This is a genomic window from Ruegeria sp. BHSC223 (genome assembly GCF_059613025.1).
Window position 1 is genome coordinate 387,907 of the sequence record NZ_JBXWRR010000001.1, and the last position, 57,671, is coordinate 445,577.

The 57,671-nt window shown below is 62.4% G+C and carries 50 protein-coding genes and 2 tRNA genes (2 of these 52 only partly in view); 30 read left to right on the forward strand and 22 right to left on the reverse strand.

All coding sequences use genetic code 11. The features are described from left to right. A protein-coding gene (gene recA / locus AC2FNY_RS01920) for a recombinase RecA (protein WP_234136668.1) crosses the window boundary here: on the reverse strand, nt 1-89 show its 5' end (the start). The gene continues 973 nt to the left of window position 1, outside the view; the window shows 89 of its 1,062 coding nt (coding positions 1-89); the start codon lies at nt 87-89; the stop codon falls past the left edge of the window. Nucleotides 90-281: 192 nt separating this feature from the next. Here recA and AC2FNY_RS01925 point away from each other — a divergent pair, with 192 nt between their 5' ends. Continuing rightward, on the forward strand, nt 282-875 hold the full coding sequence (locus AC2FNY_RS01925; protein WP_234215730.1) for a gamma-glutamyl kinase: 594 nt from the start codon (nt 282-284) through the stop codon (nt 873-875). A gap of 6 nt (nt 876-881) precedes the next feature. Here the strand turns inward: AC2FNY_RS01925 and AC2FNY_RS01930 are convergent, their stop codons facing one another. From AC2FNY_RS01930 to guaB, 4 genes are all read right to left on the reverse strand, one after another. Continuing rightward, the gene (locus tag AC2FNY_RS01930) at nt 882-3,116 is read right to left on the reverse strand and encodes a hybrid sensor histidine kinase/response regulator (RefSeq protein WP_496801694.1); all 2,235 of its coding nucleotides are present in this window, start codon (nt 3,114-3,116) and stop codon (nt 882-884) included. A gap of 177 nt (nt 3,117-3,293) precedes the next feature. Continuing rightward, nucleotides 3,294-4,469 carry an RsmB/NOP family class I SAM-dependent RNA methyltransferase gene (locus AC2FNY_RS01935; RefSeq protein WP_496801465.1) on the reverse strand — a complete coding sequence of 392 codons (1,176 nt, stop codon included), beginning with the start codon at nt 4,467-4,469 and terminating at the stop codon, nt 3,294-3,296. Nucleotides 4,470-4,472: 3 nt separating this feature from the next. Further along, nucleotides 4,473-5,258, reverse strand: coding sequence for an MBL fold metallo-hydrolase (locus AC2FNY_RS01940; protein WP_234136664.1), 786 nt, complete (start codon nt 5,256-5,258; stop codon nt 4,473-4,475). Then, on the reverse strand, nt 5,258-6,706 hold the full coding sequence (guaB, locus tag AC2FNY_RS01945) for an IMP dehydrogenase (RefSeq protein ID WP_496801466.1): 1,449 nt from the start codon (nt 6,704-6,706) through the stop codon (nt 5,258-5,260). The genes AC2FNY_RS01940 and guaB overlap by 1 nt, the downstream gene beginning before the upstream one ends. A gap of 172 nt (nt 6,707-6,878) precedes the next feature. Here guaB and AC2FNY_RS01950 point away from each other — a divergent pair, with 172 nt between their 5' ends. The 5 genes from AC2FNY_RS01950 (at nt 6,879) to AC2FNY_RS01970 (ending at nt 12,105) form a co-directional block, all read left to right on the forward strand. Further along, entirely contained in the window at nt 6,879-8,036 is a 1,158-nt protein-coding gene (locus tag AC2FNY_RS01950) for a CaiB/BaiF CoA transferase family protein (protein ID WP_496801467.1), read from the forward strand. Between the two features lie 129 nt (nt 8,037-8,165). After that, nucleotides 8,166-10,208: an ASKHA domain-containing protein gene (locus tag AC2FNY_RS01955; RefSeq protein ID WP_234162530.1), complete on the forward strand. Its 2,043-nt coding sequence runs from the start codon at nt 8,166-8,168 to the stop codon at nt 10,206-10,208. A gap of 22 nt (nt 10,209-10,230) precedes the next feature. Continuing rightward, complete coding sequence (locus AC2FNY_RS01960) at nt 10,231-11,088, forward strand: class I SAM-dependent methyltransferase (protein ID WP_496801468.1); 858 nt, start codon at nt 10,231-10,233, stop codon at nt 11,086-11,088. A gap of 37 nt (nt 11,089-11,125) precedes the next feature. Then, nucleotides 11,126-11,199: transfer RNA gene (locus tag AC2FNY_RS01965), tRNA-Gly, on the forward strand. 243 nt (nt 11,200-11,442) lie between these two features. Beyond that, the gene (locus tag AC2FNY_RS01970; protein ID WP_496801469.1) at nt 11,443-12,105 is read left to right on the forward strand and encodes a hypothetical protein; all 663 of its coding nucleotides are present in this window, start codon (nt 11,443-11,445) and stop codon (nt 12,103-12,105) included. A 74-nt stretch (nt 12,106-12,179) separates the two neighbouring features. Here AC2FNY_RS01970 and AC2FNY_RS01975 read toward each other — a convergent pair whose 3' ends face one another. Then, on the reverse strand, nt 12,180-12,344 hold the full coding sequence (locus tag AC2FNY_RS01975) for a hypothetical protein (RefSeq protein ID WP_496801470.1): 165 nt from the start codon (nt 12,342-12,344) through the stop codon (nt 12,180-12,182). Between the two features lie 299 nt (nt 12,345-12,643). Here AC2FNY_RS01975 and AC2FNY_RS01980 point away from each other — a divergent pair, with 299 nt between their 5' ends. The 9 genes from AC2FNY_RS01980 (at nt 12,644) to AC2FNY_RS02020 (ending at nt 23,188) form a co-directional block, all read left to right on the forward strand. Next, nucleotides 12,644-13,285, forward strand: a complete 642-nt coding sequence (locus AC2FNY_RS01980) for a TetR/AcrR family transcriptional regulator (protein ID WP_234136657.1) — start codon at nt 12,644-12,646, stop codon at nt 13,283-13,285. Nucleotides 13,286-13,303: 18 nt separating this feature from the next. Beyond that, nucleotides 13,304-14,332: a zinc-binding dehydrogenase gene (locus AC2FNY_RS01985; RefSeq protein ID WP_234144157.1), complete on the forward strand. Its 1,029-nt coding sequence runs from the start codon at nt 13,304-13,306 to the stop codon at nt 14,330-14,332. A 77-nt stretch (nt 14,333-14,409) separates the two neighbouring features. Continuing rightward, nucleotides 14,410-15,285, forward strand: a complete 876-nt coding sequence (locus AC2FNY_RS01990) for a branched-chain amino acid ABC transporter permease (protein ID WP_234136655.1) — start codon at nt 14,410-14,412, stop codon at nt 15,283-15,285. A 4-nt stretch (nt 15,286-15,289) separates the two neighbouring features. Beyond that, entirely contained in the window at nt 15,290-16,387 is a 1,098-nt protein-coding gene (locus tag AC2FNY_RS01995) for a branched-chain amino acid ABC transporter permease (protein ID WP_234166627.1), read from the forward strand. Next, complete coding sequence (locus AC2FNY_RS02000) at nt 16,384-17,148, forward strand: ABC transporter ATP-binding protein (RefSeq protein WP_496801471.1); 765 nt, start codon at nt 16,384-16,386, stop codon at nt 17,146-17,148. The genes AC2FNY_RS01995 and AC2FNY_RS02000 overlap by 4 nt, the downstream gene beginning before the upstream one ends. Beyond that, a complete protein-coding gene (locus AC2FNY_RS02005; protein WP_234136652.1) occupies nt 17,145-17,918 on the forward strand; it encodes an ABC transporter ATP-binding protein in 774 nt (257 codons plus the stop codon). The genes AC2FNY_RS02000 and AC2FNY_RS02005 overlap by 4 nt, the downstream gene beginning before the upstream one ends. A 17-nt stretch (nt 17,919-17,935) precedes the next feature. After that, complete coding sequence (locus AC2FNY_RS02010) at nt 17,936-19,822, forward strand: AMP-dependent synthetase/ligase (RefSeq protein WP_234136651.1); 1,887 nt, start codon at nt 17,936-17,938, stop codon at nt 19,820-19,822. A 29-nt stretch (nt 19,823-19,851) separates the two neighbouring features. Continuing rightward, the gene (locus AC2FNY_RS02015; RefSeq protein WP_234136650.1) at nt 19,852-21,012 is read left to right on the forward strand and encodes an ABC transporter substrate-binding protein; all 1,161 of its coding nucleotides are present in this window, start codon (nt 19,852-19,854) and stop codon (nt 21,010-21,012) included. A 73-nt stretch (nt 21,013-21,085) separates the two neighbouring features. Beyond that, nucleotides 21,086-23,188, forward strand: coding sequence for a molybdopterin oxidoreductase family protein (locus AC2FNY_RS02020; protein WP_496801472.1), 2,103 nt, complete (start codon nt 21,086-21,088; stop codon nt 23,186-23,188). A gap of 176 nt (nt 23,189-23,364) precedes the next feature. Here the strand turns inward: AC2FNY_RS02020 and nagA are convergent, their stop codons facing one another. From nagA to AC2FNY_RS02040, 4 genes are read right to left on the reverse strand one after another with little or no spacing between them, the layout of a single operon-like run. Next, complete coding sequence (nagA, locus tag AC2FNY_RS02025) at nt 23,365-24,510, reverse strand: N-acetylglucosamine-6-phosphate deacetylase (protein ID WP_496801473.1); 1,146 nt, start codon at nt 24,508-24,510, stop codon at nt 23,365-23,367. Then, a complete protein-coding gene (locus AC2FNY_RS02030) occupies nt 24,507-25,538 on the reverse strand; it encodes an SIS domain-containing protein (protein ID WP_496801474.1) in 1,032 nt (343 codons plus the stop codon). The genes nagA and AC2FNY_RS02030 overlap by 4 nt, the downstream gene beginning before the upstream one ends. Before the next feature lie 8 nt (nt 25,539-25,546). Further along, the gene (locus tag AC2FNY_RS02035; protein ID WP_496801475.1) at nt 25,547-26,323 is read right to left on the reverse strand and encodes a GntR family transcriptional regulator; all 777 of its coding nucleotides are present in this window, start codon (nt 26,321-26,323) and stop codon (nt 25,547-25,549) included. Next, entirely contained in the window at nt 26,320-27,210 is an 891-nt protein-coding gene (locus AC2FNY_RS02040; protein ID WP_496801476.1) for a glucosamine kinase nucleotide-binding domain-containing protein, read from the reverse strand. Before AC2FNY_RS02040 ends, AC2FNY_RS02035 begins: the two co-directional genes overlap by 4 nt. 158 nt (nt 27,211-27,368) lie before the next feature. Between AC2FNY_RS02040 and AC2FNY_RS02045 the strand changes: the two genes are divergently transcribed. The 9 genes from AC2FNY_RS02045 (at nt 27,369) to AC2FNY_RS02085 (ending at nt 36,803) form a co-directional block, all read left to right on the forward strand. Continuing rightward, a complete protein-coding gene (locus AC2FNY_RS02045) occupies nt 27,369-28,277 on the forward strand; it encodes an N-acetylmuramic acid 6-phosphate etherase (protein WP_496801477.1) in 909 nt (302 codons plus the stop codon). After that, nucleotides 28,274-29,524 carry an ABC transporter substrate-binding protein gene (locus AC2FNY_RS02050; protein WP_496801478.1) on the forward strand — a complete coding sequence of 417 codons (1,251 nt, stop codon included), beginning with the start codon at nt 28,274-28,276 and terminating at the stop codon, nt 29,522-29,524. Before AC2FNY_RS02045 ends, AC2FNY_RS02050 begins: the two co-directional genes overlap by 4 nt. A gap of 56 nt (nt 29,525-29,580) precedes the next feature. Then, the gene (locus AC2FNY_RS02055; protein ID WP_496801479.1) at nt 29,581-30,495 is read left to right on the forward strand and encodes a carbohydrate ABC transporter permease; all 915 of its coding nucleotides are present in this window, start codon (nt 29,581-29,583) and stop codon (nt 30,493-30,495) included. A gap of 12 nt (nt 30,496-30,507) precedes the next feature. Next, on the forward strand, nt 30,508-31,347 hold the full coding sequence (locus tag AC2FNY_RS02060) for a carbohydrate ABC transporter permease (protein ID WP_234136642.1): 840 nt from the start codon (nt 30,508-30,510) through the stop codon (nt 31,345-31,347). Next, complete coding sequence (locus AC2FNY_RS02065) at nt 31,344-32,372, forward strand: Gfo/Idh/MocA family protein (protein WP_496801480.1); 1,029 nt, start codon at nt 31,344-31,346, stop codon at nt 32,370-32,372. Before AC2FNY_RS02060 ends, AC2FNY_RS02065 begins: the two co-directional genes overlap by 4 nt. Before the next feature lies 1 nt (nt 32,373). Next, nucleotides 32,374-33,375 (forward strand): ABC transporter ATP-binding protein, encoded by a 1,002-nt coding sequence (locus AC2FNY_RS02070; protein WP_496801481.1) that lies wholly within the window; start codon nt 32,374-32,376, stop codon nt 33,373-33,375. Nucleotides 33,376-33,651: 276 nt separating this feature from the next. Further along, nucleotides 33,652-34,686 carry a catalase gene (locus AC2FNY_RS02075; RefSeq protein ID WP_234166638.1) on the forward strand — a complete coding sequence of 345 codons (1,035 nt, stop codon included), beginning with the start codon at nt 33,652-33,654 and terminating at the stop codon, nt 34,684-34,686. A 3-nt stretch (nt 34,687-34,689) separates the two neighbouring features. Further along, the gene (locus AC2FNY_RS02080) at nt 34,690-35,406 is read left to right on the forward strand and encodes a hypothetical protein (protein ID WP_234166639.1); all 717 of its coding nucleotides are present in this window, start codon (nt 34,690-34,692) and stop codon (nt 35,404-35,406) included. Further along, nucleotides 35,406-36,803 carry a Dyp-type peroxidase gene (locus AC2FNY_RS02085; RefSeq protein WP_496801482.1) on the forward strand — a complete coding sequence of 466 codons (1,398 nt, stop codon included), beginning with the start codon at nt 35,406-35,408 and terminating at the stop codon, nt 36,801-36,803. Before AC2FNY_RS02080 ends, AC2FNY_RS02085 begins: the two co-directional genes overlap by 1 nt. Here AC2FNY_RS02085 and AC2FNY_RS02090 read toward each other — a convergent pair. Together AC2FNY_RS02090 and AC2FNY_RS02095 are read right to left on the reverse strand one after the other, a co-directional pair. Continuing rightward, complete coding sequence (locus tag AC2FNY_RS02090) at nt 36,800-39,988, reverse strand: ATP-binding protein (protein ID WP_234162523.1); 3,189 nt, start codon at nt 39,986-39,988, stop codon at nt 36,800-36,802. The two genes, AC2FNY_RS02085 and AC2FNY_RS02090, sit on opposite strands and share 4 nt — an antisense overlap. Before the next feature lie 105 nt (nt 39,989-40,093). Then, a complete protein-coding gene (locus AC2FNY_RS02095) occupies nt 40,094-41,056 on the reverse strand; it encodes an SMP-30/gluconolactonase/LRE family protein (protein ID WP_234136635.1) in 963 nt (320 codons plus the stop codon). A 783-nt stretch (nt 41,057-41,839) separates the two neighbouring features. Here AC2FNY_RS02095 and AC2FNY_RS02100 point away from each other — a divergent pair. The 6 genes from AC2FNY_RS02100 to AC2FNY_RS02125 all read left to right on the forward strand — a co-directional run bounded on the left by AC2FNY_RS02100 (nt 41,840) and on the right by AC2FNY_RS02125 (nt 47,000). After that, nucleotides 41,840-43,144 carry a tyrosine-type recombinase/integrase gene (locus tag AC2FNY_RS02100; protein ID WP_496801483.1) on the forward strand — a complete coding sequence of 435 codons (1,305 nt, stop codon included), beginning with the start codon at nt 41,840-41,842 and terminating at the stop codon, nt 43,142-43,144. After that, on the forward strand, nt 43,141-43,854 hold the full coding sequence (locus AC2FNY_RS02105) for a hypothetical protein (protein ID WP_496801484.1): 714 nt from the start codon (nt 43,141-43,143) through the stop codon (nt 43,852-43,854). Before AC2FNY_RS02100 ends, AC2FNY_RS02105 begins: the two co-directional genes overlap by 4 nt. A 94-nt stretch (nt 43,855-43,948) precedes the next feature. Next, nucleotides 43,949-44,134 carry a helix-turn-helix transcriptional regulator gene (locus AC2FNY_RS02110; RefSeq protein WP_496801485.1) on the forward strand — a complete coding sequence of 62 codons (186 nt, stop codon included), beginning with the start codon at nt 43,949-43,951 and terminating at the stop codon, nt 44,132-44,134. Nucleotide 44,135: 1 nt separating this feature from the next. Next, nucleotides 44,136-44,534, forward strand: a complete 399-nt coding sequence (locus tag AC2FNY_RS02115) for a winged helix domain-containing protein (RefSeq protein ID WP_496801486.1) — start codon at nt 44,136-44,138, stop codon at nt 44,532-44,534. A gap of 91 nt (nt 44,535-44,625) precedes the next feature. Then, a complete protein-coding gene (locus AC2FNY_RS02120; protein WP_496801487.1) occupies nt 44,626-45,507 on the forward strand; it encodes a DUF7146 domain-containing protein in 882 nt (293 codons plus the stop codon). Next, nucleotides 45,504-47,000, forward strand: a complete 1,497-nt coding sequence (locus AC2FNY_RS02125) for a YfjI family protein (protein ID WP_496801488.1) — start codon at nt 45,504-45,506, stop codon at nt 46,998-47,000. Before AC2FNY_RS02120 ends, AC2FNY_RS02125 begins: the two co-directional genes overlap by 4 nt. A 756-nt stretch (nt 47,001-47,756) precedes the next feature. Here the strand turns inward: AC2FNY_RS02125 and AC2FNY_RS02130 are convergent. The 10 genes from AC2FNY_RS02130 to AC2FNY_RS02175 form a co-directional block, all read right to left on the reverse strand. Next, complete coding sequence (locus tag AC2FNY_RS02130) at nt 47,757-48,020, reverse strand: hypothetical protein (protein WP_496801489.1); 264 nt, start codon at nt 48,018-48,020, stop codon at nt 47,757-47,759. Nucleotides 48,021-48,316: 296 nt separating this feature from the next. Continuing rightward, nucleotides 48,317-48,406, reverse strand: a tRNA-Ser gene (locus tag AC2FNY_RS02135). Between the two features lie 58 nt (nt 48,407-48,464). After that, on the reverse strand, nt 48,465-49,187 hold the full coding sequence (locus AC2FNY_RS02140; protein WP_234162489.1) for an alanyl-tRNA editing protein: 723 nt from the start codon (nt 49,185-49,187) through the stop codon (nt 48,465-48,467). Next, nucleotides 49,177-51,582 (reverse strand): DUF3772 domain-containing protein, encoded by a 2,406-nt coding sequence (locus AC2FNY_RS02145; protein ID WP_496801695.1) that lies wholly within the window; start codon nt 51,580-51,582, stop codon nt 49,177-49,179. Before AC2FNY_RS02145 ends, AC2FNY_RS02140 begins: the two co-directional genes overlap by 11 nt. Nucleotides 51,583-51,589: 7 nt before the next feature. Continuing rightward, complete coding sequence (locus tag AC2FNY_RS02150) at nt 51,590-52,624, reverse strand: cysteine synthase A (RefSeq protein ID WP_234136613.1); 1,035 nt, start codon at nt 52,622-52,624, stop codon at nt 51,590-51,592. Between the two features lie 84 nt (nt 52,625-52,708). Beyond that, nucleotides 52,709-53,824 (reverse strand): NUDIX domain-containing protein, encoded by a 1,116-nt coding sequence (locus tag AC2FNY_RS02155; protein ID WP_496801490.1) that lies wholly within the window; start codon nt 53,822-53,824, stop codon nt 52,709-52,711. Between the two features lie 31 nt (nt 53,825-53,855). Continuing rightward, the gene (locus AC2FNY_RS02160; protein ID WP_234136611.1) at nt 53,856-54,296 is read right to left on the reverse strand and encodes a TrgA family protein; all 441 of its coding nucleotides are present in this window, start codon (nt 54,294-54,296) and stop codon (nt 53,856-53,858) included. Between the two features lie 11 nt (nt 54,297-54,307). Then, a complete protein-coding gene (locus AC2FNY_RS02165; RefSeq protein ID WP_496801491.1) occupies nt 54,308-55,522 on the reverse strand; it encodes a class I SAM-dependent methyltransferase in 1,215 nt (404 codons plus the stop codon). Nucleotides 55,523-55,572: 50 nt separating this feature from the next. After that, nucleotides 55,573-57,018, reverse strand: coding sequence for a cryptochrome/photolyase family protein (locus tag AC2FNY_RS02170; RefSeq protein WP_496801492.1), 1,446 nt, complete (start codon nt 57,016-57,018; stop codon nt 55,573-55,575). Nucleotides 57,019-57,067: 49 nt separating this feature from the next. Continuing rightward, nucleotides 57,068-57,671, reverse strand: the final stretch of a protein-coding gene (locus tag AC2FNY_RS02175) for an aminotransferase class V-fold PLP-dependent enzyme (protein ID WP_496801493.1). It continues 620 nt past the right edge of the window; the window shows 604 of its 1,224 coding nt (coding positions 621-1,224); the start codon falls outside the window, past its right edge — the gene reads right to left on this strand; its stop codon occupies nt 57,068-57,070.

The window sequence follows — 57,671 nt, forward strand, 5'->3', positions numbered from 1 at the left end:
AACTGCCGTTCGATCTGGGCCAGAGCACTGTCCAGCGCCTTTTGTTTGTCCGCGTTCTGTTTGCTGCTCATCGTCAGAAGATCCGCCATAATCCTGTCCCCTTCCTTGTGTCACAGGCCGTCTCGGGCCGCAATCGGGTCTTTGTTCACCTCTTGTTCCTTATGGGGTCAAAAGGAGAACATTTCAAACAAAATCTTTCTTATTCACTCTTTTCCAATTGTGTTAAGGAGTGGTTTACGCTGAACAGGTTCCATGGGTCAGGCAGGAGGGTTGGAGAGCAGATGCTTGTTTTCTTTAAGGAAAGACTCGTACTTCTCTCTGTCCCCAAGACCGGAACCACCGCTTATCAGACCGCGCTGCGTGCCCGCGCTGACATTGTCGTGTCCGACCCGCCCGAGTTGAAACATGCGCCCATTTACCGCTATGACCGGTTTTTTCGACCGATTTTCGAAAAGATGTTCGGGGTCGAGATGGAGATCATGGCGGTGGTGCGCGAGCCGGTCGACTGGCTTGGCAGCTGGTATCGCTATCGCCAGCGCCCTTTCATGCAGGGCAAACCGAACGCAACCCATGGCATCAGCTTCGATGACTTCGTGAACGCCTATATGCAGGGCAAGCGCCCAGGGTTTGCCAATGTCGGCTCCCAGGCGCGGTTTCTGACCCCGCGTCCAAATGGCTGTACCGTCAGCCATCTGTTCAAATACGAGAACCAACCGGGCATTCGCGCCTTTCTGCAAGACCGCTTGCAGACCGAGATCGCTCCGGCCCGGGAGAATGTCTCGCCCGATCTGCCGCTTGAGCTGTCCCCCGACATCGCCGAGCGGCTGCGCCGCAAATGCGCCGACGAGTTCGAGTTGCACGCGCGCGCCACCTGAACAGGATCAGTGCAGCTGCTGGTGCACCGTTTCGGTCAGCTGCGTCAGAGAGAAGGGTTTGGGCAGGAACACGGAATTGGGCAGCGCACTTTCGGTCTCGCCAAAAGCCCCCTCGGAATAGCCGGAAACAAAGACAACACGCACATCGGGACGCTCTTCGCGCGCCTGACGCACCCAGGTCGGCCCGTCCAGCCCCGGCATCACAACATCGGTAACAAAGACATCGACGGCCAGTTCGGGATCCTCAAGCAGGCGCAGCGCCTCTTCGGCCGAATCCGCCTCGATCACAGTATAGCCGCGCAGCCGTAGCGCGCGCGAGGCGAATGCCCGCACTGGCGCCTCGTCCTCGACCAACAACACGACACCCGCGCCATGGGTCGCCAAAGGTTTCTCAGGCCGCGTGGGCGCCGGGATCTCTTCGTCCGCCACCGCCTGATAGGCTGGCAGGTAGAGTGTGAATTCAGTTCCCTTGCCCAGAACGCTGTCGACGAAGATAAATCCGCCGGTCTGCTTGACGATACCGTAAACTGTAGAGAGGCCAAGGCCGGTGCCTTCGCCGGTGCGCTTGGTGGTGTAGAAGGGTTCGAAGATTTTTTGCAACTTGTCAGGCTCGATCCCGGTCCCCTCGTCCCGCACTTTGACGGTGACATATTCACCGATCGGAAGGGTGGCTCGGTCCCGCTCCAGCGGTTCTTCCAAGCTCACCATTTCGGTTTCAATTCGGATTTCACCCCCTTTGGGCATCGAGTCTCGGGCATTGACGACTAGGTTCATCAGCACCTGTTCCAGCTGTCGCTTGTCAGCACGCACCGATTTCAGCACCGGATCATGACTTAGGGTGAGCGTTACCTTCTCCCCCACAAGCCGGTTCAGCAGGTGGATCAGGTCCGCCAGCGTGTCGCGCAGGTCCAGGACCTCAGGTCGCAGGGTTTGTTTGCGCGAAAAGGCCAAGAGCTGGCTGACCAGCGCCGCAGCCCGGTTAGCGTTCTGGTTGATCTGCACCAGATCACCATAGTCAGGATCACCCTGATCGTGGCGCAGCAGCAAGAGATCGCAATGGCCCGAAATCGCCGTCAGCAGGTTGTTAAAATCATGCGCGACGCCACCCGCAAGTTGACCAACCGCCTGCATTTTCTGACTTTGCACGAATTGCGCCTCAAGCGTCTTGAGTTCGGTGGCATCGTTCAGCACCGCTATCAACCCGGTCTGCCCTGCCTCGCTGATCGGGCTCAGCGTGACCTGCACGAACATTTCGCTGTCACGCCCACTTAGGCGCAGGAATTCCGACCGGGGGGCACCGGCCTCTTCCGCGGTTTGGCGTAGCCAGTCGGGAATCGGCCGTCCCAAACCCATCATCAACTGGTCGAGCGTCGTGTCAGGCTCTACCGGTCCGCCCAGCAGGTCCTGCGCTAGCCGGTTCACCTCCAGCACCTTGCCCGTCGCCGTCAGACGCATCATCGCCACCGGCAGGGTGGCGAAATCGGGCGCCTCGCCCTGCCCAAGTTCCCCCTTGAAGGGGATCAGGAACAGTTCCTGCCGGCCCGGACTGTTGGAGATTTCGACCACGATCGCAGGCGCGTTGCCCTCACCCGTGCTGACATGGTTGATCTCGCCCGGGCGATACGGCAGTTGCAGAAACAGCCGGTCCAACGATTTTATCCGCGAACCGACAAAGCTGCGCGCCGCCTCGTTCATGAACAGCACCGCGCCCGAGCGCCCGATGGTCAGCATCGGCAATGGCAGGTTGTCGGCGCGGCTGCTGGCGGCGGTGCGATCGGTGATATCCTCGACCCGCCAAAGAAATCCGACGTCGCCCAGCACATGCACCGACAGGCGGATATGGCCGCGCCGTGTCACCACATCCTCGCGCGCGTTACCTTCGATCCGGGCCCGGCATTGCAAGCGGTAGAGCACCGCCGAGGGATTGCCGAAGATCGAGCGCAGCGTGGCGCCAAGTGTCTCGTCCGCGGTGCCCGAGAACCGGATCGAGGCGGCGGCGTTGCGGGCCTGTATCGCGCCCTCTTCATCGGTCACAAAACTCGGGGTGGCGTCCTTTTCGATGAATCCCGCCAGAAACCCGCGCATCTGGGTTTCGACCCCGCGCGTGTTGCGTCCCTGATAAAGCAGCCATCCGGTGACCAGCACCGAGGCCCCTCCCGCCGCGACTAACGCCTTCTGCGCGAATCCGGACAGGTCCCAGAAGACGGCCGCGCCAAAGGCCGCCAATGCCAGCAACAGCATCGCGACCGCCCGCGCGCGGGTACTGCGCCACGTGGACTGCACAGGTGGGATCGAGGCGGTGAATTCGGTCACATTCCGGCTCCGGCATTTGAGTCGTCAGGACTTTGTCGCCCATCAAGGGTTAAGTCCGCTTTAACGCGACCCATCCGCCCGTGACTCCAACTATCCTTATGGTTGTTAAAGCTCGGAATGTATTCTCGTCAAGAGTGCAAGATAGAAACCGTCTGTGCCTGATAGCACATCCCAACGGCGACAATCGTCCTGTTTCCAGTCGCCCGCATCCAGAAACGCCTGCACCGCGCCGTCATTCTCCTCGGTCAGCATCGAGCAGGTGGCATAGGCCAGCACCCCGCCCGGTGCAGTCAGAGCAGCGGCGCGTTGCAGGATCTCGCGCTGGACTGCCAGCAAGGCGGTGAATCTCTCTTCGGTCAGGTCCCACTTGCCAGCGGGCGCCCGACGCCATGAGCCGCTGCCCGAACAGGGCGCATCGGCCAGTACCAGGTCGAAAGGCGCCACTCGTGTCGCTTCGGCGGTATCGAGCAAGCGCACCCGCGCCCCGGCCCGGGCCGCGCGCGCCGGCAGGTCGCGCATGCGCTGCGGGGCGGCGTCATGGGCGAACACCTCGATCCCCGGAACCGCCGCCAGCGCCAGCGTCTTGCCCCCGCCCCCGGCGCAATAATCAAGTACGCGCATGCCCGGCGCCAGCGGCAGAGCAGCCACGATGGCCTGGCTGGCGGCATCCTGCAACTCGACCAGCCCCTCCAGATAGGCGGTCGAGCGGGCGATACCACGGGCGCCTTCGGTCACTTCCAGCGCGGTGTCGCAGGCGGGATGCGGCTGGGTTGCGATCCCTTCACCCGCCAATGCGGCGATGGCGCCGGCGCGGTCGGTGCGGGCGGTATTGACCCGCAGATGCACCGGCGCGCGGCTCTGCATGATTTCGCCCGCCTGTTGCGCCTGTGCGCCCATGCTGGCCTGAAACCGGGGCCAGAGCCAGTCGGGAATATCCGCCGCTTCGGCCCCCGGCGCGGGGTCGCGCCCACCGGCCTGTTCCTCGGGTGTCAGCGGCGCGGGCGCATGGCCGATACCGGTAAACAGATCCGCAACGGTCAAGCCCTGTGCCCGGCACAGGCCCAGGATCAGGCCGCGCCCGGTCTCGGCCCCGCCGCGTGCCGCAAAGGAGCGTCGGGCGCGCAGCGCGTCGAACACATGGTCACGCAGCGCCGCGCGATCCTTGGAGCCGGCAAACCGCGAGCGCCGCGCCCAACCGGTCAGCGCCTGTTCGGCGGGCTTTCCGGCCAGGATCTCGTCCAGAACCTCGATCGCGGCCTGAAGCCGGGCGGCGGGGGTCATCTCTCAGGTCTCCAGTTTCGCAAAGCCGTCACCGGCGCGATCTAACCGGGCGAATTTGGCGCCGATCAGGTGGCTGCCCGACCAGACAAGGTTGCGCTCGGCGATCTCGGCCAGCGCCGCGCGGCGGCTGGCAAGGGCCTGCGCCGGGTCTACGTCGAATTGGGTGGCGTTTTCCGGATCGGGCAGTTGCAGCGCCTCGGAATGCACGATGTCACCGGCCAGCACCAGATCGTCGCCGATCCGCAGGCCGAAATGACCGGGTGTGTGCCCCGGCAAGGCCCAGACCCGGACATCCGCGCCCAGACCCGCATCCGAGCCGACCAGCCGGAGGCGGTCGGCGCAGGTCTTGAGCACCTGGGCGCCGGGCGCCTCTGTGTCGCGCCAATGCGCAACCTCGTCGGGATGCAGCAGGATCTCGGCATCGGCAAACAGCGCCGCGCCCGGCCCCAGCAGCCCGCCGCAATGATCGGCATGCAGATGGGTCAGGATCACCCGGCTGATATCGCCGGGCGCGATGCCCACGCTTGCCAGCCGGTCGGGCAATTGCCCACCCTCGGGGCCGCAAATGCTGCCGCAACCGGTATCGACCAGCCAGATGCGACCATCGTCATGGCGCATCAGATAGGCGTTGAACTCGGTCACCGCCGCGCTCAGGCCCGCCGCGCCCAGCAACTCGGCCTGCCGGGCGGGGGCGACATTGGCAAACACATCCGTGCCGAATGTCATACCGCCATCGACCAGACAGTCGACCCGCCACGGGCCGCTGCGGACGCTGTCCACCGGATCCATCATCCGATCCGGTAGTTGGGGCTTTCGCGGGTGATCTGCACGTCGTGCACGTGGCTTTCCTTTAGCCCGGCACCGGTGATCTTCACGAACTGGCAGTTCTGGCGCATCTCGGCCACGGTGGCGCAGCCGGTATAGCCCATCGCGGCCCGCAAGCCGCCCACCAGCTGGTGGATCACCGCACTGGCCGAACCCTTGTAGGGGACCTGCCCCTCGATCCCTTCGGGTACCAGCTTGTCGCTGGCCGCATCCTTCTGGAAATAGCGGTCGGCCGAGCCGCGCGCCATCGCGCCAAGGCTGCCCATGCCACGGTAGCTTTTGAAGCTACGCCCTTGATACAGAATGACTTCTCCCGGGCTTTCATCGGTGCCTGCGATCATCGAGCCGACCATGGCACAGGACGCGCCCGCCGCGATCGCCTTGGCGAAATCGCCCGAGAACTTGATGCCGCCATCGGCGATCACGGGCACGTCGCCCGCCGCCTGGGCGCAATCCATGATCGCGGTCAACTGCGGCACGCCGACACCGGCCACCATCCGTGTGGTACAGATCGAGCCCGGCCCGATGCCCACCTTGACCGCATCGGCACCGGCGTCGATCAGCGCCTTGGTCGCGTCTGCCGTGGCCACGTTGCCCGCGATCACCTGAACCATGTTCGACTGTTGCTTGATCCGGCGCACCGCGTCGATCACCCCCGCCGAATGCCCATGCGCGGTGTCGACCACCACGATATCGACCCCCGCATCGATCAGCGCCTCGGAGCGGGCAAAGCCGCTGTCGCCGACCGAGCTGGCCGCCGCGACCCGCAGGCGCCCCAGATGATCCTTGCAAGCGGTGGGGTTCAGCACCGCCTGTTCGGTGTCTTTCAGCGTCAGCAGGCCGGTCAGCCGCCCCTGCCCGTCATGCACCAGCAGTTTCTCGATCCGGCGCGCGCGCATCAGGCTTTTCGCCTCGTCCAGATCGGCCGGTTCGGCCAGCATCGCCAGATCATTCGCGGTCATCACCGCGCTGACCGGCATATCGTCGCTGGTGGCAAAGCGCATATCGCGGTTGGTGACGATGCCGACGATGTGACCGCGGTCATCCGTGACCGGGAAGCCGGTGAAATTATACCGCTCCACCAAGGCCTTGGCGTCGGCAATGGTCTGATCCGGACGCAGGGTGACGGGGTTGTAGACGATGCCGCTCTCGAAGCGTTTGACCCGGCGCACCTCGCGCGCCTGCTCATCCACGCTCAGGTTCTTGTGGATCACGCCCATGCCACCGGCCTGGGCCATTGCGATGGCCATGCGCGCCTCGGTCACCGTGTCCATGGCCGAACTCAGCAGCGGTATGTTCAGCTTGATCTCGCGCGTCACGCGGGTTCTGGTGTCGGCGGTCGACGGCAGCACCGACGAGGCCGCCGGAACCAGTAGAACATCGTCAAAGGTGAGAGCCTCACGAATCTGCATTTGCGGTCCCCATGCATAATCCCGTTTGGCGGTGACCCTATGGCACAGTTATCCACCGGGTAAAAGGGCCAGAGCGCAGAAAACGGACGCGCCTGGCCCTGATCTGTGTCAAGGCAGTGTCACGCGGGCGCGCTATCCCTGCCTCTTGCGCGAATGAAGAAAGGAAACGCCCATGCCCGGCCCTCTCAGCGGCACCCTTGTTCTGGACCTGACCCATGTTCTGGCGGGGCCCTTTGCCAGCATGACACTGGCCGATCTGGGCGCTCGGGTCATCAAGGTCGAGCGCCCCGGCCAGGGCGATGACACCCGCGCCTTTCCCCCGTTCAAGAACGGCAAGAGCGCCTATTTCGCCACCATCAACCATGGCAAGGAAAGCATCGCGCTGGACCTCAAGGCGCCCGAGGACCGGGCCATTTTCGACCGGTTGCTGGCGCGGGCCGATATCCTGCTGGAAAACTACCGCCCCGGCGTGATGGAGCGGCTGGGCTACGGCTGGGAGGCGCTGCATGCGCGTCACCCAAAGCTGATCTATGGCGCCGTCTCGGGCTTTGGCCATACCGGCCCCGAGGCGCAGCGTCCCGCCTATGACATGGTGGTGCAGGCGCGTGGCGGGGTGATGTCGATCACCGGCGAGCGCGACCGCGAACCGGTGCGCGTCGGCGCCTCGATCGGCGATATCGTGGCGGGCATGTATCTGGTGCAAGGCGTGCTGGCCGCCCTGTTGCAGGTGGAGCGCGGCGGCACCGGGCAAAAGGTCGATGTGGCGATGCTCGACAGCCAGTTGGCGCTGTTGGAACATGCCATCGCCATCACCAGCGTCACCGGCGAGCCGCCGCGCCCCTCGGGCGCGCGGCACCCCTCGATCACCCCGTTCGAGACCTTTCATGCCGAGGATGGGCTGTTTGTTATCGCCGCGGGCAATGACGGTCTGTTCGCCCGGCTCTGCGACGCGCTGGACCTGCCGCTGGCGGGTGATCCGCGCTTTGCCACCAACCCGGCCCGCTGCCAGAATGCGCGCCTGTTGAAACGGCTGATCGAGGCGGTGACCATCGACCGGCCCAAGGCGTTCTGGATCGACACCCTGACGCGCGCGGGCATTCCCACCGGCCCGATCCAGAACGTGGCCGAGGTGTTGCAGGACCCGCAAATCCGCGCCCGCAACATGGTGGTCGATGTGCTGGGGCCTGACGGCAGCCCGGCCTATACCGCCGCCGGCAACCCGATCAAGATGTCCGACCTGCCCGACCCGACCACCCGCGCCCCGGCGCCGGATCTGGATGCGGATCGGGCCGCGATTCTGGATTGGCTCGACAAGGACGCAGTCGACTGAACCCACATCCAGGCCACATCTTTTTGCGGTAAATGCCGCCGCCGGACAGGAAAATGCCGCCCGTCGCCTTTCCGTCGGCTCAAAACACAATATTGTCGCGCACAATCGGTACTCCGGAAGGCAGAAGTCATGAGCAGCGATCCCCTCGTCGTATTCACCCCCTCGGGCAAGCGCGGGCACTTTCCCGTGGGCACTCCCATTCTGACCGCGGCGCGGCAGTTGGGAGTCGATCTCGATTCGGTCTGCGGCGGGCGTGGCATCTGCTCGAAATGCCAGATCACCCCATCCTATGGTGAATTCCCCAAACATGGTGTCACCGTACGTGACGGCGCGCTTAGCGACTGGAACGCGGTCGAGCAGCGCTACAAGGACAAGCGCGGCTTGATCGACGGGCGCCGGCTGGGCTGTCAGGCGACGGTACAGGGCGATGTGGTGATCGACGTGCCGCCCGAAAGCCAGGTCCACCGCCAGGTGGTGCGCAAGCGGGCCGAGGCGCGCAAGATCACCATGAACCCCTCGACCCGACTGTTCTATGTCGAGGTCGAAGAGCCCGACATGCACAAGCCCACCGGCGACATGGAACGCCTGATCGCGGCGCTCGCCGAGCAGTGGCAGCTGACCGGCGTACAGACCGACCTGCATATCCTGCACCAGTTGCAGCCGGTGTTGCGCAAGGGTGGATGGAAGGTCACCGTGGCGGTGCATCTGGGCGATGCCAGCCACCCGCCCAAGATCATGCATATCTGGCCCGGCTATTACGATGGCACCGTCTATGGGCTGGCGGTCGATCTCGGCTCGACCACCATTGCCGCGCATCTGTGCGACCTGCACAGCGGCGAGGTGGTGGCCTCATCCGGCATCATGAACCCGCAGATCCGTTTTGGCGAGGATCTGATGAGCCGGGTCAGCTACTCGATGATGAACAAGGGCGGCGACCAGGAGATGACCCGCGCGGTGCGCGAAGGCATGAACGCCCTGTTTACCCAGATCGCAGCCGAGGCCGGGATCGACAAGGCGCTGATCGTGGATGCGGTGTTTGTCTGCAACCCGGTCATGCACCACCTGTTCCTGGGGATCGACCCGTTCGAGCTGGGTCAGGCGCCGTTTGCGCTGGCCACCTCGGATGCGCTGTCGCTGCGGGCCTGGGAACTGGATCTGAACATCCACCCCGCCGCGCGCGTCTATATCCTGCCCTGTATCGCGGGCCATGTGGGCGCCGATGCCGCCGCCGTCGCCCTGTCCGAAGCGCCCGACAAATCCGAGGATCTGGTGTTGGTGGTCGATGTGGGCACCAATGCCGAGATCCTGCTGGGCAACAAGGACAAGGTGCTGGCCTGCTCCTCGCCCACCGGCCCGGCCTTTGAAGGCGCACAGATCTCCAGCGGCCAGCGCGCCGCCCCCGGCGCCATCGAACGGGTCGAGATCGACCCGGTCACCAAGGAACCGCGTTTCCGCGTGATCGGTTCGGAGATCTGGTCCGATCAGGAAGGCTTCGCCGAAGCGATCGCAACCACCGGCATCACCGGCATCTGCGGCTCGGGCATCATCGAGGTGGTGGCCGAGATGCGCATGGCGGGCATTCTGGACGCCTCGGGCCTGATCGGCTCGGCCGAGCAGACCGGCAGCCCCCGTTGCATCCAGGACGGGCGCACCAATGCCTATCTGCTGTGGGATGGCTCCGCCGACGGCGGTCCGACCATCACCGTCACCAACCCCGATGTGCGCGCCATCCAGATGGCAAAGGCGGCGCTTTACTCCGGCGCCCGCCTGCTGATGGACAAGCTGGAGGTCGACAAGGTGGACCGGGTGGTGCTGGCCGGGGCGTTTGGCGCCCATATCTCGGCAAAACACGCGATGGTGCTGGGCATGATACCCGATTGCCCGCTGGACAAGGTCACCAGCGCTGGCAACGCGGCGGGCACCGGCGCGCGGATCGCGCTGCTCAACACCGACGCCCGGACCGAGATAGAGGCCACCGTGCGCGCCATCGAGAAGATCGAGACCGCGGTCGAACGCCGATTCCAGGAGCATTTCGTGAATGCCTCGGCAATCCCGAACTCGGCCGAACCCTTCCCCGAACTGGCCAAGGTCCTGACCCTGCCCAAGGTCTCGTTCAACACCGGGGGTGGTGACGACGAGGGGTCTGGCCGCCGTCGCCGCCGCAGGGCATGATACCTTCCCAAAGGGAGGTATCATGACAGAGACAAACCAGGAGCAGGCCGAGTATTGGGGCAAATCCGCCTCGGGCATGAAATGGCTCACCTTCGAGGAGCAGATCGCGGCCTCCTTCGCGCCGGTCGTCGGACTTCTGCTTGATCGCGCGGAGTTGAGGCCGGGTCAGCGCGTACTGGATATCGGTTGCGGTCTGGGCGACGTCACCCTGGCGGCAGGTCGGACGGTCGGGCCGAGCGGCCATGTGTTGGGGGTCGATATCTCGGCGCCGTTCCTTGAGCGGGCCCGGGAGCGGGCCGAGGGTATGGAGAATGTGGGGTTTGCCCGCGCCGATGCCCAGACCGAGCCCTTTCCGCCGGCTGCGCGCGACGCGATGATCTCGCGTTTCGGCATGATGTTCTTTTCCGACAATGTCGCCGCGTTCACCAATATCGCCGGTGCATTGAAACCCGGCGGGCGCATGACCTTTGCCGCCTGGGGTCCGCTGGCCGGAAACCCCTGGTTCTACCTTCCCCACCGCGCGGCCACCGACCGGCTGGGCCAGATGCCCAAGGCAGACCGCAACGCACCGGGACCTCTGGCCTTTCACGACATTGACCGCGTCACCGGCCTCATGGCCGAAGCCGGTCTTGCCGATATCGAGGCCCATGCGGTTGAAGTAAAGCTGACCCCGCCCGGCGGGTTGTCAGGGGCCTCGGCACTCTGCACCCGATTGGGACCAGCCGCACGGGTGCTGGCACATTTCGACGGATCCGAGGCGGACGAAGCCGCGATCCGCGACGCGGTCAGCACTGCGCTCGAACCTTACGTCGAAGAGCGCCGGATCCTGATGCCGGCCACCATCAACCTGTTCCAGGCCCGGCGCGCCGGAACCGCTTGACGCGGCTCCGGCCATTGCGTATTCGAACCCGGTGAGCGCGGGTATGGTGTAGTGGTAGCGCGCCGGCTTCCCAAGCCTGAAGTGCGGGTTCGATTCCCGCTACCCGCTCCAGTTCCAACGGCAGACTCTGTTAACAACTGCGCTCGACGCAGCTGCTTTGTCGGACGCAAGGGTCATCTCCATCTAAATCCACGTTGGTTTCGCGCTTCTTGGCGGGGTGTTGCCGCTTGCCCCTTTTGTCATCCGCGTAAAAGCGCCGGTCCCATCGATTTGCCAGTACATTCCGAAATTTCCCCCTAGCCCCCGACAATTCAGACCCCCATGTACAGCCCACTCAAATATTGGGAGACCGCAATGAATCGCATTCTGATCCTCGTCGCCCTGGGCGCTATCGGTGCCGGGGCTTATGTTTTTTTCACACAGGGCGAACAACCGGCTGAAGTGCAGCAAACCAGCACTGTTACCCCTGCCGAGCCGGTCACCGAAGCGCCCGTGCAGTCGACAACCGAAGAGGTCGCAACCGCAGCCGATGAAGCGGTGGATCAGGCTGCAGCGGCCGTGACCGAAACACTGTCCCAGGTCGGTGAAGCCGCCAGCGAAGCTGTACAGGACGCAACCGATAGCGTCGCACAAGCGGTGGATCAGGCAAGAGAGGCTACCTCGGACGTTGCGACGCAAGCAACCGAGACAGCCAGCAGCGCGGCCGATACTGCCACCGAGGCGGCAAACAGCGCGGTTGATACGGCAACCGAAGTCGCAAACGATGCTGCCACCGCAGTTGGTGAACAGGTGGCCGCCGCGCAAACCGGTGCCGCCGAGCTTTACAAGAGCTGGCAAGACAACGGGCTGTTGACCGAGTCAGGCTTCGACTATGACAAGATGGTCGAGAATGTAGAGACCAGCGCGCTGAACGAGACGCTCAAGACCGGGGTGCTCAAGGTGCTGTCCGGGATCAAGGCCGCGCCCGAGACCATCTCGGTTCAGGCCCAGGCCCTGCGCGCGCTGATGGCGAACTGAGCCGATCACCCGGCCAGACCAGAACCTTGCGTGACGCAAGGGACCCTTGCGTCACGTTCTACCATCCTCCCGGCTCAGGCGGCTGTCAGCCCATGGTTGGCGACAATCGACAGGCCCGCCGAGCCGGGGTTCACGATAGTCACAAAACCCAGATCGTCTCTGTCGCTCAGTGCCGCGACCGCTGGCTGAACCGCGTCGATCAGGAAGTTTTGAGCAAAGGCAAGGTCCGCGTCATCCACCGCGCGTCTCGCCACGCCCCAAAATCTTAAACCGAACCGACACGACCGTGTGGATACCAAGATCACACAGTTGCCGGGGCGGGAAATAGAACCGCGCCCCTTTTTTCATGCGTTCTCTCCCGTAATAACCACGATGACGTTGAAAAAACGCTTGCAGGGCAACCTGCCTGCGCCCTGCCCCGCATTCGTTCCTTTGCCGCCACGTCATGCAAGTGTCGGATTGATCCATACCCGCGCGTATGTATCCTTCATACCCAAGAGTATGTTTCCCGCCGCAGACAGCCAAAGGCCAAAGCCCCGTGAGCGATACCACCACCAACAGCCCCAGCCGCAGCGAGCGCTACGAGGAGTTGCTTGACGCCGCCGCCGAATGTTTCCAGAGCCGTGGTTTTGACGCCACCTCGATCGATACGGTGGCGCGGCATCTGGGTGCGACCAAGGGGCGGGTCTATCACTATTTCCCGTCCAAGATGGACCTGTTCAACGCGGTGCGCGACCGGGGCATGGATATCGTGTTCCAGGCCACCGACCCCGGCTATCAGGCCGATCTGCCGGTGCTCGACCGGCTCGAGGCGATGGCGCGCGGCCATGTGCGCGCGATGCTGTTTCACCATTCCTTCATGCTGGTGCTCAAGGACGGGCTGCTGATGCGCCGCTATACCACCACGACCGAGTTCCAGAAGGAATCGCTGTCCCAGCATATCGCGCGCCGCGATGCCTATGAGGCGCGGTTCCGCGAATTGCTGGCCAAGGGTCTGGCCGAGGGCAGCCTGCGCGCCGGCCCCGACCCGGCGATCACAGTACAGACCTTCATGAGCGCGCTGAACGGGCCGGTCGCCTGGTTCCGCCCCCGCCCCGGCGATACGCCACAGAAATACGAAGCCATCGTCGAAGAGATCGTGCGCTTCGCCATGCAGGGCCTGCGGGCCTATCCCTCCTGACCCCGATCGAGGACGACAATGACAGATATCCCCACCACCATGTTCGCCGTTTTGCAGACCGGCGACGGGTATTCCGGCAAGGCCACCGGCCCGGCCATCGCGGACGCCGCCGACTGGCTGGAGCCGGGCGAGATCGCGGTGCCCCAACCCGGCCCCGGCGAGGCGCTGATCCGGCTGCGCATGGCCTCGGTCAATCCCTCGGACCTGCATTTCATCAAGGGCGAATACGGCCAGCCACGCGTCAAGGGCGCGCCGGCGGGCTTTGAAGGTTGCGGCGACGTGGTCGCGGCGGGCAAGGGCGCCGAGGGGCTGGTGGGCCAGCGCGTCGCCTTTGTCGCCGCCAGCTCGGGTGCCTGGGCCGAATATGTGCTGACCAAGGCGCAGATGTGTATTCCACTGCGCCCCGATATCAGTGACGAGGACGGATCGGCGCAGATCGTCAACCCGCTGACGGCGATGGCCATGGTCGATATCGCGCGCTCCGAGGGCGAGGCGTTCGTGGTCTCGGCGGCCACCAGCCAGCTGGGCAAGCTGATGGTGTCGCTGGGGCGCGATCTGGGTCTGAAACCCATCGCGCTGGTGCGCCGGGCCGAGGCGGTGGAGCCGCTCAAGGCATTGGGCGCGGTCGAGGTTCTGGTGACGTCCGATCCCGAACTGGTTCAGAAATTCACCGCCATCAGCCGCGCACTGAAACCGCGCGTGTTCCTGGACGCGGTGTCGGACCAGACCTCGGAACGCATCTTTACCGCCATGCCGAATGGCGCGCGCTGGGTGTCTTATGGCAAGCTCGATGCCGAATTGCCGGTACTGACCCAGATGGGCCAGCTGATCTTCATGAACAAGCGAATCGAGGGCTTCTGGCTCACCCAGTGGATGATGACCACCCCGCCCGCCGATCAGGCGCGCGTGGTGGCCGAGGTGCAGGCGCGCTTTGCCGACGGGCGCTGGAAAACCGATGTGTCGGGACACCTTCCGCTTCGTGACGTTGTGTCAGGATTGGCCAACGCTCTGAAAAAGACTGACGGAAAGGTGATGATCACGCCATAGTGAGAGCCAAGCCCCGGTCCGATACTCGGTCCGGGGCACAGGAAAGGACGCCGGAAAACCGGCGCAGGGAGGAAAATTTGGACAACGTACAGCTGCTGATCAGCGGGCTGGCGAATGGCTGCGTCTACGGCCTGATCGCGCTTGGCTTCGTTCTGATCTACAAGGCGACCGAGGCGGTGAATTTCGCGCAGGGCGATTTCATGATGCTGGGCGCCTTTGTCACCATCGGGCTGACCAATGCAGAGTATATGGGCCTGCCGTTCTGGATGGCTGTGCCGATCTCGCTGGGGATCATGGCGGGGCTGGGCTATCTGCTCGACCGGCTGGTGATCCGGCGGATGTTCGGCGAAAGCCAGACGGCGGTGGTGATCCTGACCATCGCGCTGGGTTTCGTCATCCGTTTCGTCGCCGGTCTGATCTGGGGCCACGAGCCGCAGACGCTGCAAAACCCGCTGGCGGGCAAGGAGCTGTCATTTGGCGGGCTGGTCCTGGGGCTGGAGGATGTGGCGGTGATCATCGTCACCCTGGCGCTGACCGGGTCGCTCTACCTGTTCTTCAGCCGTACCAAGCTGGGCCTGGCGATGCAGGGCGCGTCGCAGAACCAGCTGGCCGCCTATTACATGGGCATCCCGGTCAAGCGGGTGCAGGGCTTTATCTGGGCGCTGGCCGGTGCGGTGGCCGCGGTGGCGGGCATCCTCTTTGCCGCCAAGGGCTCGGTCGATCCCTCGACCGGCCTGTTGGGCATCAAGGCCTTTGCCGCCGCCGTGATCGGCGGGTTCGGCAGCCTGCCCGGCGCGCTTGCGGGCGGCTTGATCGTCGGTGTCATCGAACCCTTTGCCAGCCGCTATATCGCTGCCGGTTACAGCCAGATCGCGCCTTATGCGCTGCTTGTGGCGGTGCTGGTCTTCCGTCCCCACGGCCTGTTCAGCCAGGTCCGCGTGAAGAAGGTCTGAGATCATGCGCATCGTTTTCAAAACCGACTACATGCAGGATATCCGCCCCTGGAAGGACGGATACCAGCTGAGCCTCTACATGATCCTGCTGGCCATCGTGATCGCCGCACCCTGGCTGCTGGACACGTTCTATCTGGGCGAGCTGACCAACGTGCTGATCTGGGCCATCGCGGGCATGGGGCTGATGGTGCTGACCGGCCATACCGGTCAGGCCAGTCTTGGTCACGCGGCCTTCCTGGCCTTTGGCTGTTATGCCAATGTCATCCTGCTCGAGGCGGGCGTACCCTTCCTGATCGCCTTTCCGCTGGCCGGAGTGATCACCGGGCTGATCGGCGCCACGGTGGCGATCCCTGCCTTGCGGCTGCACGGTATCTATCTGGCCATTTTCACGCTGGCCCTGTCGATCCTTGTCGACGACATCATCGTGCTGACCGAACCCTGGACCGGTGGCGTCAGCGGCAAATACATCGCCGGGATCGACCTCTTTGGCCTGACCATCGACCGCTGGGGCACGCCGATGCTGTTCTATTGGCTGGTGCTGGCAGTCACCGTGATCGTGACGCTGGGCTATATCAACCTGCTCCGCTCGCCGCTGGGGCGCAGCTTCATCGCGGTGCGTGACAGCGAGGTGTCGGCCCAGGCGATGGGTGTCGATATCGCGCGGACCAAGACCATCTCGTTTGGCCTCTCGTGCATGGTCACCGGCTGGGCGGGCGCCTTCATGGGCCTGTTCGCCGGTGCCTTCAACAACGAGACCTTCAGCGTGGTGATCTCGATCGAACTGTTGATGATGATCGTGATCGGCGGGCTTGGCTCGATCCACGGGGCCTTTTTCGGCGCCATCGTGATCGGCTTTCTGCCGCAGTTCCTGTCGATCGCCAAGGAATACGTGGGCGCCGTCTTTGGCGGCAGCACCGTGGCCATTCCGGGGCTGGAATTCGGAATCTTCGGCATGATCCTGATCGCCTTCATCCTGCTCGAACCGATGGGCATCTATGGCCGCTGGCTGAAGATCCGCACCTTCTTCGAGCTGTTCCCCTTCTACCGCAAGGACATGTTCAAGCGGCAGAAATCCTATCTGAAGACGGAGCGCCTGAGATGAGCCTGCTGGAGCTGGAAAACGTCACCCTGAAATTCGGCGGGCTGACGGCGGTGGACAACCTGTCCTTCTCCGTCGAAGAGGGCGAGGTCTTTGCCATCGTCGGCCCCAACGGGGCGGGCAAGTCGACGGTGTTCAACCTGATCTCGCGCTTTTATGACCCTTACGCGGGCAAGATCCGGTTCGACGGGCACAACCTGTTGGAGGTCAAGCCCTCGGGCGTGGCCGCCTATGGGGTGGCGCGCACCTTTCAGAACATCGAACTGTTCGAGCATGCCACCGTGTTGCAGAACCTGCTGGTGGGCCGCCACCGGCATCGCCGCACCAACCTGTTCTCGGAGATCCTGTTCACCCCCTCGGCCCGGCGGCAAGAGATGGAGAACCGCGAGAAGGTAGAGGAGATCATCGACTTTCTCGATCTCCAGGCCTATCGCGACAAGTATATCGCCGGCCTGCCCTATGGCGTGCGCAAGGTGGTCGAGGTGGCCCGCGCGCTGGCCACCGATCCCAAGCTGTTGCTGCTGGACGAACCCGCCTCGGGCCTGTCGGTCGAGGAGACCAACGACATGCGCTGGTGGATCGACGACATTCGCCGCCAGATGGGGATTACCGTGCTGATGGTGGAGCATGACATGGGGCTGGTCTCGGGCGTGAGCGACCGGGTGCTGGCCATGGCCGACGGGGCAAAACTGGCGCTGGGCACACCGGCGCAGGTGCAATCCGACCCTGCCGTGATCGAAGCCTATCTGGGGAAGGCCGCATGACCGAGCCCATTCTGAAAATCCGCAATATCGAAAGCTTTTACGGCCCGATCATGGCCATCCGTGGCGTCTCGCTCGAGGTGCGGCCAGGCCAGATCGTCTCGATCCTGGGCGCCAACGGCGCGGGCAAAACCACGCTGATGAAGACCATCTCGGGCGTGATGGACCCCGAAAAGGGCACCATCACCTTTGACGGCGAGGAGATCCAGGGATCGGAACCGCACAAGGTGGTCCAGAAAGGCATCGTGCATGTGCCCGAGGGGCGCGAGGTGTTTCCGCTGCTGACCGTGGACGAGAACCTGAGCCTGGGCGCCTATACCGCCACCGACAAGGCACAGATCGAGCGCGACCGGGAACTGGTGTTCAGCTATTTCCCGATCCTGAAGGAGCGCCGCAACCAGGAGGCGGGCACCCTGTCGGGCGGGCAACAGCAGATGCTGGCCATTGGCCGGGGCCTGATGGCCAACCCGCGCATCATGTTGCTGGACGAACCCAGCCTGGGCCTGTCGCCCCTGCTGGTGCAAGAGATCTTTGCCATCCTCAAACGGCTCAACGAAGAGCAGAACATGACCATGATGCTGGTGGAGCAGAATGCCAGCGCGGCGCTGGAGCTGGCCGATCATGGCTATGTGATGGAGGTCGGGCGCATCGTCATGGACGGCTCGGCGCAGTCGCTGATGGCCTCGGAGGACATCCAGAACTTCTATCTGGGTGTGCAAGAGGAAGGCGCGCGGGAGAACCGCCGCTGGAAACGCAAGAAAACCTGGCGCTAACGAAAGAGGTGGACAAGATGGATACACGCACCCTGCCCGCCCAGACCGTGATCAACGGGGTCACGTTCAACGCCACGCCGGGCCAGCGCCCGGTGCTGGTGGACGGTACCACCACGATCTCGGCCCTGTTCCAGAAACGCTGCGCCGAGTTGGGCACCCGCACCGCGCATCGGGAAAAGGATTTCGGCATCTGGAAATCCTATTCCTGGGCCGATTACTGGCAGCATGCCAAATGGATCGGCCTTGCCTTGCGCAAGCTGGGGCTGAAACGCGGCGAGGTCGTCTCGATCCTTAGCGAGGACCGCAAGGAATGGGCCTGGTTCGACATGGGCATTCAGGCCGTCGGCGGCATCGCCTCGGGGGTCTATACGACCGACTCGGCCAGCCAGCTGAAATACCTGATCAACGACAGCGACAGCCGGTTCCTGATCGCCGAGAACGAGGAACAGCTGGACAAGTATCTGCAGATCGAGGGCGAGGTTCCCGGCCTGCTCAATGTCATCATCCTCGAGGATGAAGGGCTGCACGACCTGAACCATCCCCGCTGTCTGATGATCGACAAGCTCTACGAGATCGGCCGAGAGGCGGAAAAGGAAGAGCCGGGCGCGTTCGAGGCCGAGATCGCCCTGACCCGGCCCGAGGATGTGGCGCTGCTCATCTATACCTCGGGCACCACCGGCATGCCCAAGGGCGCGATGCTGACGCACGAGAACATCATGGCCGGAATCGAGGCGGGCGCCCACAGGTTGCCGACCGAGGAGACTGACGAGCAGCTGTGTTTTCTGCCGCTCTGTCACATCCTGGAACGCGACGTGTCGATCTATTTCCCGCTCGCCTCCAAATGCACGGTGAACTTTGCCGAAAGCCCGGAGACGGTGTTTGCCAACCTGCAAGAGGTCTCGCCCGCGACCTTCACCGCGGTACCGCGGGTGTGGGAGAAGATCTATTCCCAGGTGCTGATCCTGGCGCAAGAGGCCACGCCCAGCGGGCGCGCGGCCTTTGGCATGGCGCTGCGCGCGGGCATGAAGCGCGCGCAATACCTGATTGAAAACAAACCGGTTCCCGCCGGTGTGGCCGCCAATTTCTGGCTCTGGGACAGGCTGGTGCTGCGCAACCTGCGCCGCATGCTGGGCATGGACAAGATGCGACGGGGCGGCACCGGGGCGGCGCCGATCTCGCCCGAGCTGCTGAAATGGTACTGGGCCATCGGCGTGCCGCTGGTCGAAGGCTACGGCATGACCGAAACCGCCGGGATCGCCACCATCAACACGCCCGAAGAAAACCGGATCGGCACCATCGGCAAGGTGGTTCCCGGCATCGAGGTGCGCATAGCAGAGGGCGGCGAGATCCAGGTCAAGGGGCTCAACATCTTCAAGGGCTACTGGCGCAACAACGAAAAGACCGCCGAAAGCTTTACCGACGACGGCTGGCTGCGCACCGGCGATATCGGACGGATGGACGGTGATGGCTATGTCACCATCACCGGGCGGCTCAAGGACATCATCATCACCGCCGGGGGCAAGAACATCACCCCCGCCGAGATCGAAAGCCGGCTGAAATTCAGCCATTACATCTCGGACGCGGTGATCGTCGGCGACAAGCGCAAGTTCCTGACCTGCCTGATCATGATCGACCAGGAAAACGTCGAGAAATTCGCGCAGGATCGCAAAGTGCCGTTTTCGAACTTCGCCTCGCTCTGCGCCGCCAAGGAGGTGCGCGAGCTGATCGCGGCCGAGGTCGCACAGGTGAACAAGGAATTCGCGCGGGTCGAGCAGATCAAGGATTTCCGCCTGATCGACGTGCTGCTGACCGCCGAAGACGACGAGCTGACCGCGACGATGAAACTGAAACGCAGTTTTGTCGAAAAGAAACACGCACATCTCATCGAAGATATGTACAAATAACAACAGGGCCATCCAAAGGGAGGAATATGATGAAGAACATGATCAAGGGTCTGCTGGCGGCCACCGCGCTGACTGCGGCGGCGGGGCTGGCGAGCGCCGAAACTCAGGGTGTGACCGATGACGAAATCGTCATCGGCGCGGTCAACGACCTGAGCGGCATCTTCGCCGCCGTGGGCGTGCCCGCCACCAAGGGCGCCAATGTCTATTTCGACAAGGTCAATGCCGCCGGCGGCGTGCATGGGCGCCAGATCCGCTATGTGGTCGAGGACCACGGCTATCAGATGCCGCGCGCGATGCAGGGCTTCAACAAGCTGCTGAACCGCGACAAGGTCTTTGCGATGATGCAAAACCTGGGCACGCCGATGAACCTAGCCGGGTTCAAGCTGATCGATCCGATGGGCATTCCGAACATCGCCCCGCTGTCGGCAGCGCGTCAGATGATCCAGGAACCGATGGGCAACAAGTTCACCTCGTTCTCGAGCTATTTCGACCAGAGCCGGGTGGGCGTGAAGTATCTGGCCAGCGCACATGGGGCCAAGAATGTCTGCACCATGTATCTGCCCACCGATTTTGGCAAGGAGATCCTTGAAGGCACCAAGGCCGGGGTCGAGGAAGCGGGTCTGACCTTTGCCGCCGAGACCACCCACAAGCCGGATGAGACCGATTTCGTGGGCTCGCTCAGCAAACTCAAGGAATCGGGCTGCGAGATCGTGACGATCGCTTTGGGCGTACGTCAGGCGATCACCATCGTCGGCACCGCCAAGAAGATGGGCCTGTCCGACATGCAATTCATGGGGACCTCGGCCAGCTTCCTGACCGTGGTGGCACAGGTTCCGGGCGGCGTGACCGAGGGTTTCTATGCCGCAGCCAGCTGGCAGGACCTGTGGGCGCGCGCAGACGAGCCCGCCCCGAAAGCCTTCATCGAGGAATACAAGGCCGCAACCGGTGAAGACCCGCAAGGCTTTGCCATGCTCGGCTATGCCGCGGCCCAGCAGATGGTCATGGCGCTCGAGGCCGCTGGCCCCGATCTGACCCATGAAAGCTTCATCGCCGCGATGGAAACGCTCGATTATCAGGACGATCTGGTCGGCAACCATATCAACTATGGCCCCGACGATCACCAGGGCGCGGACTCGGTCTATGTTCTCAAGGTCGAGAATGGCGGCTGGGCCAAGGTCCACGAGGAATAAGACCTGAAAATCGCGGGCGTCCGAAGGTTTCGGGCGCCCGTTTTCCGTCCAGTCCCCAGCAAGGAAGCGCCGCATGTCCGCCCCTCATACCCAGCCGCGTGTCCAGCATCGCAGCTGCAACATATGCGAGGCCATGTGCGGCCTGATCATCACACATGACGACAACGACGTTCTGTCGATCCGTCCCGATCCCGAGGATCCGCTGTCGCACGGCCATATCTGCCCCAAGGCGGTCGCCTTGCAGGATTTCCGCTCCGATCCCGACCGGGTGACCAAACCCTTGCTCAAACGCGGCAGCGATTTCGAGGAAATCAGCTGGGAGGCGGCGTTTGACCATGCCGCCGAGCGTATCCGCGCCGTGCAGGCCGCCCATGACCGCGACGCGGTGGGCGTCTATCTGGGCAATCCCAACGCGCATAAATTCGGCAACCTTCTGAACCTGCCCGCGCTGGTCAAGGCGATCGGCACAAGCAATCGCTACAGCTCGGCCACCGCCGACCAGATCCCCCATCACGTCGCCTCGATCCACATGCTGGGCCACCCGATGCTGATGCCGATCCCCGATATCGACCGCACCGATTTCCTGTTGATCATCGGTGGCAACCCGGTGGTTTCGAACGGTTCGATGATGACAGCGCCGGGCTATGGCCGCCGCATCGACGCGATCAAGGCCCGCGGTGGCCGGGTCGTCGTGATCGACCCGCGCCGGACCGAGACCGCCGAGCGCGCGGGCGAACATCACTTCATCCGCCCCGAAAGCGACGCCTGGCTGCTGATGGCGATGCTGCATGTGATCCTGTCGGACGGCCCTGCCCGCCTGCGCCACCTGGAACCACTGACGGATGGACTGGACCGGCTGAACGCCGCTGTCGCCCCGTTCACCCCCGAACGCGCCGCCCAGGCCACCGGGATCGGTGCCGACACCATCCGCCAGCTGGCCCGCGATTTCGCCGCCGCCCCCCGCGCCGCCTGTTACGCCCGCATGGGCGCCTCGACGCAAAGCTTTGGCACGCTCTGCCAATGGGCCACCAACGCGCTCAACATCGTGACCGGCAATTTCGACCGCGAAGGCGGCGCCATGTTCACCACCCCGGCGGTGGACTATGTCGGCATGACCTCGCGCAAGGGCAAGGCGCGCCACTATCCCGAGCGGCGCTCGCGGGTGTCGGGCCAGCCGCTCTACAATGGCGAATTTCCGGTCTCGGTGCTGGCCGAAGAGATCGAGACACCCGGCCCCGGCCAGATCCGCGCGCTGGTGACCGTGGCGGGCAATCCGGTGCTGACCGCGCCGAACGGGCGGCGCATCGAACGCGCGCTTCAGGGGCTTGATTTCATGATGTCGCTCGACATTCATGTAAACGACACCACCCGGCACGCCGACCTGATTCTGCCCGGTACCGTGGCGCTCGAAGAGACGGTCTATGACATGGTGTTCCACACGTTTGCGGTGCGCAACACGGTGGGCTATGCGACCCCGATCTTTGCACCGCCGCAAGGCAATCCGCCCGAATGGGAGGTCATTGCCCGACTGACCGCAAAGCTGACCGGCGCCAACCAGATCGGCCCGGCGCCCGATCAGGTGCTCGCGGTGCTGCTGGCGCAGGGGTTCCATGGTGACAATGTCTCGCTCGAAACGCTGCAACAGACAGGCCGCCCGCGCGATCTGGGTCCGTTGAAGCCGAACCTGACCGACCGGCTGGAGACCCCGGAGGGACGTCTCGACCTGGCGCCCCAAGCCTTTATGGACGACCTGCCACGCCTGCTGGCCAGCGGCGACACCCCCGATCCCGCGCGTCCCCTTTTCTTGATCGGACGGAGACAGGCACGCAGCCACAACAGCTGGACCCAGAACAGCCCGCGCCTGGTCAAGGGCCGCAACCGCTGTACGGTCGAGGTGAACCCGGCTGATGCCTCCCGCCTCGGCCTTGCCGACGGCGCGCAGGCCCGCGTTACCAGCGCGGCCGGCACGGTCACCCTGCCTGTCGAAGTGACCGAGGCCATGGCGCCGGGCGTCGTCTCCATCCCCCAGGGCTGGGGCCAGCAAGGAGGCCACCTTTCGGCAGCAACGCAAAACCGGACCGTTTCGATCAACGACCTGACCGACGACCGCCGCACCGACCCGCTCAGCGGCAATGCCGCGTTCAACGGCCTGCCGGTCTCACTGCATCCGGCCTGACACGTATTTCATTTCGCCCGAAATACTCCGGGGGAGGAGACAAAATTCGTCGAATTTTGTCTCTCGGGGGCAAAGCCCCCGCGCCGTGCGCAGCACGGCGCCCGGCCCAACGGGAGGCGGGGTTTTCGTCAGAAAACCCCAACGACGGGCGGGAGCGCCCTGTTCCACGACTTGTCTCAGCCGATCTCCAGACCGTCCCGCCACACCCGGCGCAGCGCCAATTGATCGTCCAGATGCACCAGATCAGCCCGCGCGCCGGGCGCAAGCCGCCCCAGGTCCGCGCGCCCGATCAGATCGGCAGGCGAGCGCGTGGCCATGCCGACCGCCGCGGCCACATCCAGCCTCGCCATGGCCAATACGTTGCGTATCGCCTGCGCCAGCTCAAGATGCGCCCCGGCAAGGGTTCCATCGGCAAGTGTCAGCCGGTCGCCGCTGCGCCGGATCTCGCGCCCGTTGAGGGTGAACGCATCGATATCGGATCCCGCCGTCGCCATGGAATCACTGACCAGAAACACCCGTCCCGGACCGGCCTTGGCCCGGATCGCATTGCCCAGCGAGGCGGGATGCACGTGGATGCCATCGGCGATAATCCCCGCCGACAGCGCCCCCAGCGCCAGTGCCGCGCCCACCACGCCCGGTTCACGATTGCCCATCTGGCTTTGTGCATTGAACAGATGGGTGACACAGGCCGCCCCCGCATCTGCCGCTGCGCGGCAGTCCTCGAAACGCGCATCGGTATGACCCAGCGACACCAGCACCCCGGCCGCGGTCAACGCGCGGATCTGCTCCGACGTCACGCTCTCGGTCGCCAGCGTGACCTTGAGCAGAGGCAGCCGCCGCGCCGCCTCCAGCAGCAGCGCCAGATCTTCCTCCTCCATCACACGGATCAGCGCCGGGTCATGGGCGCCCTTGCGCGAGAGGGCCAGGTGCGGCCCTTCCAGATGCAGGCCCGCGATCCCCGGCACGCCACCGGCCACTGCCGCCTCGACCGCCGCGATGGCGGCGGACACCACGCCCGGAGCATCGGTGATCAGCGTCGGCAGGATGGTGGTCGCCCCGATCCGGCCATGCGCCTCGGACATCCGGCGCAAAGTGTCGACAGAGGGCGCGTTGTTCAGCATCACGCCCCCGCCGCCATTGACCTGTAGATCGACGAAACCGGGGACCAGCCACCCCCCTTCGAGTCGCAGATGCCGTGCCCCGGCGGGGGTCTCTCCTTCGGGCACGACCCGCAGAATCCGGCCCGCCTCGACCAGCAGCGCTTGCCCCTCGACAACGCCTTCGGGCGTCAGGATTCGGGCTCCGGACAGGGCAAGGGTCATACCGTCTCCGTCACCTTGTTGAGATGGCGCGGCGCGTCCGGGTCGATGCCCCGTTCGGCCGCAAAGGCCTCGACCATGGCATAGAAGGATACGATCAGGGTCAGCGGATCGGTCAGCGGATGGCCGCTGCGCACATGGTCCAGCGCATGCGCGCGGCTGACCCGCCCGGTGGTGGCAAACACGGTGGCGCCCTTGGCCGCGATCTGGTCGGCGATCTCGGCCAGCGGCGCCTCGGCGGCATCTGCCGCGGCAAAGCCCAGCACCGGGAACCCCTCCTCGACGATCGAGACAGGTCCGTGCAGCACCTCGGCCGAGGAATAGCTCTCGGCATGCAATTGGCAGGTTTCCTTGAACTTCAGCGCGGCCTCGTTCGAGACCGCCAGCGCGGTGCCCCGACCCAGGGTAAAGAGCGAGGGCCGCGCCCCGATGGCGGCGCGCATCTCGGGCCAGTCGATGCGGCTGGCCGCCGCCAGCGTTTCAGGCAGGTTGCCAAGTGCGGCGCGCAGCCCCTCATCCTCGGCCCAGTCGGCCAGTAGCATCAGCCCGGCCACCGCCGAGGTGACAAAGGTCTTGGTCGCCGCCACGCTCAGTTCGGGCCCGGCATGGATGTCGATCGTATGATCGCTGACCCCGGCCAGGGGCGAAGCGGCATCGTTGGTCAGCGCCACGCTCAGCGCCCCATCGCGCCCTGCATTGCGGGCCATGGCGACGATATCGGGACTCTTGCCCGATTGCGACACCGACAGGCAAAGCGCCCGCTCAAGCCTGAGCCGCGCATCGTAGACAGACGCCACCGACGGGCCGATCGAGGCGACCGGCAGACCCAGCAGCAGTTCGGCGGCATATTTCAGATAGGTGCAGACATGATCGGACGAGCCGCGCGCCACCGTCGCGATAAACAGGGGATCGCGCAGACGCAGCACGGCGGCCACCCGGGCCACATCCTGCGCCCCGTGGTCCAGCAGACGCTGCACCGCCTCGGGGATTTCGTCGATCTCGCGCCGCATGCGCGTGATATGCTGGGTCATGATCAGTCCTAGCTGTTGCCAAGGCGCAGTTCGGCCACGAAATCGTAGGCGTCCGCGCGGTAAAGAGAGCGGGTGTACTCGATGACCCGCCGGTTCGGCAGGTACGAGGTGCGAATGATGCGAAGCCCCGCCGTACCGGGTTCCACCCCCAGCAGCGCTGCGTCCTCTGCTCCCAGATTGACCGCCGAGATCCGTTGTAGCGCCCGCACCGGGCGGTTGCCGTCACGTTCAAGCACCGCATAGAGCGACGAGCAGACGACCTGCGGATCCGGCAGGATATCGGTCGGCAGCGAGGCCCGTTCGATCGCCATGGGACGCCCGTCGGCACGGCGCAGACGTGCGACGCGCGCGACCTCCTCACCCGAGCTGAGCGCCAGCGCCATCACCTCTTCGGGGGACGGAATGAACACGCCCCGCGTCAGCCATTCGCTGGTGACGTTCAGACCCCGCCGCTCCATATCCTCGGTGAACGAGGTCAGGTGTGACAATGATTGCTCGACCCTGGGCGCGGCATCGGCCACGAAACTGCCCGAACCCTGGCGCTGAACGATGATGCCGCGATCGACCAGTTCCTGCATCGCCCGGCGTACGGTGACACGCGACAGGCCGGTCAGGCTGGCAATCTCGCGCTCGCCCGGCAAGGGCGCGCTCTTGGCCAGCAAACCGCTGTCGATGCTCTGCTCGATCCGCTTGCGCAGCCGCACATAGAGCGGCCCCGCCGCGTCCTCGACCCAGGCGCCGGGGCGCAGATAGGTCTCGATGGTTTCCACGGTATCGCTGCTCATGCCGCTCCCCTCGCGCTGCGTTCCGCCAGCCGGCGGGCCAGTTCCAGCCCGCCATCCAGCGCCGTTCCCCGCGCGGGGGTGAACGCAGCGGACATGTCCGCAGGCAGGAATGGTGTATAGCGCCCGGCCAGGCCGCCAAGAGCGCAGATCGCCTCGCCCGGCTGCCAGCCAAGCGCGTGCAGTCCGCGGGACAGATAGTCGGCCCCTGCCCGCATCAGCGCCTGCCCCAGCGGATCGCCCGCCTCGGCGGCCTCGACCACCATGGGTGCCAGCGCCGCGTAATCGACAGGCCCGGCTTCGGCCGAAAACCGCACGATGGCATTGCTGCCCGCTCCGATCCGGGCGCCCAGGGCCGCGACCAGCGGCGTGGCCGCCTCCAGCCCGTCCTGCGCCCACAGGCAGCGGCGCAACAGCGCCATGCCCAGCCAGCAGCCCGAGGCCTCGTCACCCAGCGACCAGCCATAGCCGCCGATCAGGCGGATGCCATCGGCATCCTGACGCCCCAGAAAAGAGCCGGTCCCGACGCCGATCAGGCAACCGGTTCGCTCCCCCAGCGCGCCCACCACGGCAGGCAAGCGGTCATCGGCCACTTCGACATGGCGCAACGGCAGGGCGGCGGCGACCTCTTGGGCCGCAGTGTTGTCGATCACGCCGGCAAGCCCTGCAAAGACCGGAATGTCGACCAGGCTATCGGTCGGCAGACCCGCCTGAACCACAAGCCGCGCCAACCCCTCGCTCAAGGTGGCCAAGGCCCCGGTACGATTGGAAAACACATTGGCGCTGCCCAGGCGCAGTTCGTGCCGAATGGCGCCCGCCTGCAAGGCAAACCGGCAGGAGGTTCCCCCGCCATCGACCGCAATCAGATATGGAAAGCCAGACTCACGCATGCAATACCTTTATAATACCTTTTAATGCCAATAAAGACCTTTGTGCGATGCTTTGCATGATTTTCGCCTGATTGCGGCAGATATACGGCCTACAGCCGGAAGGAGGTAGACAAAAGGTATTAAATAGGTATTAGATACACCAGCCACAGGGGAATCATATGCTGCCGCAGACCGAGACATTGCGAGACGAGGCACGGGGATTGGACACCCGCCCCGGCCCCGAGATTCTCGCCCTGCTACTTCACGGCCAGCAGAGCGCGCTCGGCGTCATCCAAACCTGTCTGCCGCAGATCGACGCGGCAGCAGCACTCGTTGCGCAGGCCCTGCAAACCGGCGGCGACATCCACTATGCAGCAGCCGGTTCGTCGGCGCTGATGGGGCTGGCAGACGGCGTTGAGTTGCCCGGCACATTCGGCATCGCGCCCGAGCGCATCCATATCCACATGGCCGGTGGCGTCCCCGTGACGGCCGCCATGCCCGGCCATACCGAGGACGATGTGCAAGCAGCCGAAAAGGCCGCGCGCGGGGTCAAAAACGGCGACGTTGTGATCGCGCTTTCCGCAAGTGGAACAACACCTTATCCAATCGCGTTCACCCGTATCGCAGCCGCATCCGGCGCGCGGATCGTGGCGATAGCCAACAATGCCGGCACGCCCCTTCTGGCGCAGGCCGATTGCGCCATCCATCTGCCCACCCCGCCCGAAGTGATCGCCGGATCGACCCGGCTGGGCGCGGCAACGGCGCAAAAGGCGGTTCTGAACATGATCTCGACGCTGATGGCGATGCGGTTGGGCCATGTGCACGACGGCATGATGGTCAACCTGATCGCCGACAATGACAAATTGCGCCAGCGCGCATTGGGCATCGTTGAACGGATCGTTCCCGGCGCCGCGCCCCGGCAGGCGCTCGACCTGGCCGGCGGTCACGTCAAGGAAGCGGTATTGATCGCCGCCGGTGCCGCTACACGAGAACAGGCAAGCGCATTGCTGAACCGGACCGGAGGTCATTTGCGCCCGGCATTGGCGGAACTCGAAAAAAGCACAAACCAAGGGAGAGAAAATACATGAAAACCAGAGTATTGAGCGCCATTCTTTTGGCATCGACCGCGCTTGGCGGTGCGGCCTGGGCGGAAACGACCCTGACCATCGAAAGCTGGCGCAACGACGACTTGACCCTGTGGCAGGACAAGATCATTCCCGCCTTCGAGGCCAAGCATCCCGACATCAAGGTCAAGTTCACCCCTTCGGCCCCGGCGGAATACAATGCCGTGCTGAACGCCAAGCTCGATGCGGGTTCGGCCGGTGACCTGATCACCTGCCGCCCCTTCGACACCTCGCTGGGCCTTTACCAGAACGGCCACCTGGCCGACCTGAGCGACCTCGGCGGCATGGCCAATTTCTCGGATGTGGCGAAATCCGCCTGGCAGACCGATGATGGCGCCGCCACCTTCTGCGTGCCGATGGCTTCGGTCATCCATGGCTTTATCTACAACAAGGACGCCTTTGCCGAGTTGGGGCTGACCGTGCCCGAGACCGAGGCCGAGTTCTTTGACGTGCTGGAGAAGATCAAGGCGGACGGCAGCTATATCCCGATGGCGATGGGGACCAACGACCAGTGGGAAGCTGCCACCATGGGCTATAACAATATCGGCCCGAACTACTGGAAGGGCGAGGAAGGCCGCCTGGCGCTGATCAACGGCGAACAGAAGCTGACCGACGAGGCCTGGGTCGCGCCCTATCGCGCGCTGGCCAAATGGGGCGGCTATCTGGGCGACGGGTACGAGGCGCAGACCTATCCCGACAGCCAGAACCTGTTCACCCTGGGCCGCGCCGCGATCTATCCCGCCGGCAGTTGGGAGATCACCGGCTTCAACGCACAGGCCGATTTCGAGATGGGCGCCTTCAAGCCGCCGGTACAGAATGCGGGCGACAAATGCTATATCTCGGACCATACCGATATCGCGATCGGCATGAATGCCGCCTCGCCCAATCCCGAGGCCGCGCGAACCTTCCTTGACTGGGTCGGCTCCGAAGAGTTTGCCAATATCTATGCCAACGCCCTGCCCGGCTTCTTCTCGCTGTCGAGTTTCGATGTGCCGATGCAGGACCCGCTGGCGCAGGAATTCGTCAGCTGGCGTGGCGAATGCGGCTCGACCATTCGCTCGACCTATCAGATCCTGTCGCGCGGCACGCCGAACCTGGAAAACGAGACCTGGAACGCCTCGGTGCAGGTGATCAAGGGCGCCGAAAGCCCCGAGGATGCCGGCAAGCGGCTGCAGGACGGTCTGGCCAGCTGGTACGACCCGCAGAAGTAACCTGAAATCGGCCGGTTCCGCCTGACGGGGCCGGCCCCGACCGGATGAGGCATACCATGGGCGCGAGCCGGATCAAATGGCATGTCGTGGTCTTTCTTGCACCTGCTGTGCTGGTCTATACCGCGATCATGATCTTCCCCCTTTTCAATACCTTGCGGCTCGCTCTTTACAGCGAGGCGGATCAGGTGCGGGTGTTTGTCGGGCTCGACAACTTCCGCCGCCTGTTTGGCGATCCGAACTGGTCGGGGGCGTTCTGGAACGCGCTGGGCAACAATTTCTGGTTCTTCTTCATCCATATGCTGGTGCAGAACCCGATCGGCATCGCGCTGGCCGCGATCCTCAGCCATCCGCGCCTGCGCTTTGCCGCCTTTTACCGCTCGGCCATCTTCATTCCGACCATCCTCAGCTTTGTCATCGTGGGGTTTGCCTGGAAACTGATCCTCAGCCCGATCTGGGGCATCGCCCCCGACATGCTGGACGCCATCGGCCTGAAATCGCTGTTCGCGCCCTGGCTGGGCAAGGAGGAATACGCGCTGACCACGCTGGCGCTGATCTCGGTCTGGCAGTTCGTGGGCATCCCGATGATGCTGATCTATGCCGCGCTGTTGTCGATCCCCGAAGAGATACTGGAGGCCGCCGAAGTCGAGGGGCTGACCGGCATGGCCGCCTTCTGGAAGATCAAGCTGCCGCTGATCCTGCCCTCGATCGGCATCATCTCGATCCTGACATTTGTGGGTAATTTCAACGCCTTCGACCTGATCTATGCAGCACAGGGCGCGCTGGCGGGGCCGAATTTCGCCACCGATATCCTGGGCACCTTCATGTATCGCACCTTCTTCGGCTTTCAGCTGCAACTGGGCGATCCGCATATGGGCTCGGCGATTGCCACCGCGATGTTCGCAATCATCCTGCTGGGGGTCTGTGTCTATCTCTTTGCGATCCAGACCCGGATCCGCCGCTATCAGTTCTGAGGGGAGCAAGAGATGAACAAGGCCCGCCGCAACCCCGCCAATACCCTTGCCATGCATGGAGCGCTGATCCTCTATACCTGCATCGCGCTGTTCCCGGTCTTTGTGATCCTGATCAACAGCTTCAAGACCCGCAAGGCGATCTTTCGCGAGCCGCTGGCCCTGCCCGATGCCGACAGTTTCTCGATGATCGGCTATCAGACGGTGATGAAACAGGGGGATTTCTTTCTCTATTTCCAGAACTCGATGATCGTGACGGTGGCCTCGCTGTTCTTTGTCCTCATGTTCGGGGCCATGGCGGCCTTTGCGCTCAGCGAATACCGGTTCCGGGGCAATACGCTGATGGGCCTCTATCTGGCGCTGGGGATCATGATCCCGATCCGCATCGGTACCGTCGCCATTCTGGAGCTGATGGTGGCCAGCGGGCTGGTCAACACGCTCTGGGCGCTGATCCTGGTCTATACCGCGCAGGGGCTGCCGCTGGCGGTGTTCATCCTCAGCGAGTTCATGCGCCAGGTCAGCGACGACCTGAAGAACGCGGGCCGGATCGACGGGCTGAGCGAATACACCATCTTCTTTCGCCTCGTGCTGCCGCTGGTGCGCCCCGCCATGGCAACGGTGGCGGTGTTCAACATGATCCCGATCTGGAACGATCTGTGGTTCCCGCTGATCCTGGCCCCGGCCGAGGAAACCAAAACCCTGACACTGGGCAGCCAGGTCTTCATCGGCCAGTTCGTCACCGACTGGAACGCGGTCCTGTCGGCGCTCAGCATGGCGATCCTGCCGGTCATGGTCCTTTATGTCATCTTCTCGCGGCAGTTGATCCGCGGCATCACAAGTGGAGCCGTCAAATGACCCGTGTCCTGATCGCCGGTCTCGGCAATATGGGCCTCAGCCATGCGCTGGCCCATCACCACCACCCTCAGGCGCAGATCGTGGGCCTCGTGAACCGCTCGGGCGTGACCGACCACCCTGATTTGCAGGCCTATTCGGTGTTTACCGATTTCCATGCGGCGCTGGAGCAGACACGGCCCGATCTGGTGGTGATCGCCACCTATTCCGACAGCCATGCCGATTTCGCCTGCGCGGCGATGGCGGCGGGCGCGCATGTCTTTGTCGAAAAGCCGCTGGCCACCACCGTGGCCGATGCCCGCCGCGTGGTGGACTGCGCGACCAGGTCCGGGCGCAAGCTGGTGGTGGGCTATATCCTGCGTCACCATCCCAGCTGGCAGCGGCTGATCGCCGAGGCGCGCGCGCTGGGCGGGCCTTATGTGTTTCGCCTGAACCTGAACCAGCAATCGGACGGCCTCACATGGGAGACCCACAAGGCGCTGATGCAGACCACCAGCCCGATCGTCGATTGCGGCGTGCATTATGTCGATGTGATGTGCCAGATCACCGATGCGCCCCCTGTGCGGGTCAACGGCATCGGTCTGCGGCTCAGCGACGAGATCGCGCCCGACATGTACAATTACGGCCAGTTCCAGGTGGTGTTCGCCGATGGCTCGGTCGGCTGGTACGAGGCAGGCTGGGGCCCGATGATGTCGGAAACTGCCTTTTTCGTAAAGGATATCATCAGCCCCAATGGCGCGGTGTCGATCACCGACGGCAACAAGGGCGCCTCGGACGATGTCGATGGCCATACCCGCGTGGGCGGACTGCTGGTGCACCGCCCGGGCAACGACACCCTGATCGAGCTGGCGGGCGAACCCGGCCACCAGCAGCTCTGCGATACCGAACAGGCCTATATGCTGCGCGCCATCGCCGAGGATATCGACCTGACGCGACATATGAGCGATGCGGTGCAATCGCTGCGCATCTGCCTGGCCGCCGATCACAGCATCCGCACCGGCGCCCCCGTGGATTTGAGAGAGGACTGACATGACCGCCCTGACCCTGAGCAATGTGTGCAAATCCTTCGGCCCGGTCGATGTCCTCAAGAATATCGACCTGACCGTCGAGGACAGCGAATTCGTCGTCTTTGTCGGCCCCTCGGGCTGCGGCAAGTCCACCCTGCTGCGGGTCATCGCAGGGCTGGAAGAGGCGACCTCGGGCAGCATCGATATCGGTGGCCAGGTGGTCAACACCGTGCCCCCGGCCAAGCGCGGCATCGCCATGGTGTTCCAGTCCTATGCGCTCTACCCGCATCTAACCGTGCACGGCAACATGGCGCTGGGTCTGAAACAGGCGGGCCATCCCAGGGACGAGATCGAGCGCAGGATTGCCGAGGCGGCGCGGATGCTGTCGCTCGAGGCCTATCTGGCGCGGCGCCCGTCCGAACTGTCGGGCGGCCAGCGGCAGCGCGTCGCCATCGGCCGCGCCATCGTGCGCAAGCCCAAGCTGTTCCTGTTCGACGAACCGCTGTCGAACCTAGACGCCGCCCTGCGCATGAATACCCGGATCGAGATCGCCAACCTGCACCGGCAACTGACCGCCTCGATGATCTATGTCACCCATGACCAGACCGAGGCGATGACGCTGGCCGACAAGATCGTGGTGCTGCGCGACGGCCGGGTCGAACAGGTGGGCAGCCCGCTTGAGCTTTACAACAACCCCGCCAACCGCTTTGTCGCCGAGTTCATCGGGTCGCCGGCCATGAATTTCGTGGCCGCCGACCGGGTGGGCGGGCCGGTGGGCGCCACGCTGGGCATCAGACCCGAACATGCCCGCATCGGCGACACCGGCCCGCTGTCGGGCCAGGTGATGCATGTCGAGAAGCTGGGTGGTGACACCAACGTGATGATCGACCTGGGCCGGGACAGCCGGTTCACCGTGCGTGTCTTTGGTCAATACGAGATCGACCCCGGCGCCGAGGTCAGGATCGACTATGACACGGCGCGGACACTGCTGTTCAGCACCGAAGGGGCACGTATCGCCAGTTGAACCTTGGGAGCCGCGGCAGGCCCCGATCATGAGTGCCGCGCTAGAAGCACATCGCGTAGCGTGCGAGCCCCACGCGGGTGGCCCGGCAGGTCGAGATAGCAAACGATCTGCTGCCTTCCCCATGCGCCTGAAACGGGTTTCGAGACCAGATGAAAGTGCGCATTCGGGTTCATCTCCAGCCCCGAGAAAAAGAGTCTCGAACTTCGGCTTTTTCGTATAGGTTAGTGAACACACCACAGATTTTGTTTATTCCTTTCCCTCAAGCGGAGGAAACCGATGGCTGACCCGAAGCTTGTCAAAGACATTGTCGAGGCGCTTGATATTCGTGGCGGCAGTACCAAAAGACGGCCTGTCCACACAGTCGGCATTGGCGCAACCGGGCATTTCATCCCGTCGCCGGTCGCCCGCGATTTCTGTATCGCAGAGCATTTCCATCCCCCTTCCCAACCAGAGGGCATTCCTGTCGATGTCCGGTTTTCAAACGGGATGGGTGTTGTGGCCGAGCATGACGGTTGGTCGGACGTGCGAGGAATGGCAGTCCGATTTCATCTCACCGACGGCAAATCCACCGACCTGGTTGCCATGACACTTCCAGTGTTTTTCGCACCGACGCCCAAGAAGTTCCTCGATTTCGCTCTTGCTGCGCGGCCCGTTCGCTGTCGGCGCGAAACGCCTTGGCAAAAGATCAAGGACTACCTGCGATTGGAATTACCGATGCCGGATCCCTATCCGGGTCAGACAGAACGGCCGAACGAGAAAGCGATTGCCTTTGCGAATGAACATGTCTGGGCACAGCCTGCGGTCATCGATGCCTCTTCGATCGGTGCCCCGACAAGCTACGTACGCGCCATGTATCATGCGGTGCACACCTTCGTGGTGACCGGTAAGGAAGAAGAGACGCGCTGGGTTCGGTTTTCGTGGTCGCCAATTGCTGGTGTCTTGAACACCGACCCGCTGAAACCGCCAGAGGACGATTACCTGAAACAAGACCTGATAGACCGCCTGGCGGGTGATCGGACCGAGCGGTTTTCCCTCGTCATGCACATCGGCGAAGAAGGTGACGATTTTAACGACTCCACCCAGCAGTGGCCGCCGCACCGTAAGCGGGTCATGATGGGGACACTGACCCTGAACCATGTGCCAGAGGATCAGGAGGCGCATTCCGAGAAGCTAAGTTTCAATCCCTGGCATCTTACTCCAGGGATAGAACCATCGGGTGATCCAATCCTGAGAATCCGCAAGGATGTATACGAGTATTCCAGCAATCGGCGGGGCGGTATTCCTTGCCCCTTCAGTGGCGTGAAAGGGTAAGGTATGAACGACGACGGCGGATGGCTGAACCGGTATGTCAACAGCTTGCCGGAACGTGGCTGGTTCAAGTTCCTTTCGAAATATGTGGTTGTTCCTTACTGGGTCTGGCGAGAGGGCAGACCTAAACTTCCGGGCGGACCACGCCCCTCGCCACAGCCCAGTGACAGCACTCAGCGAATGATGAACCTGCTGATGCCGCTCAGGGACACGTCGCCGATCGGTCGGGCAAAGGCAGTCATGGCATTGGCCCAGAACGTTGACGAGATTTTTGCCGGTCTCGACAACGTGGGCACTGTGCATTCTGCCCGGTTCCTTCTGGTCGAGGACTATATCTGCATGATCTCGGTCTATGACGGGGATTTCAGCAACTATATCCGCGACTTCATTGCGACGATCGGCAGCGTTTTCGACGCCCTGATGAAAGAGGTCGAGGGCGGCGACAAGCTTTATCCTTGCGAGAAGAATGTCGAAGCTTTCATTGATTGGGTGCGCGCGCACGACCTGTTTCAAGCACCTGATTATCCGTTTGACCTGTTCGCCCTCCAGGACGTGCAGGCTGGCCGCAAACCAAACGACCCACCACATGCGCTGCAATCGCTTCCTCGCTCGCTGATCCTCCAACTGCATTCGAACCGCAATATCTCGCTTGGTGGCGGTTATCGCGGGTATCCCGGCTATTCGGCGGCACAGATCAGAAACAAACTCGGGGTGGGATGGTGATGTCCAACATTAATCCTGAAGACGATTTTGACGCCGAAAAGGTCCAGGGCAATATCCTGAGGGGCTACAAACACAACAACGTCCGCCACCTCATTCTGGAAGTCACCAACAAGGATGCAGCGAGGCGGTTCCTGGCCGCTTCGGCCGATGGCACAGACAAGACTGTCCCGCGCATAACTCGTTCGGCCAATTGGGCGCCCCCCGCCCCCGAGGTCTGTTTCAATATCGGGATCACGTTCGAAGGTTTGCGGGCCCTGGGTCTGCCAGCAAGCCAGCTTGCCACCTTTCCCACTGAATATGCCGAGGGAATGGCAAAGCGCGCAGTCAAGCTGGGTGATTTCGGCGACAGCGCGCCCGAGAACTGGCCGAGCCCGTTCGACCAGCCCGACCGTATCCATATCGTGGCGTCGATCTATTCCAACGATGTTGAGAATTTCGAGCCGGTCGAAAAGCAGGTGGCGAAGGCCTTCACCATTCTTGGCGTTCGCGATGGTCGCAACCTGCCCGATGGCAAGGTGTTCTTTGGCTATCGAGACAGCATTTCCCAACCGCGCTTCAGACATATCTTCGACCCCGACATGGTCAACGTAGACGAACCCAAGGACCCGCTGGGCATCGCGCTATTGGGCTATCCCACACATTTCGAGGGTGTCGAATTCGCAATCCCAGAGCCCAAGGAGGTGTTTCACGACTGTTCCTTCAACGCGTTCCGGGTCTTGCAGCAGAAAACCGATGCCTTCGAGACTTACCTGAGCGAAGCCGCGACTAAGCTGGAGAAACACCCCAAGCAGTTCGAGCTTTTGTCCGAGGGGGCCGAGGCGAATATCTGCGGCGGCATGAGCCGGCACGATGCCCTGCGCGAGGTGGTTGCCGCGCAGATGTGCGGGCGCTGGCGCAATGGTACACCCTATGAATTGTCGCCAGACTCAGATGAGAAGGGAGATCTGTCCCTGACGAATTACGACTATACGCTCGCGTCGCGATGCCCCGCCGGGGCTCACATGCGACGGGCCAACCCTCGCGGCGGCCCCATCGTGCAACGTGTGTCGAACTACTCCCGCCGCATTGTCCGACGCGGAATGTCCTATGGTCCCGACCCGGAAACAGGCGAGCACGGCCTGCTTGGCAATTTCATTGGCGCCAACTATGGGGCTCAGTTCGAGGCGGTGATGTGCGACTGGATTAACTTTGGCCTGCAAGACCCCAGAATTACTGGAAGCAATGACCCTCTGTTAGGCGCAAATGTGCCTGAAACCAGCGTCTTTGATCTGACCTTGCGCAACGGCGGCCATATCAGGCTAAGCGGGTTTCCCAGATTCGTGATCGCGCGGGGCGGCGCCTATACCCTGTTACCCAGCCTGCCCGCTATCCGCTATCTGGCCCAGCTTTCGGATTAGGCTGCAAGTTCAGCCAGCGCCTCTTCGATCCTGGTAAGCATTGGAGAGGCGCCGGTCGGCGCGATCAGACGATGGGCCGTTTCAAGATGATCAAGCGCCTGCTGGTTGCGCTTCTTGGTCTTGCAAAGCAAGCCCAGTATCATTTCACCTCTAGCAAAATAGTGACCGTCCCGATCAAACTGTGGGTTCTGCCGCGCTTTGTCTATCAGCGCCTTGATCTGTTTTTCCCCGGTAAGCATCACGCCTGCCAAGCAGCGGAAATTTCTCAACAATACACCCAGCGATGCCCCCCCCTCGCCGGACAAGATCTGAAGGTAAACCTCGCTCAGGAAAAGCCTGTTCCAATCCGCGCCGATCTGCATCCCTTCCGCTTCGCGTCGGTCGATAGTGTTCTGAATCTGTTGCAAGCCTTCGGCGACCTTCCCCTGCATCGCCAACCCCACACCCAGCATGGTCTGCGGCACGCCGCTAAACAGTGTACAGCCATCAGTCGCGCTCTTGTCGACAAATTCCTGCACCGCCTCGAGGGCGCCGGGGCGCTCCAACGCAACCAGAGCGGCCACGCGTGACGACTCGGCGATCGCAGTCTCGAATTCAGCTCTCGACAAACTCAGCGCCTCTTCGGACAGTTTCAGCGCCGTCTCGTGATCATCGGTCACAACCGCCACCAATGCCTTCATCGCGGTGCCATAACCCAACGCACGTGGGTCATTGTTTCGTTTGCCGAACTCGATCATCCGTTCGGCTGTTTCACGGGCGCCGACGACCCGCCCGCGGGTCAACTCGTTCCACCCGACGGTGGCCAGAAAGAAATTCTGTAGATAGGCATCGTCGAACTTTGCCAGAGCCGCCTCGATTGCCCTTTTCTTGCTCTCGAATTCGGCATTGGGAATAGGCGCGCAATAGATAGCGACGGAAAGCTCGTTCACCATGGCATAAGCGCGCGATTTAGGATCGCCAAGACGCGCGGCCATTTCAGTCAATTCCCGCTGGACCCTCAATGCCTCGTGAAACTGACTATTGCAGACCAGGCAGGAAACATAGTGGTGCAGGAACAGAACATGATCGCCAGTGTCACCGATCCTGTCCAGCACTGGCCCGATGCGTTGGGCCAGGTTGATCGTGGTCATGATATCAAGAGAGATATTCGAACAGAGCGCGAAATTGCCCAGAAACTCGGCAAAAGCGGCATCGCTGGCACAATCCGGATCCTGTTCATACAGCTGCAAGGCCGTCGCAAAGTAGCGATTGGCCTGATCGTGCGAGTATGTTCCAAGACACTTGGCCCCGGCAAGCGCCGTGTACCGAAAGGCCAGGTCTGTCCGTTCTGTTCGCGAATAGTGATGGGCCAGCGTTTCAGCAGTTTCCGGCAACCGATTGGCATTACGCTTTTCCAACGCCTCGGCTATGATCAGGTGCAATTCAACCCGGCGATCCGTCAGCAGGCTTTGATACACGGTGTCACGGAGAAGCACGTGCTTGAACATGTAGTCCGACGAATTCTCTCTGCGATGCACCAGATCAAGGGCCTGTAGTCGTTCAAGCGCCGCGCCGGTCTGATCGGCATCCTGTACGACCATGGACAGCAGGCCGGGGTCGAATTGCCGCCCGATCGTGGCGGCCGCTTGCAATAGCGCGCGATCTTCGGGGCGAAGCTGTTCGATCCGCGCCGAAAGAAGGGTTTGCATGCTGGACGGCAATGCGCTCATCCCCGCCTCGGGATCATACTCAGCCCGCCCATCAACGATTTTCAACGCACCCTGTTCGATGAGGTAGATCAGGATTTCTTCGCCAAAGAGAGGATTGCCTCCCGAACGTTCGACGACCTCTCGAATGAGGTCGTCAGGCAACGTTTCAACCTGCAAACGGCTTTGCAGCAGGTCGCGGATATCATCCCGAGAAAGCGGCTTTAGCGCCACGGTCTGCACGACCTCATTCGTGTGCCAGTCCGGCAGGTATTCCGGCCGCCGGGTGGTCAGGATCATCAGGTTTACGAACTCCTTGTCGGCAATAAGCTTGCGCAGCAAGTCCTCGGACGCGCTGTCGATCCAATGGATATCCTCGACCAACAAGATCACGGGTCCCAGATTACATTGCGCCTTGAGCAACGCCGGCAACAGATCGCGCGTACGCAACCCCACGAGAACACCGTCCAGACCGTCAAGCGCCCCCTCTGGCGGCGAGAGCCCGAGAAGGTTCATCAACAGACCAAGATTCTCTTCCGAATAAAGCTGCCTGCGCTCAAGACCTGCCTGCAATTTTTCGCCAATTTCCTCAGGTTCGTCTTCCTCCTGTATACGGAACGAATTGCGCACAAGCTCAATGAACGGTAGGAACGGCACCTGCTGACCGTCCGAGGTACAGTGGCCAGTGAAAATTCTTGCTGGCTTCGATTTATCGCTGCGTAGGAACTCGAAGATCAGGCGCGTCTTGCCCAATCCGGGTTCGGCAACAAAATCGACCACTCGCAGCCCCGTCGCACTCGCTTCGAACGCTTCGGCCACGGTGGCAAGCTCGATCTGGCGACCGATGTACCGGGTTAAACCCCGCCCCACCGACGCATCAAACCGGGTGGCCCCGTCGCGAATTGATCGCAGGCGCCAGAGTTTTTGTTGCTTTGTAACGCCCTTGACGGTGAATTCGCCTTCAAAGCTCAGATCGACACGCCATTCGACCAGCCGCCGGGTGTTGTCGCAGATCAGACAACCGCCCTCTGGCGCCAGGGACTGGATACGCGAGGCCAGATTCACGGTGTTTCCGACCGCAGTCAGTTCGCCTTTTTCACCTTCCACCGCCGCAACAACAACGTTTCCCGAGCATACGCCGACGCGCATGATCGGGCGCACGCCAAAGCGAGCCTCGATCGTGTCGCCTGCCGTTGCAAACGCCTGTTGAAGCGCCATGGCTGCCCGGCAGGCCTTCAGACCGGCCTCTTCAAGTGCAACGGGCACACCAAAAATAGCCATGATGCTGTCACCGGCAAAACCTCTTACCGCGCCGCCGTGCTCCTGAACGACGGAGGTGAGCATCTCATAGAGCATCCGCGCAAAGTGAACGGCCTTGTCTTCGCCCAGCTTTTCGATTGTCGCGGTGTATCCGACCATGTCGGTAAACAGTACCGAGACCAACCGACGCTCGGCCAGGTGTTTCGGCGCGTTCGCGAGGGGTGCGGCAGCATCAACCATGTTAACTTAGGTTAACATGGTTGATGGTGACTCGGCTACTCTGCATGCTGGCCCAATTCCGGTCAAACCCCACCAAGAACCCGAAGCCCCGGCGGCTTACGGCACTCAAGCCGTAAATGCCAGTTTCAGCCCTGGGCGTGGCCATCTCGTCTTGTAAATCGTTCCTGTGCTCGACGCCGTAATCCAGACATCACGCATGTCGGCGCCGCCGAAGCAGAGGTTGGTCGTGAACAAGTCATTTACCGGGAGGTGCTCGGTCTTGCCATCGGGGGTGAAGATCGTGATCCCGCCATTGAATATCGTACCGACGCAAACGCGCCCGTCGGCTTCGACCTTGAGACTGTCGAGCCATTGGTAGCCCGGCAATGTCTGTACGACATTCCCCGGCATTCCAGGCAAAGGCCCGGGAGCCAGCTCTCCGGGGCCCACAATGTCCATGACCCAAAGCCGGCCGAAAACCGTATCAGAAACATAGAGTTTGTCCCCCTTGGGCGAGATGCCGATCCCATTCGCCGTGGGTACGGCTGCAACGCGTTTCAGCGTCTTGCCGTCGATGGTCCCAAAGTAAACGGCTCCGGACTCGCTGGTCATGCCATCCTGTTTGCCGGTGTCGGTGAACCAAAAGTCACCATTCGCGTCAAAAACGATATCATCCGGGGCAATCAGGCATTTGCCCTTATACTTGCAATAGAGGGTCCTGACTTCACCGGTCTCCAGATCGACTCGCTGTATGGACCCGCCCTGATATTCCGGGCGCTTGGGACTGGGAATTGTGATCTCGCGCTTTGGATCGGGTGTCTTACCAGAACCGGGCGGCGCCAAGGGATCAAATCTCTCAAAAGAATACACCCCGCCGTTGTTACAGATATAAGCCGCCCCGTCAGGACCGATCGCCGTCCCGTTTGGCCCACCAGGAAGCTCCGCGACATCCACTAGCGAATTGTCCGCCTTCAACCGCCTGAGCAACTGGGCCTCGATATCGACAAAAAGGACTGAACCGTCATCCATCGCCACGGGGCCTTCTGGAAACTTTAACCCCGAAACGACGGCGTCTAATTCCAATGACATCTCAATTCTCCATATATTAAGTAATCCTGTCAGGTAATCAGACCCAAGTCGTATTGCTTGGGCTATTAAGTCTCTCCCGTTGTTCCGAATGGCCCACATCGAAGCCCTCTGTAAGGTTCCGGCGAAACATGGGCGGTGTATCGGGGTCTTCGAGACCCAAGCTAACGCCGAATTCCACACACGAGCAAGCACCGAACCCGGTTCGACGAAACCGGACCATCCTGTCAACTCCGCCAACGAATGTGCTGGCAAACAAGTTCGAACCAGTCTCAGCTAAGACAGTGACACCGTCTTTCAGGCCGCGCACGTGGTCTGCCCCCTGAGAAGTGGTCCTTCCTGAAGTAGGCTTTTCAGCCAGATGGAGGATCAAGCTGTCTGACGTCAGCTCTCGCCGGACAGATTTAGGGTTTTGATCAACAGAGGATTTCTGGTTCATCGAAGCCATTATGGAGCGAAGATGAACAAAGCATCCTGAAATTCGAAGGACGCCGCTGACAAACTGGTCAGAGGCATCATGCGTAAGAGGCGCAAAGGCCAGCGCAAAGTTACCTAGGAATAACTTTCAAAAACAAAGGCAAATTCCAGTAGTGGCCGGATCGGGAGAACACTTTCGCGGGGGCAAGTGGCGGACAGTGAGGCCGCCATGGCTCGCTCCGACCCCATCCGAGGGCTTCTATAATTTTCAACCAAAATAAGTGACTTAGATACTTACACTGTCCGGTAACTTCCCCCATATTCCTATCCAATCCACGTTAATGTGGGGGATATTATGGGGGACACATCGTGGCAACTAACGGCATACGAAAGCCCGAGAAGGCATTGACCGCTCGTTTCGTGGAGACTGTCTCCGAACCCGGAAAATATTTCGACGGTCACGGGCTATTCCTGCGCGTTCGAACCAATGGCGGCAAGCAGTGGGTGCAACGCATCAACATTCACGGCAAGCGAACCGAAATTGGTTTGGGCAGTCCCCCGGCGGTGCCGTTGGCGACAGCACGACAACTGGCGCTGGAAAACAGGGGCAAGGCGATGTTGGGTGGCGACCCATTGCAAGAGAAACGCGAAGCCCGTGCTTCGCTGACCTTCGCCGTTGCCGTAGACAAATACCTTTCAAGCAAGCTGGACGAATTCCGAAATAAAAAGCACCGCAAGCAATGGCGTTCGACGCTGGATGCCTATGCCGCGCCCGTGCTCGGAGCTAAGCAGGTTGCGTATATCACTGTTCAAGACGTGTTGCGGGTGCTGGAACCAATCTGGCAGACCAAGACTGAAACCGCTACGCGCCTTCGGGGCCGGATCGAAAACGTCCTGTCCTGGGCGACCGTGGCAGGGTACCGAACCGGCGAGAACCCGGCACGGTGGAAAGGCAACCTTTCGGAAATGCTGCCTAAGCCGAACAAGGTGGCGAAGGCCGAGAACCAACCGGCGCTGTCATTGGGCGACGTTTCCCGCTGGTGGGCTGAACTTGCCAAACGCGACGGTATGGCCGCGCGTGCACTCCAATTTCTTACCCTGACCGCCGCACGCTCGGGCGAAGTGCGGGGCATGATGTGGGACGAAATCGACTTCGGACCGCAGGACAAAACCGACGCCCCCCCCGTTGCGACTTTTGCGACTTCCGCGACATGGACGGTTCCGTCCTCACGCATGAAGAACGGGCGCGAGCATCGCGTGCCGCTGACAGGCGAGACGGTGGCGCTGCTAAAAGACCTGCCTCGCATGGATGGCTCGCCCTATGTGTTCTTCGCTCCGCGTGGCGGAATGCTGTCCGACATGAGCATTTCCGCCGTCATGCGGCGAATGCAGGAGGCGCGGGAAAAAGCCGGTGAACTCGGTTATCTGGACCTGCGTAGCAAGCGCCCTGCCGTACCGCACGGGCTGCGTTCAACTTTCCGGCAATGGGCGGCGGAACGCGGTTATCCCCGCGACATGGCCGAGATCGCTCTGGCGCATTTCATCGGCTCCGAAGTCGAGCGGGCTTATCAACGCTCTGACATGCTGGAACGACGGCGGAACATGATGGAAGATTGGGGCGCGTTCCTTCGTGGCGAGAAGGCGCAAGGCGAGAACGTGGTGAGGATGGCGTGAAGCCTATTTTTGAAGCGAAGCAAAAATTACAAAATGCGATAGAAAAGCATTTCCCATCTGTCGAAACCCAAAAGGCTAGGCAGTGGGCGAACGAAATTTACGAATCAGCAGATACTGCTGCTGCTTTGCAATGGATTGAGCGCAGTGACACTCGCCCAGACAAAGATAGACTTGCGATGCAGAAAGCCGCGCAGCACCTGCGAAAAGCGTCGAAGGCACTTGAAAGTGTCGGTTGGTATGGGATGGGCGAACTAGAGGAAATGGGGGTTAGAGCATACAAAACCCAGCACGAATACGCCCGTCAACATACGCCCGCTTTGCCCCTCAATGAGGCGGTTGGCGCATTGACAGGGCTTCTCTCTAGTATGGCCGAGGAAATCGAGGTTGCCTCAAAAAACATTGATCCCCATTCGCCTTCGGTAATGTCTGCATTTGAGCCAGAAGGGCCGCATGAGCCATCAACGGGCAAACCGCCAGGAAGGCCATTGGAAACCACAGCCCTCTATACGGCACGGGAAGTCTACAATGCTTTTGCGGATTTGTCCGGCAATAGACCAACTGTTTCGACAAATCCCCATGGCACAGGAAACCCCGCTTATGGGCCATTTTTAGATTTTTTGTCGAAGGTCTTTTCATGCCTCGATCTTGCGACCAGCCCGGAAACTTGGGCACGACATGTATGTAAGGAGAATACCCCTCAAAAGGACTGATTAAGCTCCTTTATTCTTGGCGTGGTCCTTTGGGTTTTCCTTTCCGACATGAAGCACGGCATTCCGCTCGTGTCCTGCCGGAAAGGATAACCAAATGGCAGATATATTGATCCGCCGCCCCGAGGTAGAGGCCCGCACTGGGCTTTCGCGTTCGACCATCTACGACTGGATGAAACGGGGCGACTTCCCCCAGCCGGTCAAGCTGGGGGAACGCCTTGTCGCTTGGAAAGAAAGCGATATCACCGAATGGATGGAGGCCCGCGAAAAGCGGGTGGCCTAACATGGTTGCGAATGAAAACCCCGGCGCGCTGGCGGGCGCGACCGGGGCACAAACACCTATCCAAGCGACAGCGGAAGATGTCTGCAACCTAGCACATGACAATAAGGCGTGCCAGTACCGGGAGCGCTCATCCTATCGCGTGACGACATGCGAAGGTGAGCGTTTCACCATCCATCTTTCAGGCCGTTTGAAATGGGCGCTCGACATGTTGACGGCGGCGGGGCCGATTGGCTGCACGCCAATTGATCAGCCCGCTCCGAGATGGAGCGCATATGTCCATTCGCTCCGCGATATGGGTATCAAAATCGAAACGGTTTGGGAGGACCACGGTGGCAAATATCCGGGCCGTCACGGTCGTTATGTTCTCCGCTCGAAAGTCTGGATGGGGGGCGCAATATGACCCGTCTGCAAATCCAGTACCTGATGCACCGTTTTGCCCTGACTGAAGCGCAGGCGCACGCGATGGCCGTGTTGATCTGGGGGGCAAGCTAATGGCTGACGCACGCACCCTGACGCTTGAGCTGGGCGGCAAGTGGTATCGCTCCTATGGCGCGGCACCCTGCCCAGTCTGCCAAATAGAAGGCCGCCAACAACAAAACGCGCTGACCTTGGCCGATGGCACCAACGGTCGCTTGCTGTTGAACTGCAAGAAATCAGCTTGCGACTTCATGGATATTCTGGAGGCGGCTGGCGGCGCCCCCGGAAGGTACACACCGCCCGATCCGTTTGAACTGGCACGTCGCGAAGCCGAACGGCGGGCCGAAACCACCAAGCGGGCGATGCAGGCCAACCGGCTCTGGGGCAAAACCCAACCCATCGCCGGAACCATCGCGGAAACCTACCTGCGGAACCGCGCTATCACCTGCGAGGTGCCCAACACATTGCGTTTTCACCCCGAGTGCTGGCACGCAACCGCCAAGCGGCTCCCAGCCCTAGTGGCGCTTATCGAAGGGGGAGAAGGCTTCGCGGTGCATCGCACCTACCTGCGCACCGATGGCGCTGGCAAGGCCGAGATAGACCCCGCCAAGCTGATGCTGGGGGCCGTCTCTGGCGGCGCTGTACGGCTCACTGAGGGGCCGGGGCCGCTGGTGGTGGCGGAAGGCATCGAAACCGCTCTTAGTCTTGCGTCCGGCCTTCTGCGCACGCCTGCGACCGTATGGGCGGCTCTGTCCACATCCGGCATCCGGGGGCTGCGTCTGCCTGAAGAACCGGGACGGCTGACCATCGCGCCCGATGGCGACAGGCCGGGCCGTGAAGCTGCAAACGCACTGGCCGCACGGGCGCACGCGCTGGGCTGGGAAGTCTCGCTGTTGCGCGCGCCCGATGGCCGCGACTGGAATGACATTCTGACCATGAAAGGGGGTTTCGTATGACCGCGCCCCAGCCGATTCAATACAGGCCCGAAGGGCCGCAACCGCTGGTGCGGGACATATCCCCCGGAGCAGCCTACCCCGTTGACGCCCTGGGGCCGCTGCGCGCGGCTGTGGAGGCGGTACAGGGTATCACGCAATCCCCCGTCGCCATCCCGGCGCAATCGGCGCTGTCGGTGGCATCACTGGCGGTGCAGGGCTTTGCCGATGTGGACACGCTAGGCGGGACGCGCCCCTTGTCGCTTTACGCGCTGACCATCGCCCGAAGCGGGGAGCGCAAATCAACATGTGACGCGCCCCTGATGGCGGCGCTGCGCGAGTATGAACGGGAACAGGCAATCGCCCAGCGCGATGCAATGGAAAGCTGGCGCAATGCCCAGGCGCTCTGGAAGGGAGAGCGCGACCGGATCCTTTCGGAGGCCAAGAAGGGCAAAGGCGAAAAGCGCACCGCCGCGCTAGCCGACCTCGATGGTCTGGGGCCGGAACCCGACGCCCCGCCATCGGCTGACCGGACCGTGACCGAACCGACATTCGAGGGACTGACCAAGCTGTTCGCGACGGGCCAGCCCAGCCTTGGCCTTTTCTCGGACGAAGGCGGGCAATTCCTTGGCGGGCACGCGATGAACTCGGAGAACCGCCAAAAGACGCTGGCGGCGTTGAATGACCTTTGGCAGGGGAACGCCATCCGGCGCACGCGCTCAGGCGACGGACACGCGACCTTGTACGGGCGGCGGCTGGCGGTACACCTGATGGTGCAGCCGACCGTCGCGCGGGGCTTCATGGCCGACCCGCTGGCGTCTGACACTGGCTTTCTGCCCCGTTTCCTGATGTGCGAACCGCCCAGCGCCATCGGAACCCGGTTTCAACTGAACGCACGGCGTGATGAGGCGGCGCTTGTGAACTTTGCAGGGCGGCTGCGCGCCATCCTCGAAACGCCCATGCCGGTGGACCCAAAGACCCGTGAACTGCAACCGCGCGTCCTTGGGCTTGCCCCCGACGCCCGCACATTGCTGGCAGTCTTTGCGGATGCAACGGAAGCTGCGCAGGCCTCAGGCGGCGACCTGGCACACATCACCGGCACCGCATCGAAGGCGGCAGAACAGGCGGCGCGGATCGCGGGCGTGCTGACCCTGTGGCGCGACCTTGACGCCTATGAGGTGCAGCCCAGCGACATGGCCGACGCCATCACACTGGCGCAGTTTTACCTTTCCGAGGCTTCACGGCTGGCAAGCGCTGCAACGGTTTCTGCGGAAATCGACAAGGCCGAAACCTTGCGCAGGTGGCTTTTGGAAAGCTGGCCGCATCCTGAAATCATGGCGCGGGACGTGGTGCAGATGGGACCAAACGCTTTGCGGGAAACACCGAAAGCACGGGCTGCGCTGGGCATCCTCGAAAAACATAGATGGCTGGTCCGACTGGATGCGGGCGCGGTGGTGCGCGGGGCGACGCGGGCCGAAGCATGGTGCATCGTGCGGAGCGGTGGCGATGTGGTTTGATGCACAAGCCGAACTTGCCAAGCTGGCCAGGGGGCGTGAAAACGATACCTGCCCCCCTGCTACACTTGCTATTCCCGCTACACCACGCGCGCATGTAGCGATTGTAGCGGATGTAGCAATGCGCCCTGCGACGCCTGCCCAGCCCATTGCCCCCAATTCCGTGAGTGTCACAACGCCCAAAGCGCCGCAAGCCAATCCAAAGAATGTAACAGTTGGGGGCCGCGTGACGACCTGGACGGGCCGCGTCGTGTCTCTGGATGAATGGCGCAGGATGACTGATTGGCAGCGACACGGGCCGAACGGGCGGCTCTGGTGCGGCATTGCGCGAGATTGGAAAGGATAAGATGATAGGCAGTGCTACCTATTAAGATATAGTGTTATCAACGTAGTAACCCGGCTTTGGGTGAAAAAATAGAGTTTCGGAAATGCCTGGGCCAGACCCGAACGCGCTCTGGATAGTAGACAGCGAACCACCCTTCGCGGTTTCCTTTGAATCCTACAAATGGACCGGAAACAACGGCAACCGAAGGAAGCGCGCTATTGCGATGCTGCGGAGATTGATGCGCCGCGACTGGACCTGCAATTGGTGTGGCGACCTGTTGCCAGAATGGCGCCGTGTCGATTCACGATACTGCTGCGAAGGCTGTAGGAAACGCGCGGCACGAAAACTTCGTCTTTCAAGGTATCAGCCAAAGCTGACCTAGAATTTGAACTTCTAAGCTTTGGATTCTTTCGGTCACCTGAAACAAGTAGCGTTCATTCGCAGCGCCAAGTCGAAATTACGTCCGGGCCATATTGTTGGGATGATCCTTGATAGACAGCAACTTTATTTAGACTCTCACAGTGCTTAGCGGCTTGCGAGAACGCTATTTTCTTACCCCACTTACTATGCTCAATGGTGATGGAAAGAGCGTTTGCGGACAGAACTTTGGCACGCTGAAATGCATTCGGTTTAGTCTCTGCATTCGCTGTGTCTGCTACAATAGCGAGGAATCCTAGACAAATAGTCAGCTTCAACATGACTTCGCCCTCATTGTTCGGGTCATCGAAGATTACAGGAAACCTCGTGTAGGATGTCGTCAAGCTGAATCCAACACTGGAAGAACCTTGGGCAGCTTTCCAAACTTTGGCAGATCAACAACATTGGAGCGGGGAGGTGAAAAACCATACTTTGCTCAAAACGAAAACTCACTGCTACATCTAGAATGTTTCAGAAATCCACTATCGAACCGTGGCATAGAGGGGGACTACGTGGGGGACGCGAAAAAGGATTTTGCAAAAAAAATATAAGAATTGAATGCCTTACCGAAAAACGATGGCGGACAGTGAGGGATTCGAACCCTCGAGACGGTTCCCCGCCTACACACTTTCCAGGCGTGCGCCTTCGACCACTCGGCCAACTGTCCGTGACGGGGTGTTTCGACCATCGGGACAAGATTTGCAAGGGGGTTTTTCCCTTTATCGCTACCCATCCAGATGCAGATAGACGCGGCGGTTCTGGCGGCCTTTCTTTTCGATCTTACCCAGCCTTATCCTTCCGATTTCACCGGTGCGGGCCACATGGGTTCCTCCGCAGGGTTGCAGATCAACTTGATCGGCGCCCTGCCCGATCCGCACCAGCCGCACCCGGCCGCTGCCGCGCGGCGGCGAGACTGACATGGTCTTGACTAGGGCCGGATTGGCGTCCAGTTCCGCATCGGTGATCCAGTTTTCGGTCACCGACAAATCGCGGTCGATCAGTGTCTGCAACGCCTGTTCCAGCGCTGCCTTGTCCTCGGGCGCCTCGGGCATGTTGAAGTCGAGCCGCCCCTTGTCCGCCGCGATCGCACCACCCGAAACCTCGAGCGGGATCACCACCGACAGAAGATGCAGCGCGGTATGGACGCGCATATGGGCGTGGCGCCGCTCCCAGTCGAGTTCTTGTATCACCTCGCTGCCGGCCGGCGGCGGCGTGGAACCCTCGGCCGGGATCACCGCGATGATGCCCTCGCCCGCCTTGATCGTGGAGACGACCGCCATCTCTCCCCCGCCCCAGCGGAGCAAGCCGCTATCGCCCGGCTGACCTCCGCCGGTCGCATAGAACAGCGAGCGGTCCAGGATCACGCCCCCCTCGTCGGTATGGCCGATCACCCGGGCCGGAGCCTGCCGCAGATAGGCATCCTGCAGGAAAAGCGGTTTAGTAGTCATCTGCAGCTCCTACATCCATGTCGCCCTCTGTCAGCGTGGCGGCCTCGCTCACTGTGGGGGGCGCGGCAGGTGGCGTGGCCTTGCCGTTCAGCACCTCGGGGTTGCGCAGCCAGACATCTCGCTGGGCAAAGGGTATCTCGATCCCCGCTTCCGCGAACCGGCGGTTGATCTCGTGGTTCATGTCGGATTTCACCGACAGCACCCAGTTCACATCTCGCAGTATGGCCCGGATCTCGAAATCGAGCGAATCCGCGCCAAAGCGCTGAAACACCACGTTGGGTGCGGGGTTGGCCAGCACCATCGGATGCGCCTCGGCAATCTCGCGCAGGATCGCCTCGACCTTGCGGGTATCGGTGCCATAGGCCACGCCCACCGGCACGATCACCCTGCCCACCGTATTGCCGCGGGTATAGTTGGTGACGCTGCCGCTGATCAGATCCGAGTTGGGGATGATCACATCGGTTCGGTCAAAGGTCTCGATCCGGGTTGAGCGTACCGAGATGTCACGGACATAGCCCATCTGCCCGTTCACATCGATCCAGTCGCCCTTGGAGATCGGGCGCTCGATCAGCAAGATGATGCCCGAGACGAAGTTGGACACGATGGTCTGAAGACCAAAACCGATCCCGACCGAGAGCGCACCAGCAACGATGGCCAGCGACGACAGGTCGAACCCGGCCATGGTGATCGCCAGCAGCGCCGCTAGGAAGATGCCGAGGTACCCTGTGCCGGCGACAATGGCATTCTGGCCGCCGGGGTCGAGCCGCGTCTTGGGCAGCAGCGAGTTGCGCAAGCCGCCCTGCAACAGCCGGGTCACTGTATAGCCGATGGCAAAGACCAGCGCAAAGGTCAGGAAGTTCGACGGCGAAATGACCACGCCGCCGATATCGAACCCAATCATGATGCGCGACCAGATCTCGGTCAGCTCTGCCTCGCGCGCACCCCAATAAAGCGCCAGCAGCGGCAGCGCCAGGATTGCCAACAGGAAACCGAGGATCACGGAAAAGAGCGAATCCCCCGCCTCGTCGCCTTTGCGGGTCAGCCATCCATAGACATTGGTTAGAAATCGCTGGACGATCACCAGCGCCGCAATCAGCGCCAGTGTCTTGACCGCCGGATAGACCAGCGCCTCGGCGGCGTTGTTGTAGCCGAACATCGCCAGTACCGGCGACGCGATGCCCAGCAGGTAGAGCGCGCGCCGCAGGAACTCGACCATGCGGCTGAACCCCGCACCGCCACGCGCGGCCTCTGCGCCGTCCACCGTGCCGCCCTTGACCTGCCCCTGCGCACGCACCCGCTGAAGCCTGAGCAGCAGAAGCGCGGTCATCACGATTATCGGGAAACCGGTCACCGCGCGCGTGGCCTCGGGAATGTTCTCAAGCCGCTCGAACAGCACGAGCAGGTCGTGCAGCACCAGCATCACGGCCAGAAGATCGACACACAGACGGGTTACCCGCACCTGCGACTGGCTGAGATAGCGAAAGCCGGTACCGGCATTGAACAGAAAGACCTGGCGGCCGATCCAGTTGAAATACAGGATCGCCGCCGCCCAATAAGGCACTTGCTCAAGTATCAGCGCTCCGCGCAAACCGGTGATGTCCATCATCTCAAGCGACTGGACCAGGAACATGACACCGACCCAGGGGATCAGGATCCTGAGCAACGACACCACGAAGGACCAGACCCCGGTTCCGACCCCGCCCAGCGAGCGCAGGAAATCGCCCGCCTGTTCCGACCATCTGCGCCCGCGGGCAAGGAAAACCAGCCCCACGACGCTCAAGAGCAAGATGCCGGGGCCATTGCTTTTCAGCCGTTCGCGCACCACGTCCGAGCGCATGTTGAACGCGACCTCGTTGGCCAGCGCCGTCATCGCCCGTTTGATGTCCTTCCACGCGTCCGGCCAATATTCGGGATTGAGCGGCGACGGCCCGCGTTTGAGCAGTTCCTTGGTATCGCGCGCCCGCACGATGCGGTCGATCTCGTTGATCAGGCCGTTGGCACGGCTATAGGCCTCTTCCGAGATGATGCGCGGTACGGTCAGCTTGGCGAGCTGCTCGTTCAGATGGGTGCGCAGCCGGGCGATGTCCTCGGCCTCGCTCTCGCCGTCACCGGGTTTGGGCCCCAGAGCCGCGATCTGTGCCTCGAGCGTCTTGATCCGGTCCGAATTCTCGCCTCGAACCCGGTTGAAGGTATCCCGGTAAGATCTTATCTCGGCACGCAATTGCTCGAACGCGGCCTGCGACGCACGGTTGAGTTTGATAACCTCTTCCGCGCGCTCGGCGGTGCGTACCCATCGGTCGTAATAGGCACGACTCTCGTCGGTCAACTGGGCCGAGAGCGCGCTCGCCGTCAACAGCAGCAGCGCGGTGAGCAAAGACCGCAACACCCGGCCCATCGTCATGTCAGACGTCCTCGAACACGCCCGGGATCGAACTGGGCGCACGGGTCATCCAGTCGGGCACGGGCAGGTTCTTCTCGCGCAGGAAATCCGGGTTGAACAGTTTGGACTGGTAACGGGTTCCATAGTCGCACAGCATGGTGACGATGGTATGACCCGGCCCCATCTCGCGCGCCATACGCACGGCGCCGGCGATGTTGATCGCGGTCGAGCCGCCCATGACCAGCCCTTCCTGCCGCAGCAGGTCAAAGATATAGGGCAGCGCCTCGGCATCGGGCACCTGATAGGCGAAATCGGGTTTGAACCCTTCGAGGTTCCGGGTGATCCGCACCTGACCGATGCCTTCGGCGATCGAGCCGCCCTCCATCGCCAGTTCACCGGTGGTGTAATAGCTGTAAAGTCCCGCCCCCATCGGGTCGGCCAGCGCTATCTTGACCCCCTTGGGTTGCAACGCCTCGGCCACTCCCGCAAGCGTACCGCCCGAACCCACCGCCGCGACAAACCCGTCGACCTTGCCGTCGGTCTGTTCCCAGATTTCGGGGCCGGTGGTTTCCACATGCGCCTGCCGGTTGGCGATATTGTCGAACTGGTTGGCCCAGATGGCGCCATTGGGTTCGGTCTTGGCCAGTTCACGCGCCAGTCGCTCGGAATAGCGCACGAAGTTGTTGGGATTGCGATAGGGCGCGGCGGGCACCTGCACCAGTTCGGCCCCCGCCAGGCGCAGCATGTCCTTCTTTTCCTCGGACTGGGTCTCGGGGATCACGATGACGGTTTTGAACCCCATCGAGGCACCAACCAGCGCCAGGCCGATACCGGTGTTTCCGGCGGTGCCCTCGACGATGGTGCCGCCCGGCTGCAATTCGCCGCGCGCAATGGCGTCGCGGATGATGTAAAGCGCGGCACGGTCCTTGACCGACTGGCCCGGGTTCATGAACTCGGCCTTGCCATAGATCTCGCATCCGGTCTCTTCGCTGACCCGGCGCAGCCGGATCAGCGGGGTATGTCCAACGGCCTCGGCCAGATCGCGTGCAATGCGCATGTCGCCCTCACAAACTTGTCTTGCTGCACCCGATGTAGCCCTGCGCGCCCCCGACCTCAAGCGAGGAACCGGTTGTCGGTGCAATCAGCCACGCAGACGGTCACGATGCCGGGCCAACCAGTTCGCCAGAGACAGCAGCGGCAAATCCTTGATCTCTTGTGCATCAACCTGCGCCATCAGTACGTCAAAGGACAGGATGCGGCTGCGAATATCTTCGCCTTCGCTTGCCAGACCACCCTGTTTCGTTTCTTTAACGATATCCGCCAATGCCACGAAAAGATGCACGAATTCGGTCGACGACCCGCTAGAGGAATAGGCCTTGCCCGCCGGCTCCAGAGCGCGTGCCTCCAAATGCGCCTCTTCGCGCAGTTCGCGCAATGCGGCTTGCTCCGGCGTTTCGCCCGGGTCGATCATGCCGGCGACCGCCTCCCACATCCAGGGGGCGGGATCGCCGATCAGGAAAACGGGCGCGCGGAACTGTTCTACGATCAGAACCTGATCACGTATCGGGTCATAGGGCAGTATCACCGAGGCCTGACCGGTCATCAAAGCTCCCCGGTTGAGGCGCTCGCTCATGCTCCCATCGTTGCGGCGATGGCGCACATCCATTTCGTCGAGGCCGAAATAGTTCACGTAGGCACGGGCGTGGCGCTCGACCACGACATCGCAGGCAAGGTCGCGTTCGGGATCACCGGCGCGCGTCGCCGCGGCCAGCCGCGCCGCAGCCCTTACCCGGATGGCGCGAAAGCTACGGGCTATCTGATCAGGTGTCAGGCGGCCATAGAAATCCATCACCTCGGCGGCCGCATACAGGCTGAGTGGTGCCCATTCGGCGACCCAGTCCGCCAGTTGCCAGGGCGCATCCGGCGTCCATAGCCCCTCTTGCGGAAAGAAGACCTGGGCCGTGGCGGTGCCACCCGCAGCCAGCGTAACCTTGACCGCGCGCAGGTCATAGGCAAAGCCTCCCTCGTAGAAATTCAACCGATCCAGTTGCAGCGAGGTCAGTCCGCGCACCAGTAGTCCCTCGGCCCGGGCGCCAGGCGCCACCTGGATCATCGGAAAAGGTTGCCCCTGAACGCCAAACACCGCGTGATCGGGCAAGCTGGCGGCAGTAATCTCGGGCAACGGGTCTGACGTGCCAAGAACAAGTTCAAGGAGCGGCGCATGGCGCAGCGTGCCGTAAAAGAACAAATCAGTCACAGAGGGTTTTAGTCCTTTGGTGAAGGAGGGATCAGCGCCAGCGCCTCCAAGCGATCTCGGCGGCTAGGCCGGACACCACCGCCCCGACAAGAAGGGTTACAATGATATGAGGTACCAGAAGGGCGCTGCCAAACTCGACCCCTTCTTCAAAAATCGCCAATACCGCCTCGAACGGGCCATCATACCGGTTGCGCATCGCCAACCGAAACATTTCGTAGGCGCCATGCACAAAGAGGCCCCAGAATAGCAGCGCGCCCACCCCCGTAAGCCCGTTATTGATGCCGTTGACAATGCCGCGCCCGGCGCGCGGCCCCATCACGATCCAACCGCACAGCAGGCCAAGGCCGGAGTTCACCCAGTTGAAATATCCGAAATCGGTCCCCTCGGGCAGCTGAGGCTTGACCTGTTCGGACACGACAAACGCCAGCAGAGCCAGACAGAGGGCGGCAACAAGACGAGCGGCTGTGGGCATGTGCGGTGGTCTCAGCTTTGGTTCGGACGGGCCACTGTCATCTGTGTCACATCGCAGGTGCCGGTGTCAAAGGCCGCTCCACAGGACGTGAGGTAGAAATTCCACATCCGCCGGAACCGGTCGTCAAAGCCGAGTTCCGCCACCTGATCCCATTTGTCGTTGAAGGTCTCGTACCAGCGTCTGAGCGTCAGGTCATAACTTTTGCCGAACTCCTTGGATTGCACGAAATCCAGCCCCGCCCGCGCCACCTGTTCGCGCAGGATACGCGGTGCAGGCAGCATGCCGCCGGGAAAGATGTATTTCTGGATGAAATCGACGCCGTTTCGGTAAATCTCCCACCGCCGGTCGGCCACGGTGATGATCTGCAACGTCGCCCGCTTGCCCGGTTTCAAGCGCGCGCGCACCGTGTCGAAATAGACCGGCCAGTATTTCTCGCCCACGGCCTCGAACATCTCGATCGAGGCAATGCCGTCATAGCTGCCACGCTCGTCGCGGTAATCCTGCAACTTGAACTCGACCCGTCCGGAAAGCCCTGCCTTTTCAATACGCTCCCGCGCAAACTTGATCTGTTCCTGACTGATCGTCAGCCCAGTCACCCGCATCCCGCGCTCGCGTGCGGCATATTCGGCGAAGCCGCCCCAGCCACAGCCGATTTCAAGGATGTGATCACCCGGCTGCGCGCCCATCTCGTCCAGCAGGCTGGCATATTTTGCCTCCTGCGCCTTTTCCAGACTTTCCTGCCCGGTCTCGAACAGGGCGCTGGAATAGGTCATCGTCTCGTCCAGCCAGAGCCCGTAGAACTCATTGCCCAGATCATAGTGGTACGAGATGTTCTTCTTGGCCTGTTTGCGATGGTTGCGTTGCAGCCAGAACCGAAGGCGCTCATAGGCGCGGGCCAGGAACTGGCCGGTAAACCCGTCATAGACGGTCTCGTTGCCCTGATGCACAAGATCCATGAAGGCGCGCAGGTCCGGCGTGCTCCATTCCTGCTCCAGATAGGCGTCGGAAAAGCCCAGTTCACCCTCGCGGATCAGCCGGGCAAAGACATCCGTGTCGTGGATATCGACCCGGGCCACCGGGCCGGGTTCGGCCCCCTCGGACCGGAACACACGCCCATCCGGCAAGGCAATGTCGAGACGACCGGCCTCCATACTGGCAAGCATCTGCATTACCTGAGGAAAATATCTGGGCAGGCCCTGCTGCCCCTCTGTTGACGTCAGGATCATCCGCCCCTCCCCGTTGCGGTTCGATCGACAGGTTAGGACGCGATGCCGACTCAGGCAAGTTTTCCGTCACCCTCCCGCTGAAAGGCGTCGGAATAGGCCGCAAGTGCCCGTTTTCTCCCCATATTCAGTGTCACCACCGGCGCCGGATAGGCCGCATCTGGCCGCAGCCCCCAATGCATGGGCACCGCGTCGAAATAGGCAAGCGCGGTCTCGGGCGGGTGCGTCTGCCCCTCGGCGATCCAGCGCTTGCGATAGCGGCCATCGGCATCGAACTTCTTTCCTTGAGTCTCGGGGTTGAAGACGCGGAAATAGGGCGCGGCATCCGGCCCACATCCCGCCACCCATTGCCAGCCCATCGCATTGGCCGCCGGATCCCAGTCGGTCAGGCAATCGGCAAACCAGTCCATTCCCAGTTTCCAGTGTATCATCAGATGTTTGGTTAGGTAACTTGCGGCGATCATCCGGGCGCGGTTGTGCATGCGCCCGGTCACATACATCTCGCGCATGGCGGCATCGACCAGCGGTATACCGGTGCGCCCGCGCGTCCAGGCGACAAAGCCGGGATCGGTTCGCTCGGTACTCCACGGAAACGCCTCCCAGCCCGGGCGCCAGTTGTCGCTCAGCAAATGCGGTGTGTGATACATCAGGTGATAGGCAAAATCGCGCCAGACCAGTTGCTTCATCCAGGTCTCGGCCCCGGCGGCGCCCTGCCGTGCTGCCTCGGTCGCGCGATGCCAAAGGGTGCGCGGCCCGATCTCGCCAAGGCTGAGCGCATCCGACAGGGTCGAGGTGCCCTCACCAGCGGGAAGGTCGCGACATTTGGCATAGCCGCCGATCCCTGTTTCGACGAACCGGTCCAGACGCTCCAGCGCCGCCGCCTCTCCAGGCGCCTGATGCGCCGCGACCACCGCCGCGCCCCGGCGCATCGGCGCATCCAGCCGCCAGTCGGACAGCGCATCGGATCCGGGCCATGACGAAGGCGCCCGCAGGCGCGCGGGCGCCGCATCGGGCACGGCTACCTCGCGCTGGCTGACCGCCCGCCAGAATGGTGTGTAAACCTTGTAATAGCCGCCGGTGCCGGTCTCTACCGTCCAGGGTTCGAACAGCAGCGCGCCGCCAAACGAGCGTGCCTCGATCCCCGCCTGTTTCATCGCCGCCTTGACCGGGCTGTCACGGCTGATGGCCTGGGGGGTATAGTCGCGGGTCCACCAGACAGACCCCGCGCCGGTCTCGGCAATCAGCGCCTGCAAGACCTCCAGCGCCGGGCCGCGCCGCAGGATCAGCCGGCTGCCGATCTCGCCCAGCGTGGCACCAAACCGTGCCAGCCCAAGGCCCAGCCGGAACGCAGGTGCCGCTCCCAGTTCCGACACCGTCTGGTCATGGATGAACACCGCAATCACCGGGCGCCCGCTGGCTGCGGCGGCGGTCAGGCCGGGATGATCGGCAAGGCGCAGATCGCGCCGCAGCCAGTACAGGATCGGTCGGGTATCGGTCACGCAAATCTCCGTCTCATCAAAGGTGTTACGAGACGAAGGCGTTCCCGGATCACAACACCCGGTCGAGCGCCTCGATCAGCTGCGCGATCTCATCCTTGCTGGTGTAATGGGTAAAGCTGAGCCGCAGCACACCCTGCGCCGGATCGACCCCCATCGCCCCCAATGGGCGCACCGCATAGAAATCGCCGCCACCCGCCATGATGCCGTATTGCGCCAGGTCCGCCGCCACCGGCTCCGCCGGGCGGTTCAGCGCCAGCGCCACGGTCGGTGCCCGCCCCTCTGCCCGGTCCGGGCCAAGCAGGCGCACCGAATTGCGCGCCGACACCGCATCGAGCAGCGGTTGCAGCAGCGCCACCTCATGCGCACGCATCAGGTCATGCACCGCCGCCCCACGCGCCGCAGCATCGGTCTCGGCAACCCCGTGATGGGCCGCCAGCTGGTCGATATAATCGGCCATGCCCGCACAGGCCGCCACCTGCGCGTGATCGGGTCCTGCGGGGGTGAACCGTTTGTACAATACCCCGGCGTTGAAATAGTGCCCCTGATTGGGCAACAGCTCGCCCAGCGGGCGGCGGATCACCATCAGCCCCTGATGCGGGCCATAGGTCTTGTAGGCCGAGAACAGGTAAATATCGGGCCCCAGCTCTCCGACA

Bases quoted from the DNA above. Each gene is read 5' to 3' on its own strand.
- AC2FNY_RS01925 (WP_234215730.1), top strand. From the start codon at position 282: ATGCTTGTTTTCTTTAAGGAAAGACTCGTACTTCTCTCTGTCCCCAAG.
- AC2FNY_RS01930 (WP_496801694.1), bottom strand. From the start codon at position 3,116: ATGCTGTTGCTGGCATTGGCGGCCTTTGGCGCGGCCGTCTTCTGGGAC.
- AC2FNY_RS01935 (WP_496801465.1), bottom strand. From the start codon at position 4,469: ATGACCCCCGCCGCCCGGCTTCAGGCCGCGATCGAGGTTCTGGACGAG.
- AC2FNY_RS01940 (WP_234136664.1), bottom strand. From the start codon at position 5,258: ATGGATCCGGTGGACAGCGTCCGCAGCGGCCCGTGGCGGGTCGACTGT.
- guaB (WP_496801466.1), bottom strand. From the start codon at position 6,706: ATGCAGATTCGTGAGGCTCTCACCTTTGACGATGTTCTACTGGTTCCG.
- AC2FNY_RS01950 (WP_496801467.1), top strand. From the start codon at position 6,879: ATGCCCGGCCCTCTCAGCGGCACCCTTGTTCTGGACCTGACCCATGTT.
- AC2FNY_RS01955 (WP_234162530.1), top strand. From the start codon at position 8,166: ATGAGCAGCGATCCCCTCGTCGTATTCACCCCCTCGGGCAAGCGCGGG.
- AC2FNY_RS01960 (WP_496801468.1), top strand. From the start codon at position 10,231: ATGACAGAGACAAACCAGGAGCAGGCCGAGTATTGGGGCAAATCCGCC.
- AC2FNY_RS01970 (WP_496801469.1), top strand. From the start codon at position 11,443: ATGAATCGCATTCTGATCCTCGTCGCCCTGGGCGCTATCGGTGCCGGG.
- AC2FNY_RS01985 (WP_234144157.1), top strand. From the start codon at position 13,304: ATGACAGATATCCCCACCACCATGTTCGCCGTTTTGCAGACCGGCGAC.
- AC2FNY_RS01995 (WP_234166627.1), top strand. From the start codon at position 15,290: ATGCGCATCGTTTTCAAAACCGACTACATGCAGGATATCCGCCCCTGG.
- AC2FNY_RS02000 (WP_496801471.1), top strand. From the start codon at position 16,384: ATGAGCCTGCTGGAGCTGGAAAACGTCACCCTGAAATTCGGCGGGCTG.
- AC2FNY_RS02005 (WP_234136652.1), top strand. From the start codon at position 17,145: ATGACCGAGCCCATTCTGAAAATCCGCAATATCGAAAGCTTTTACGGC.
- AC2FNY_RS02010 (WP_234136651.1), top strand. From the start codon at position 17,936: ATGGATACACGCACCCTGCCCGCCCAGACCGTGATCAACGGGGTCACG.
- AC2FNY_RS02015 (WP_234136650.1), top strand. From the start codon at position 19,852: ATGAAGAACATGATCAAGGGTCTGCTGGCGGCCACCGCGCTGACTGCG.
- AC2FNY_RS02020 (WP_496801472.1), top strand. From the start codon at position 21,086: ATGTCCGCCCCTCATACCCAGCCGCGTGTCCAGCATCGCAGCTGCAAC.
- nagA (WP_496801473.1), bottom strand. From the start codon at position 24,510: ATGACCCTTGCCCTGTCCGGAGCCCGAATCCTGACGCCCGAAGGCGTT.
- AC2FNY_RS02030 (WP_496801474.1), bottom strand. From the start codon at position 25,538: ATGACCCAGCATATCACGCGCATGCGGCGCGAGATCGACGAAATCCCC.
- AC2FNY_RS02035 (WP_496801475.1), bottom strand. From the start codon at position 26,323: ATGAGCAGCGATACCGTGGAAACCATCGAGACCTATCTGCGCCCCGGC.
- AC2FNY_RS02040 (WP_496801476.1), bottom strand. From the start codon at position 27,210: ATGCGTGAGTCTGGCTTTCCATATCTGATTGCGGTCGATGGCGGGGGA.
- AC2FNY_RS02045 (WP_496801477.1), top strand. From the start codon at position 27,369: ATGCTGCCGCAGACCGAGACATTGCGAGACGAGGCACGGGGATTGGAC.
- AC2FNY_RS02050 (WP_496801478.1), top strand. From the start codon at position 28,274: ATGAAAACCAGAGTATTGAGCGCCATTCTTTTGGCATCGACCGCGCTT.
- AC2FNY_RS02055 (WP_496801479.1), top strand. From the start codon at position 29,581: ATGGGCGCGAGCCGGATCAAATGGCATGTCGTGGTCTTTCTTGCACCT.
- AC2FNY_RS02060 (WP_234136642.1), top strand. From the start codon at position 30,508: ATGAACAAGGCCCGCCGCAACCCCGCCAATACCCTTGCCATGCATGGA.
- AC2FNY_RS02065 (WP_496801480.1), top strand. From the start codon at position 31,344: ATGACCCGTGTCCTGATCGCCGGTCTCGGCAATATGGGCCTCAGCCAT.
- AC2FNY_RS02070 (WP_496801481.1), top strand. From the start codon at position 32,374: ATGACCGCCCTGACCCTGAGCAATGTGTGCAAATCCTTCGGCCCGGTC.
- AC2FNY_RS02075 (WP_234166638.1), top strand. From the start codon at position 33,652: ATGGCTGACCCGAAGCTTGTCAAAGACATTGTCGAGGCGCTTGATATT.
- AC2FNY_RS02080 (WP_234166639.1), top strand. From the start codon at position 34,690: ATGAACGACGACGGCGGATGGCTGAACCGGTATGTCAACAGCTTGCCG.
- AC2FNY_RS02085 (WP_496801482.1), top strand. From the start codon at position 35,406: ATGTCCAACATTAATCCTGAAGACGATTTTGACGCCGAAAAGGTCCAG.
- AC2FNY_RS02090 (WP_234162523.1), bottom strand. From the start codon at position 39,988: ATGGTTGATGCTGCCGCACCCCTCGCGAACGCGCCGAAACACCTGGCC.
- AC2FNY_RS02095 (WP_234136635.1), bottom strand. From the start codon at position 41,056: ATGTCATTGGAATTAGACGCCGTCGTTTCGGGGTTAAAGTTTCCAGAA.
- AC2FNY_RS02110 (WP_496801485.1), top strand. From the start codon at position 43,949: ATGGCAGATATATTGATCCGCCGCCCCGAGGTAGAGGCCCGCACTGGG.
- AC2FNY_RS02115 (WP_496801486.1), top strand. From the start codon at position 44,136: ATGGTTGCGAATGAAAACCCCGGCGCGCTGGCGGGCGCGACCGGGGCA.
- AC2FNY_RS02120 (WP_496801487.1), top strand. From the start codon at position 44,626: ATGGCTGACGCACGCACCCTGACGCTTGAGCTGGGCGGCAAGTGGTAT.
- AC2FNY_RS02125 (WP_496801488.1), top strand. From the start codon at position 45,504: ATGACCGCGCCCCAGCCGATTCAATACAGGCCCGAAGGGCCGCAACCG.
- AC2FNY_RS02130 (WP_496801489.1), bottom strand. From the start codon at position 48,020: ATGTTGAAGCTGACTATTTGTCTAGGATTCCTCGCTATTGTAGCAGAC.
- AC2FNY_RS02140 (WP_234162489.1), bottom strand. From the start codon at position 49,187: ATGACTACTAAACCGCTTTTCCTGCAGGATGCCTATCTGCGGCAGGCT.
- AC2FNY_RS02145 (WP_496801695.1), bottom strand. From the start codon at position 51,582: ATGGGCCGGGTGTTGCGGTCTTTGCTCACCGCGCTGCTGCTGTTGACG.
- AC2FNY_RS02150 (WP_234136613.1), bottom strand. From the start codon at position 52,624: ATGCGCATTGCACGCGATCTGGCCGAGGCCGTTGGACATACCCCGCTG.
- AC2FNY_RS02160 (WP_234136611.1), bottom strand. From the start codon at position 54,296: ATGCCCACAGCCGCTCGTCTTGTTGCCGCCCTCTGTCTGGCTCTGCTG.
- AC2FNY_RS02165 (WP_496801491.1), bottom strand. From the start codon at position 55,522: ATGATCCTGACGTCAACAGAGGGGCAGCAGGGCCTGCCCAGATATTTT.